General features: G+C 54.1%; 41 protein-coding genes and 1 pseudogene (2 of these 42 only partly in view). 22 read left to right on the top strand and 20 right to left on the bottom strand.

The window, feature by feature from the left end:
* Both G6R38_RS24045 and ribD read left to right on the top strand, forming a co-directional pair.
* A protein-coding gene (locus tag G6R38_RS24045; protein WP_166831328.1) for an SEC-C domain-containing protein crosses the window boundary here: on the top strand, positions 1-1,977 show its 3' portion. It extends 174 nt beyond the left edge of the window; 1,977 of the gene's 2,151 nt are visible here — the last part of the coding sequence; the start codon falls outside the window, past its left edge; it ends in the stop codon at positions 1,975-1,977.
* A 269-nt stretch (positions 1,978-2,246) separates the two neighbouring features.
* Positions 2,247-3,374, top strand: a complete 1,128-nt coding sequence (gene ribD / locus G6R38_RS24040) for a bifunctional diaminohydroxyphosphoribosylaminopyrimidine deaminase/5-amino-6-(5-phosphoribosylamino)uracil reductase RibD (protein WP_166831327.1) — start codon at positions 2,247-2,249, stop codon at positions 3,372-3,374.
* Positions 3,375-3,407: 33 nt separating this feature from the next.
* Here ribD and G6R38_RS24035 read toward each other — a convergent pair whose 3' ends face one another.
* Both G6R38_RS24035 and G6R38_RS24030 read right to left on the bottom strand, forming a co-directional pair.
* Positions 3,408-4,406 (bottom strand): sialidase family protein, encoded by a 999-nt coding sequence (locus tag G6R38_RS24035; RefSeq protein WP_206028708.1) that lies wholly within the window; start codon positions 4,404-4,406, stop codon positions 3,408-3,410.
* A 64-nt stretch (positions 4,407-4,470) separates the two neighbouring features.
* Complete coding sequence (locus G6R38_RS24030) at positions 4,471-5,562, bottom strand: glycoside hydrolase family 5 protein (RefSeq protein ID WP_206028707.1); 1,092 nt, start codon at positions 5,560-5,562, stop codon at positions 4,471-4,473.
* A 131-nt stretch (positions 5,563-5,693) separates the two neighbouring features.
* On the opposite strand from G6R38_RS24030, the gene G6R38_RS24025 reads away from it, so the two are divergent.
* The 6 genes from G6R38_RS24025 to G6R38_RS24000 all read left to right on the top strand — a co-directional run bounded on the left by G6R38_RS24025 (position 5,694) and on the right by G6R38_RS24000 (position 19,069).
* Positions 5,694-6,650: an amidohydrolase family protein gene (locus tag G6R38_RS24025; protein WP_240928363.1), complete on the top strand. Its 957-nt coding sequence runs from the start codon at positions 5,694-5,696 to the stop codon at positions 6,648-6,650.
* Between the two features lie 343 nt (positions 6,651-6,993).
* A complete protein-coding gene (locus G6R38_RS24020; protein WP_166831326.1) occupies positions 6,994-9,513 on the top strand; it encodes a DUF1549 domain-containing protein in 2,520 nt (839 codons plus the stop codon).
* Between the two features lie 128 nt (positions 9,514-9,641).
* The gene (locus G6R38_RS24015; RefSeq protein ID WP_166831325.1) at positions 9,642-12,866 is read left to right on the top strand and encodes a hypothetical protein; all 3,225 of its coding nucleotides are present in this window, start codon (positions 9,642-9,644) and stop codon (positions 12,864-12,866) included.
* A 75-nt stretch (positions 12,867-12,941) separates the two neighbouring features.
* Positions 12,942-15,833, top strand: coding sequence for a WD40 domain-containing protein (locus G6R38_RS24010; RefSeq protein ID WP_166831324.1), 2,892 nt, complete (start codon positions 12,942-12,944; stop codon positions 15,831-15,833).
* 140 nt (positions 15,834-15,973) lie between these two features.
* Complete coding sequence (locus G6R38_RS24005; RefSeq protein WP_166831323.1) at positions 15,974-17,257, top strand: glucuronate isomerase; 1,284 nt, start codon at positions 15,974-15,976, stop codon at positions 17,255-17,257.
* A gap of 108 nt (positions 17,258-17,365) precedes the next feature.
* Positions 17,366-19,069 carry a SpoIIE family protein phosphatase gene (locus G6R38_RS24000; RefSeq protein ID WP_166831322.1) on the top strand — a complete coding sequence of 568 codons (1,704 nt, stop codon included), beginning with the start codon at positions 17,366-17,368 and terminating at the stop codon, positions 19,067-19,069.
* A 172-nt stretch (positions 19,070-19,241) separates the two neighbouring features.
* Here G6R38_RS24000 and G6R38_RS23995 read toward each other — a convergent pair whose 3' ends face one another.
* A complete protein-coding gene (locus tag G6R38_RS23995) occupies positions 19,242-19,580 on the bottom strand; it encodes a hypothetical protein (RefSeq protein WP_166831321.1) in 339 nt (112 codons plus the stop codon).
* 671 nt (positions 19,581-20,251) lie between these two features.
* Here G6R38_RS23995 and G6R38_RS23990 point away from each other — a divergent pair.
* Together G6R38_RS23990 and G6R38_RS23985 are read left to right on the top strand one after the other, a co-directional pair.
* Positions 20,252-21,052: an SDR family NAD(P)-dependent oxidoreductase gene (locus tag G6R38_RS23990; protein WP_166831320.1), complete on the top strand. Its 801-nt coding sequence runs from the start codon at positions 20,252-20,254 to the stop codon at positions 21,050-21,052.
* Positions 21,053-21,128: 76 nt separating this feature from the next.
* On the top strand, positions 21,129-21,728 hold the full coding sequence (locus G6R38_RS23985) for a Uma2 family endonuclease (protein WP_166831319.1): 600 nt from the start codon (positions 21,129-21,131) through the stop codon (positions 21,726-21,728).
* Positions 21,729-21,798: 70 nt separating this feature from the next.
* Here G6R38_RS23985 and G6R38_RS23980 read toward each other — a convergent pair whose 3' ends face one another.
* From G6R38_RS23980 to G6R38_RS23945, 8 genes are all read right to left on the bottom strand, one after another.
* Positions 21,799-22,692 (bottom strand): RodZ family helix-turn-helix domain-containing protein, encoded by an 894-nt coding sequence (locus G6R38_RS23980; RefSeq protein WP_166831318.1) that lies wholly within the window; start codon positions 22,690-22,692, stop codon positions 21,799-21,801.
* 285 nt (positions 22,693-22,977) lie between these two features.
* Positions 22,978-23,754 (bottom strand): FliA/WhiG family RNA polymerase sigma factor, encoded by a 777-nt coding sequence (locus G6R38_RS23975; RefSeq protein WP_166831317.1) that lies wholly within the window; start codon positions 23,752-23,754, stop codon positions 22,978-22,980.
* 137 nt (positions 23,755-23,891) lie between these two features.
* The gene (locus tag G6R38_RS23970) at positions 23,892-24,158 is read right to left on the bottom strand and encodes a hypothetical protein (protein WP_166831316.1); all 267 of its coding nucleotides are present in this window, start codon (positions 24,156-24,158) and stop codon (positions 23,892-23,894) included.
* A gap of 383 nt (positions 24,159-24,541) precedes the next feature.
* Positions 24,542-25,450, bottom strand: coding sequence for a P-loop NTPase (locus tag G6R38_RS23965; RefSeq protein ID WP_166831315.1), 909 nt, complete (start codon positions 25,448-25,450; stop codon positions 24,542-24,544).
* Between the two features lie 41 nt (positions 25,451-25,491).
* Entirely contained in the window at positions 25,492-26,841 is a 1,350-nt protein-coding gene (flhF, locus tag G6R38_RS23960) for a flagellar biosynthesis protein FlhF (RefSeq protein ID WP_166831314.1), read from the bottom strand.
* 57 nt (positions 26,842-26,898) lie between these two features.
* On the bottom strand, positions 26,899-29,019 hold the full coding sequence (flhA, locus tag G6R38_RS23955) for a flagellar biosynthesis protein FlhA (RefSeq protein ID WP_166831313.1): 2,121 nt from the start codon (positions 29,017-29,019) through the stop codon (positions 26,899-26,901).
* Positions 29,020-29,494: 475 nt separating this feature from the next.
* Complete coding sequence (locus tag G6R38_RS23950; RefSeq protein ID WP_166831312.1) at positions 29,495-29,665, bottom strand: DUF1328 domain-containing protein; 171 nt, start codon at positions 29,663-29,665, stop codon at positions 29,495-29,497.
* A 342-nt stretch (positions 29,666-30,007) separates the two neighbouring features.
* The gene (locus tag G6R38_RS23945) at positions 30,008-30,283 is read right to left on the bottom strand and encodes an RNA recognition motif domain-containing protein (RefSeq protein ID WP_240928362.1); all 276 of its coding nucleotides are present in this window, start codon (positions 30,281-30,283) and stop codon (positions 30,008-30,010) included.
* 552 nt (positions 30,284-30,835) lie between these two features.
* Here G6R38_RS23945 and G6R38_RS23940 point away from each other — a divergent pair.
* Positions 30,836-31,702 carry a right-handed parallel beta-helix repeat-containing protein gene (locus G6R38_RS23940; protein WP_166831310.1) on the top strand — a complete coding sequence of 289 codons (867 nt, stop codon included), beginning with the start codon at positions 30,836-30,838 and terminating at the stop codon, positions 31,700-31,702.
* 18 nt (positions 31,703-31,720) lie between these two features.
* Here the strand turns inward: G6R38_RS23940 and G6R38_RS23935 are convergent, their stop codons facing one another.
* Entirely contained in the window at positions 31,721-33,691 is a 1,971-nt protein-coding gene (locus tag G6R38_RS23935) for a hypothetical protein (RefSeq protein ID WP_166831309.1), read from the bottom strand.
* 330 nt (positions 33,692-34,021) lie between these two features.
* Here G6R38_RS23935 and G6R38_RS23930 point away from each other — a divergent pair, with 330 nt between their 5' ends.
* Positions 34,022-34,258 (top strand): (2Fe-2S)-binding protein, encoded by a 237-nt coding sequence (locus G6R38_RS23930; RefSeq protein ID WP_166831308.1) that lies wholly within the window; start codon positions 34,022-34,024, stop codon positions 34,256-34,258.
* Here G6R38_RS23930 and bfr read toward each other — a convergent pair.
* A complete protein-coding gene (gene bfr, locus G6R38_RS23925; RefSeq protein WP_166831307.1) occupies positions 34,222-34,701 on the bottom strand; it encodes a bacterioferritin in 480 nt (159 codons plus the stop codon). The two genes, G6R38_RS23930 and bfr, sit on opposite strands and share 37 nt — an antisense overlap.
* Positions 34,702-35,033: 332 nt before the next feature.
* On the opposite strand from bfr, the pseudogene G6R38_RS23920 reads away from it, so the two are divergent.
* Positions 35,034-35,747 (top strand): annotated as a pseudogene (locus tag G6R38_RS23920) (manganese catalase family protein); the annotation flags it as partial.
* Positions 35,748-35,987: 240 nt separating this feature from the next.
* Positions 35,988-37,118 (top strand): M20 family metallopeptidase, encoded by a 1,131-nt coding sequence (locus G6R38_RS23915; RefSeq protein ID WP_166831305.1) that lies wholly within the window; start codon positions 35,988-35,990, stop codon positions 37,116-37,118.
* 75 nt (positions 37,119-37,193) lie between these two features.
* On the opposite strand, the gene G6R38_RS23910 is transcribed toward G6R38_RS23915, so the two are convergent.
* Positions 37,194-38,672: a sulfatase gene (locus tag G6R38_RS23910; protein ID WP_166831304.1), complete on the bottom strand. Its 1,479-nt coding sequence runs from the start codon at positions 38,670-38,672 to the stop codon at positions 37,194-37,196.
* Between the two features lie 322 nt (positions 38,673-38,994).
* Between G6R38_RS23910 and G6R38_RS23905 the strand changes: the two genes are divergently transcribed.
* From G6R38_RS23905 to G6R38_RS23890, 4 genes are all read left to right on the top strand, one after another.
* Complete coding sequence (locus G6R38_RS23905; RefSeq protein WP_166831303.1) at positions 38,995-40,395, top strand: sigma-54-dependent transcriptional regulator; 1,401 nt, start codon at positions 38,995-38,997, stop codon at positions 40,393-40,395.
* Positions 40,396-40,560: 165 nt separating this feature from the next.
* Positions 40,561-41,421 carry a glutaminyl-peptide cyclotransferase gene (locus G6R38_RS23900; protein WP_206028706.1) on the top strand — a complete coding sequence of 287 codons (861 nt, stop codon included), beginning with the start codon at positions 40,561-40,563 and terminating at the stop codon, positions 41,419-41,421.
* Positions 41,422-41,464: 43 nt separating this feature from the next.
* Positions 41,465-42,232, top strand: a complete 768-nt coding sequence (locus G6R38_RS23895) for a sulfotransferase family protein (RefSeq protein WP_166831302.1) — start codon at positions 41,465-41,467, stop codon at positions 42,230-42,232.
* Between the two features lie 74 nt (positions 42,233-42,306).
* A complete protein-coding gene (locus tag G6R38_RS23890; RefSeq protein WP_166831301.1) occupies positions 42,307-42,837 on the top strand; it encodes a GNAT family N-acetyltransferase in 531 nt (176 codons plus the stop codon).
* A 6-nt stretch (positions 42,838-42,843) separates the two neighbouring features.
* Here the strand turns inward: G6R38_RS23890 and G6R38_RS23885 are convergent, their stop codons facing one another.
* The 3 genes from G6R38_RS23885 to G6R38_RS23875 all read right to left on the bottom strand — a co-directional run bounded on the left by G6R38_RS23885 (position 42,844) and on the right by G6R38_RS23875 (position 46,886).
* Entirely contained in the window at positions 42,844-44,382 is a 1,539-nt protein-coding gene (locus G6R38_RS23885; RefSeq protein ID WP_166831300.1) for a glycosyltransferase family 4 protein, read from the bottom strand.
* Between the two features lie 12 nt (positions 44,383-44,394).
* A complete protein-coding gene (locus tag G6R38_RS23880; RefSeq protein ID WP_166831299.1) occupies positions 44,395-45,387 on the bottom strand; it encodes a glucosyl-3-phosphoglycerate synthase in 993 nt (330 codons plus the stop codon).
* 323 nt (positions 45,388-45,710) lie between these two features.
* Positions 45,711-46,886 carry a zinc-binding metallopeptidase family protein gene (locus G6R38_RS23875; protein ID WP_166831298.1) on the bottom strand — a complete coding sequence of 392 codons (1,176 nt, stop codon included), beginning with the start codon at positions 46,884-46,886 and terminating at the stop codon, positions 45,711-45,713.
* Between the two features lie 209 nt (positions 46,887-47,095).
* On the opposite strand from G6R38_RS23875, the gene G6R38_RS23870 reads away from it, so the two are divergent.
* Positions 47,096-50,047, top strand: a complete 2,952-nt coding sequence (locus G6R38_RS23870; RefSeq protein ID WP_166831297.1) for a PVC-type heme-binding CxxCH protein — start codon at positions 47,096-47,098, stop codon at positions 50,045-50,047.
* Positions 50,048-50,061: 14 nt separating this feature from the next.
* Here the strand turns inward: G6R38_RS23870 and G6R38_RS23865 are convergent, their stop codons facing one another.
* From G6R38_RS23865 to G6R38_RS23855, 3 genes are all read right to left on the bottom strand, one after another.
* The gene (locus tag G6R38_RS23865; protein ID WP_166831296.1) at positions 50,062-51,324 is read right to left on the bottom strand and encodes a NupC/NupG family nucleoside CNT transporter; all 1,263 of its coding nucleotides are present in this window, start codon (positions 51,322-51,324) and stop codon (positions 50,062-50,064) included.
* 46 nt (positions 51,325-51,370) lie between these two features.
* The gene (gene upp, locus G6R38_RS23860; RefSeq protein WP_166831295.1) at positions 51,371-51,994 is read right to left on the bottom strand and encodes a uracil phosphoribosyltransferase; all 624 of its coding nucleotides are present in this window, start codon (positions 51,992-51,994) and stop codon (positions 51,371-51,373) included.
* Positions 51,995-52,153: 159 nt separating this feature from the next.
* On the bottom strand, positions 52,154-53,140 hold the full coding sequence (locus G6R38_RS23855) for a S1/P1 nuclease (protein WP_166831294.1): 987 nt from the start codon (positions 53,138-53,140) through the stop codon (positions 52,154-52,156).
* A 280-nt stretch (positions 53,141-53,420) separates the two neighbouring features.
* On the opposite strand from G6R38_RS23855, the gene G6R38_RS23850 reads away from it, so the two are divergent.
* The 3 genes from G6R38_RS23850 to G6R38_RS23840 form a co-directional block, all read left to right on the top strand.
* A complete protein-coding gene (locus G6R38_RS23850; protein WP_166831293.1) occupies positions 53,421-55,838 on the top strand; it encodes a hypothetical protein in 2,418 nt (805 codons plus the stop codon).
* The gene (locus G6R38_RS23845; protein WP_166831292.1) at positions 55,819-56,886 is read left to right on the top strand and encodes a phosphatidylserine decarboxylase; all 1,068 of its coding nucleotides are present in this window, start codon (positions 55,819-55,821) and stop codon (positions 56,884-56,886) included. The genes G6R38_RS23850 and G6R38_RS23845 overlap by 20 nt, the downstream gene beginning before the upstream one ends.
* A gap of 109 nt (positions 56,887-56,995) precedes the next feature.
* On the top strand, positions 56,996-57,671 hold the 5' portion of the coding sequence (locus G6R38_RS23840) for a prolipoprotein diacylglyceryl transferase family protein (RefSeq protein ID WP_166831291.1). 272 nt of this gene lie beyond the right edge of the window; only the first 676 of its 948 coding nucleotides appear in the window; its start codon is at positions 56,996-56,998; the stop codon falls past the right edge of the window.

Raw genomic sequence — 57,671 nt, 5'->3', positions numbered from 1 at the left:
TGGATTTACGTCACCCGAGCGGGCGTACTTTTGAACGAAGGCCGGTCGCTCGAGGCTCAAGAAACACTCACGGTGTTGCTTGAGAAACAACCCGATCACCCGTTTGCGTTGGCGTTGCTGGCGACGGCGTCGGTCGGAGCAGTGGGATTCGAAGACGCAAAACCGAACGTCTACAAAGCGTTCCGTCATTGCGCTCAGCATTTCCCGGATGTCGTCGGCTCGCTAGCCATGGGCATTGCCGGGTTGATGTACGGCGAGCGAAAATATCTGGCGGTCCGTCAGCATTTGGCGCTCGCGATGCGTTTGGTTCCTGAAGAAGACAAACAACAAGTCTTCCTCCGATTGATCGACTTTGACGGCGACGAACGGTTGCCGTATCCGTTGCGGGGGCCGCATCCGTTGCGTCCCGTCGAGCTTTCCGAAGACGCCGAAAACGCCGAGGAACAAGCGAAATGGCTCAAACGAGCCGAGCGGTCGGTCGTCATGGGTTGCTACGAAACCGCCGCGAACTTGTACGAACGGTTGGCCGAGGATGACTCGGAAAACCCGGTTCTCTGGGCCAACGCGGGGTTGTGCTGGGCATGGGACGGCGACGAAGAGGAAGCCTCCGAATCGTTGCATCGAGCGGCTCGTTTGGAAGACGATTTCGAAACCGCCGTCGAATACGAAACGCTCGCTCAACTGCTCGACCAAAACGCTCCCGATGCCCAAGCCGATGTGGTCGCAGTGGGTTATCGGGTGCAATCGGTGAGCAAGTTGTTGTCGATGATCGACGATCATCCGCAACTAGAACGCCTCCCCGAGACTCCCGACGAAGACGGCCAAAAACAACCGCCGGTCGTCAATATTCTCGATCGGGAACCGATCTCCGAAGAAGAAGAGATTTCCCGGGACAACGTCTCGCGAGTGGTCGGAAGATTGATCTTCGCGGAAGCCGTTGCCGATGATTCCCCACAGGTCTGGCTGACACGATTGGCCACGGAATTCAGCGAATCCGCCCGGGAGATTTTCGAGTCCATCGCCGACGAGGAAATCGAGGACACTCAAGAAGACCCGGACGCCGGAATGCGGGCCTTCACACCACGGGAGTTCTTGCCGCTTCAGTTCCAATGGCACTTCCCGAAATCGGTGCCCGCCGTTCGGCAATTGGAACTCGAGAAAGAGCAATGGCAACACCACGTTGACGAAACATGGTTGAATCTCCGGCAAGCCGCCCTCGGCGATCGCACACCGCTTGAAGCCGTTGGTGATGAGAAAGCTCGGATTCCGCTGGCCGCATCGGTCTACGTGTTCGACGCCTTCTGCGATCGCAACGCGTTCATTCTCGATGTGCCGGAAATGATGCAACGGCTGGAACTTCCCGCATCCGAGCCGATCGAAGTCACCAACGACCTGCCCTTGGGTTCGTTCTCGGTGATGAAAATGCATCGCCTACCAATCGATCAACTCGACGATACGCAACTCAACTACGTGTTGAACCGTGCGTTGTTGCTGCGGCATAACAAGTTCCTCGAAATGACGCTTCGCGAGGCTTTGTCTCGGGAGAGTTGTCGAGGATCGCTGGACTTGGACCGTGCGTTGTACACGCTGTGCGAACTCGCCCGCGACCGCAACGATCGGGAAGCGGCGTTCGATTGGATTCGCCAAGGCAAAGAACACGCAGCCACCACGGAAGACGCCTTCGCTCAGATCGTGCGATGGGAAATCCGTGAGTTGTCACTCCGAGTCGAAGACCCGACCGACGCCGAACTCATGCCGTTCGCGCAACAGTTGCTCGATCGTTACGCCAAGAAAATTCCTCAGTTGGCCGAACACGTGCAAATGGTCTTCGAAGCGTACGGGTTGCAACTTCCCGAGCGGGTCGAAGTTGGCGGCGTGAGCGGTCAAGTTTCGAGTGGCGGCCTGTGGACACCAGACTCCGCCAGTCAAGCACCGGAGAACGCGACCCGGAAGCTCTGGATGCCGGGTGAAGATTAGATCGAATTCCGGTCTTCTGTGTTCGTGATGGCCAAAAAAAGACGTTGTTTTTTTGGCCTCATGAGACGGAAACCGCTACGATCAGGAGTAACCCGATCGAGTTGTTTGTCGGAACTTCTTGTCGGTGAGTTTGGTTGTTGATACGTTTGATGATATTGGGTGTCACTGACGCAGCTGGTGGCACTCAATCAACGATTCGAGGTTGATTGCATTTCTCGCAACATTCGTGAATCTTCCTGATCACGATAATTTCGCAGCACGGATTTTTGATGGTCGCACGGTTGGACACGCACGAAGAAGCCATGCGGTGGGCGTTAGAGCTTGCCGTTCGCGGCTTGGGCATGGTCGAGCCGAATCCGGCAGTCGGTGCAGTCGTCGTGAATGCCGACGGTGAAGTCATCGGCGAGGGTTGGCACGAACGGTTTGGCGAATCCCACGCCGAGGTCCACGCACTCGAGCAAGCCGGCGCGGATGCCAGCGGAGCCACGTTGTACGTCACGCTGGAGCCGTGCAATCATCACGGAAAAACGCCGCCGTGTGCTCAAGCTGTGATCGACGCAGGCATTCGGCGAGTCGTCATTGGCACGCACGACCCCGCTCCTCATACTGCCGGGGCCGGTGTTCGAGCCCTCGAAGCGGCGAATATCGAAGTCACGATTGGCGTATTGGAAGACGATGCAAAATCGCTGATTGCACCGTTCTCCAAATTGATCCGCCTCGGTTTGCCGTTCGTCCATGCGAAATGGGCGATGACGCTCGATGGAAAAATCGCCTCGCGAACCGGGCAATCTCAGTGGATTTCCAACGAGTTGTCCCGGCGAACGGTGCATCATCTGCGAAGCCGAATGGACGGCGTTATGGTCGGCATCGGCACGGCCATCGCGGACAATCCGCAACTGACCGCGCGTCCGCCCGGACCACGCTCGGCAACCCGCATCGTCGTCGATGCTCTGGGCCGATTGCCGTTAGACAGTCAATTAGTCCAAACCGCTGGCGAGCATCCCGTGTTGCTCGCCACTTCGGAACGGGCATCGGCCGAGAGCATCGAACAATTCCGAGCCGCCGGTGTCGAAGTTCTTGTGTTGCCCACGACCGCCGATTCCGATGGCACATCGCCGAAGGTTTCACTTCCGGAATTGTTCTTGGAACTGGGTCGGAGGAAGATGACGAACGTGTTGGTCGAAGGCGGCGGTGAGTTGCTGGGACAATGTTTCGATGATGACCTCATCGACGAATGCCACGTGTTTGTGGCTCCGAAACTGCTCGGCGGAACCGATGCCATCACCCCACTGGCCGGTTTGGGGTTGGAAACCGTCTCGCAAACCCCGCAACTCGAAGAAACCGTGGTTCGTCCGCTTGGTAGTGATGTCTACATTCGCGGACGAGTCGTGCGTTGAACCCCGACACGGTTTCGATCTGGCTTCGCGGTTCTACTTCGGAGCAACTTCCACCTTGGCCAGATAGATGGCCGTTTTGCCCTCGTGAGATGAGTAATAACTCACCCACAGCATGTCGTCATGCCAAGCGAGACCGGCGTAACTGGTGTCGCCGCCGGAGGGAAGTTTCAAAGCTTCTGTGAGTTTTGCATTTTCCGGATCGAGCCAACAGATCGACGTCCGAACCGGCGAGTCATACAACCGAACCGCCGCCAAAAAACGACCGTCCGGAAGACGAATCATGTGCGGACCGCCGATCCGCTTATTGAGCGATTTCCACTCCCATTCGGTGTACGGTGGCGACGATTTGCCAATGTAACCGGAGTTCGGTTTTCCATCCTGACGCAACAAGCAATAGCCGGTGTCGTCGGGTGTGAACACGACAGACGTTTCGTTCGGGTAAGTTCCCTCGACCGCCACTTTCTCAATGAGCGTGTCGAAAGTTTTTCCATCGGAACTGCGGAACAATCGCAAACAGCGATCTCCCTTCCCACAACCGTAACCGAATCCGTACGCCTTGTTATCTTGCCAAGTGATTCGCCAAAGCCAGTTGTCGTGATCGCCGACTTCGTATTCTTGGCTCCAGTTTCGACCGTCCTCGGAGAACCAAACGAGCGATTGGTGCTTGTAGGTTTTCGGGTCGTTCATGGCTTCCGCTCCAGACAGCATCAAACGCCCATCCGGAGTGGTCGTAATTTTGGCATCGCGGAGGTCGGAGTCGTCGGAAGTGACCAACGCCGCCGATTTCCAATCCTTGCCATCCACCGAAGTGATGACCCGCAACGCTCCATCTGCCGAAACGTGACCTTTCCCCTCTCGAAACACACAGAACCAGCGATCCTGAAACCGAATTAAATCCGTAAACGCATTGTGGGGAGCGTGGTCCCAAATGCGTTGTGATTCGACGAGTCGTAACTCGCTTTCGTCTTCGGCCTTCAAAGTCGTGACGAGCAGGCAACTCGCGATGAGTGATGACGTTAACAGTTTCAGCACAGTTCAGTCTCCCGGTATCAAAGGGTTGGTGAAATCCTGGTGATTGCAAATCGAGTCCGGTGCGTTATCGCTTCATGTCTGCTGAGTTCTTCTGGAAAAATTCCAACCATTGACGAGTGATCGCCGCTGAAATGGTTTTCTCCTCTTGGAGTTCATCGCGGGTCGCCCCCCAATAAAAGCCGATCCACCCCGAGGCGTGTTGCTTCGATCGCTCGATGAACTCGGCGAAGTCGTCCATGTTGCATTTGAGAGGAAAGATCTCTTCGATCACCACGGGTTTGCCGACGGCTGCGAACCCGGCGAGCGTTTCCATGGCTTCGTCGACTTTTTGACTTTCGGGGTAAATGTGCATCGCGATGAAGTCGAGATCATCGGCGATCACGTTTGGATCGAAACCGCTGGTGAGACCGGGGCGGTCCAGACTCCAGGGAACCAGGCCGACGGTGATCATGTGGGTTTTGTCCTGTTCGCGGATGGCTTGCACGAGCGTTTTCACCCACTGTTTCGCAATTTCCGGGCGTTTGCGGCCGGCGGGATCGAGCGTGATGAATTGCACGAAATGCTTGCCACCGAATCCCGGTCCGAGCCAATCGCGATTCTTCCGCGCTCCACCGGGGACTACGGGTTCGTTCATCAAGTCGTAGCAAAAGACGGCGGGACTCGCCGCACACGTTTTCGCCACCGCCGACCAAAATACCGCTTGAGCTTGCCACCGCTGTTGCTCGGCGAGTTCATTGAACCATGCGGGAACATCTTGTTTGTGGTAGCACCCCAGCCCCGTGATATCCAAATACAACCCCGTCCGTTCGGCGAGTTTCAACAGTTGAGCTAGTCGGTCGAGTGATGCTTGGTTCGGTTCGGTCGGGCTATTGAGAAAGGCTTCGACTTGCAAGTGAATCCGCACGACGTTCGCACCGAGCTTTTTCATCTCCGCGAAGTCGGATTCAACTTCGGTCCATTGATCCTGCCAATACTCTTCCAACAAGCGACCATCGCGATCGTGATCGTAGTTGAACCCCCAAGGCCGGAACGGTTTCCCGGACTCCGTGAATACGAACCCGGATTGATCGTCCGCCACGCGGATACGGTCCAAGTCGGCGGCCGACGCATCGGAGCCAACGACCAATGCCAACATCAAAAGAGCGCTCGTTCGCATTGTGTCTTCCCTTCCATTCCATTCGTTGACGATCCTCGACACCAACCGGTATCGTATAACAGAACGTTGAATTGAACGAGCAACCCGCAGAAATCTTTTTCCGTCGTCGATCATCTTCCGAGGATTCCACTGTGAACCAAACGTCTCTTTCTCGTCGTGGAATGTTGCACACATCCGCCGCGACTGCTGCCGGAGTGCTGACCGGTTCGCTGTTGCAAGCCGCCGACAAAGCCACCACACCGGAAACCGGTTGGATCGATGCCCACTCGCACATTTGGACGCGAGACGTCGAACGCTTCCCATTGGCGGAAGGGCAAACCGTCGCGGATTTGGCTCCGCCGAGTTTCACCGCCGAAGAACTGCTCGAAGTTGCCGGCAAGGAAAACGTCTCGCGAGTCGTTTTGATTCAGCACCATATTTATCACGGGTGGGATAACTCGTATCTCATCTGGGCGGCGAAGGAATATCCGAAGAAATTCCGCGTGGTCGGAATGGTCGACGACACGCAGCCAAACCCCGATCAAAAGATGCGTGAACTCTTGCCGCAACGGGTGACGGCGTTTCGGATCACGTCGGGAATTCGCGGTGCCAAAGACTGGCTGAGCGGACCGGGCATGGATGCAATGTGGAAATGTGCCGCTGAAACCGGGCAATCGATGTGCTGCCTGATCAATCCCGAAGACCTGCCCGCCGTGAACGCGATGTGCAAGAAACACCCCGACACACCGGTGGTAATCGATCACTTCGCTCGCGTTGGCATCGACGGAACCATTCGCGAACGCGACTTGAAGCAACTCTGCGATCTCGCCAAGTACCCGAAGACGGCCCTCAAGATTTCCGCTTACTACGCCCTCGGCAAGAAGAAACCGCCGCACACGGAATTGGTCCCGATGATCCGTCGCGTGCTGGACGCCTACGGCACCGAACGGTGCATGTGGGCCAGCGACAGTCCGTATCAAATCGTCAAACCGAACACCTATCACGATTCCATCGCATTGGTCCGCGATCGCATGGATTTCCTCTCCGACTCCGATCGGGAGAATCTACTGCGTCGAACGGCCGAACGGGTTTACTTCTACGATGCTTGATCGCGTTTTCGGTCCAATGATGAAAAAAAGCAATTCGTCCGTAACCTCCCCCGTTTGAACCCTCAATTCCTCTTGTCGGATCATTCCTGAATTAGCCGACGGTTGACACGACAGTAAACGTTGATATGTTAGAGGATGCGAAATACCAACCTCGTGGGAATGCGAATTGGTTGTGGGGAACCTCAGGAAGACCAACCCTCAACCAACACAATTTCCCTCCACATACCAGCGAACTCAGCATTGCGAGCATTTCGTCTGACGCTACGTCAGCGAGATGAGTTGCGTTCGTTGCAGTCCAATGCCTCCACATCCGTTTTGTGTTGCTCACAAACAGGAGTTCTCGATGAGCCGAACGACACTTTCTTGGCTGGCGAGCGTTGCTATTCTATCGGCGTCCGTTTCGACGGCGATGGCCGCTCCGGAAGCACAGCCAAAACAAACCGGCTTGGGTGATCCGGGAACTTTGAAGCAAGTCGAGATCGGACCAACACTAGAAAACAATGTGGTCACCGTTCGCGGTCGGGACGCCCGGCAGCAACTCTTCGTGACCGGCATCTTTTCCAGCGGTCAACAACACGACCTGACCCATTCTGTCAGCTACTCCTCGAAGCCCGAAGGTGTGGTGAAAGTCGATGAAACGGGCTTGGTCACGCCACTCAAAGACGGTCAAGCGACCGTGATCGCGAAATCCGAGAACGGCCTGACCGGCGAACTCGCCGTCAACGTGACCGGAGTGGCCCATCAACATCCGATCAACTTCAAAAATCAGATCACACCGATCTTCACCAAGCTCGGCTGTAACAGCGGTGGATGTCACGGTAAAGCGAGCGGACAGAACGGTTTCAAACTGTCGCTGCTCGGTTTTTATCCGGAAGACGATTACGAGTTCCTCGTCAAAGAGGCCCGGGGTCGTCGGATTTTCCCTGGCTCTCCCAGTGAAAGTCTCTTGCTGCAAAAAGCGATCGGCCGCATGCCGCATGGTGGCGGAAAGCGAATGGACGTCGATAGTTACGAATACCGCATGGTCTACCGTTGGATCGAACAAGGCATGCCCTACGGCAACCCGGACGATCCCTATGTGACCAAGATCGCGTGTCTGCCGGAAGGTCGCGTGATGGACCGCGGTGCCGATCAGCAGATCACCGTGATGGCCACCTACAGCGATGGCAGCACCGAAGATGTCACCCAGATGGCCCTCTTCGAAGCCAACGACACCGAAATGGCCGAGTCCACCAAAACCGGTCTGGTGAAAACGCTCGATTTGGCCGGTGAAGTTGCGATTATGGCTCGTTATCAGGGTCAAGTCGCCACATTCCGAGCCACGATCCCGTTGGGTGTAGACGTCAAAACCGAAGACCTGCCACCCGCATCGAACTTCATCGACGATGCCGTTTTCGCCAAACTCAAAGTGCTGGGAATTCCCCCATCTCCCCTGACCGACGACGGAACCTTTCTGCGTCGCGTCTACGTGGACATCACCGGCACCCTGCCAACAGCCGAAGAAACCTCCGCGTTTCTGAACGATCCTTCACCCGACAAACGGGATCGTGTGATCGACAAACTCCTCGACTCCCCCGAATACGCCGACTACTTCGCGAATAAGTGGAACCTCGTTCTACGGAACAAAAAACGGCGAAACGAAGACATCGCAGGAACATTCGCGTTCCACCGCTGGATTTGGGAAAGCCTCTACGAAAACAAACCGTACGACGAATTCGTGCGGGAAATCGTGGCTGCCTCGGGCGATCAAAAGATCAATCCGGCAGTGATCTGGTATCGGGAAGTCGATGAAGTCAATGAGCAAGTCGAAGACACCGCTCAACTCTTCCTCGGCTTACGCATTCAGTGTGCCCGGTGTCACCACCACCCCTTCGAAAAGTGGAGCCAAAACGACTACTATGGCTTCGCTGCGTTCTTCAGCCGTGTTGGTAAGAAGAATCTGGCGTACGTGCCGAATCGGCAAATGCGGGAACGGCGAATCTTTCACAACGAAGGAACGGCGTCGGCCAAGAATCCACGAAACGGCCAAAACCTGAAGCCAGCCGGATTGGGCAGCGAACCGTTGGTGCTCGATCCGCAAGAAGACCCGCGTCAATACCTCGTCGATTGGATGGCCGCTCCGGAGAATCCGTTCTTCGCCAAAGCGTTGGTCAACCGATATTGGAAGCACTTCTTCAGTCGGGGCATCGTCGAACCGGAAGACGACATGCGAGCCACGAACCCGCCGTCGAATCCAGAATTGCTCGACGCCTTGGCGAAGCATTTCATCGACAGTGGATTCGATCTCAAAGAGTTGATCCGCACGATCTGCAAATCGAAAACTTACCAATTCACATCACTGCCAAACGATTACAACCTCAAAGACAAGCAAAACTTCTCACGGTACTATCCGAAACGATTGACCGCCGAAGTACTGTACGATGCGTTCCACCAAGTCACCGGAACATCGCAAAGCTACAGTGGACAACCCGCCGGCACACGAGCCACGCAGTTGCCCGACCCGACAATCGGTCCGTACTTCCTGAAAGTCTTCGGTCAACCGCAGGGCGACACCGCCTGTGAATGCGAACGGTCTCAGGAAGCGAATCTGGCTCAAAGTTTGCACTTGCTCAACAGCCAGGAAGTGCAAAGCAAGATCGGCAACGGCAATGGTCGAGCAGTGCAATTCGCTCGCGACAAAGAACGAGAGCACGAAGCCAAGATTCGTGAACTCTACCGTTGGGTGTACTCGCGAGAGCCGCAACCCGACGAACTGCAAGTTGCGTTGAACCACATTGCCAAGCACGAACAAAACGTGCAGCCGGCATACGAAGATATCGTGTGGGCCTTGATCAACACGAAAGAGTTTTTGTTCAACCACTAATCCGGTTGACGGAATGATCGACTCCACACGCCCAGGAACTTCGGTTCCTGGGCGTTGTCGAATATCGTCTTTGAAACAGAGTTGCCGCCCGAAAAACGACGGCCCGAATTCTGATGCAAGGGAATGTCATGTCGCAAAAAACGACTACCGACGGGCGGTTGATGTTCGTCTTTTTCGGATTGATCGGCGGGTGCTTCTTCGCCCCATCCGCGTTGGCACAGTTGCCGCAATGCCGACTGCACGCTGTCTTCCCGCCCGGAGCGCAAGCCGGAACCGAAGTCGATGTGACCGTCACCGCTGGTCAAGATCTGGACGATCTTACAACCCTGCTCTTCAACCATCCCGGTCTGAAAGCCACCCAGAAAACGAAAGACGTTGCCGGGCAGACCAAACCGGTCAACAATTCGTTCACGGTGCAAGTTGCGTCCGATGTACCCGCTGGGTTCTACGAGGTCCGGGCTCTCGGGATGTACGGGTTGAGTAATCCGCGTTCGTTCGTGGTCGGCAGCAATCCCGAGGTCCTCGAGGCTGCCTCCAACAACGATTTCGATTCCGCTCAAGAAATCGAACTTAATCAGGTCGTCAACGCGAAATCGGAACGGGCAACCGATGTGGACTTCTACAAGTTCACCGCCAAGAAAGGTCAACGATTACTCGCGGTCTGCAATTCCGCTCGGATCGATTCCAAACTAGACGGCATTGTGGAAATCTACGATGCGAGCGAACGCCGCATCGACGCCGCCAGTCGGTCGCGAGTTTGGATGCACGGAGATCCCGTTGCCGATTTCGTCGTGCCCGCCGATGGCGTGTACTTCGCCAAAGTGGTGGACTTCACCTATCGAGGCGGAAACGAATACTTCTATCGGTTTACAGTGACGACCGCCCCTTGGATCGACTTCGTACTCCCGCCCGCCGGGCAACCGGGGACGAAATCCCGATACACACTTTACGGTCGAAATCTTCCCGGTGGAAAACCCTCGGACTTCGTCGCCGGTGGAAAACCGCTCGAACAGTTGGAAGTCGAAATCGCATTGCCGAACGAACCATCGCGACTGGATGTCGAGACCAGTCTCGATCCCGTGCAGGCCGGTATTGATGGCATTCAGTATGTGTTGCCATCACCGCACGGTCGCTCGAATGCGGCGTTCATCGGTTTCGCGACGGCTCCTCTGATTGCAGAGCAAGAACCGAACAACAAAGCCGACGCGGTTCAGAAAGTCGAAGTTCCCGCAGAGATCTACGGTCAATTCCAAGAGCGACGGGACGCTGACGGAATCGAATTCTCGGCCAAAGCGGGCACCGTCTATTACGTGGAAGTCTTTGCCCAGCGAACGGGAACCACGGCGGATCCGTATTTCTGGGTCGAACAAGTCACCAAGAAAGACGACGGCACCGAGCAAATCAAACGACTCACAAGCCAAGACGACAACACGGCGAACTTGGCTCAATACGCCTTCGACACCAACACCGACGACCCCGTATGGAAGTTCCAAGTGCCCGCCGATGGCACGTATCGTGTGTATGTGAAAGACCGGTATGCGGGCAACCGTCGTGATCCACGTTTGGTGTACCGTTTGGCGGTGCGGCCGGAGAATCCCGATTTCCGACTCGTCGCTGTCCCCCAAAGATCGGCAGGCAACACGTACACCAACTCACCGGTTGCCGTTCGCAAAGGCGATAACGTCTATGTTCCCGTTTTCGCATTTCGACAAGACGGTTTTGACGGTGCGATCAACATTACTGCTGATGGACTGCCCGCTGGTGTAACGTGTCCCCCAGTCGTCATCGGTCCCGGTCAAACGAGTACCGAACTCATCTTCAGTGCCGCCGCCGATGCGAAACCGTGGGCGGGACGAGTCACAATTTCCGGGAAAGCCGTCATCGATGATCCCGCGAAAACACGGGCCGTCATAACGGCTGAAGCAGCGATCAAGCCGGCTCGGGATGCCGTCGAGAAACTGCGAAAACCGGTAGAGCAAGCCGAAGCTCAATTCAAACCGGCGGAAATGAAACTCACCGGTCTCCAGGAACAACTCGCGAAGAAACCTGACAACGAAGGGCTGAAGAAACAAGTCGCAGCGGCTCAGAAAGACTTTGACGCCAAGAAACAAGCCGTTGACAACGCGAAAAAACAACTTGCCGATGCGGAAAAGAAACTCCAAGATTCTCTCGCCGCCGTCGACACCGCGAAGAAAGCGAAAGCGGCGGCTGTGAAGGAAGTTCAGCGGGTCGCTCGCACGGGAACCGTGCTCTGGGATGGAACCGGTAACAATGCGGCCGATTCTCGCGTTTCACGGTCGCTGGGGCTTTCGGTGATCGACGAAACAGCCGCCTTTCAGGTGACGACCACACCTCAGGACATCACCGCAAACCAAAGCCGGCAAATCCTCGTACCGCTCAAACTCGACAAACGGAACGGTTTTGATACCGACGTCAAACTCGCCGTTGCTGGTGTTCCCAAGAACGCGAACATCGAAGTTCCAGCCGTCACCATCAAAAAGGGTGAAACGGAAACCCTGCTGCGGGTGTTTGTCAAAGACAACGCAAAGGTGGGCGATTACACCGTCTATCTCAATGGGCAAGCTCAAGTGAGTTACGCTCGCAATCCGGCGGCGGTGACGCGTGCCAAAGCCGATCAAAGCCACATCGACGGCAAGATCAAAGAGACGCAGACCAAAATCAATACTGCCAAGGAAGCTTTGAAAAAAGCCACCGAGAGCGAGAAAGCCAACCAAGAACTCGTCAAGAAATCGAAGCAAGCCGTTGACGAAGCGAAGAAGCAGAAGCAACCGGATGAGGCTATTCAGAAAGCCGAGCAAGCCGTCAAAGACGCGGAAGCCAAGTTGCAAGCCGCAACCAACGACAAGAATACAGCAGCAGCGGCGGTGAAGACGGCTGAGGGTGAACTGAAGAACTTTCAGAACATCAAGAAGCAAATCGACGCCGAAGTGAAGAAGGTCGAAGCGGCCGCGAAGCCGAAGAATATCAACGTCACGAATCCGTCTTCGCCGATCGTGATTCGCGTTCGGCCGAGTCCCGTAAAATTGAAAGCGGCTGTTCCGAACGGGGGTGCGTTGAAGCGTGGTGCGAAAATCGACATCAAAGTCACCGTCACCCGACAAAACAATTTCCAAGGGCCGGTTAAGTTGTCGCTGCCTTTGCCACCGAATGTCACGGGCTTGTCTGCGGCGGAAGTCACGATTCCAGCGGGTCAGAACGAGGGTGTGCTAACCGTGCAAGCCGATGGCAACGCCACCGAAGGGGCCCTTGCGAATCTTGTGATTCAAGCTGCCATGGAATTCGAAGGACAAGCGGCGGTCGATGTACCTGTCACACTGAAAGTCTCCAAGTAAACAACGAGCGCGCGGTCGAGCTTGAAAACCCGTCAACTCACAGTGGCTGGACCACCGGCGATGAGGACAAATCGAATGCGGAAGAATTTTGGAATTACGGCGATCATCGTTGTCAACTTGATGACAACGATCGCCTTCGCAGCGGACGACAAGAAAGACGCCAAGGCAGGACCGATCAAACCGGCTGCCGTGAATCTGGGGCGGCCGGTCGATTACGAACGCGACGTCTATCCGATGTTGGAATCAAACTGCATCGCGTGTCACAATGTTGCCATTGACGAGGGAAAACTCAACCTCGAAGAAGTCGAGTTGATGATCAAAGGCGGCAAAAGTGGCGCCGCGTTGGTCCCGAAAGAGCCCGATAAAAGTTTGGTCTACAAACTCGCCGCTCGCGGACAAAAACCGGCGATGCCTCCGCTGCCGAATGAGATGGATGCCCACGCCCTCACGCCGGACGAACTCGGCATTCTTCGGCAATGGATTATTGAAGGTGCAACCGGCGGGTCGGGCGATGACGTGAAGATGGTCAACTGGCAACCATTACCATCGGACGTGCAATCGCTGTATGCCATTTCCCTTTCGCCATGGGCGCGGTTTGCCGCCGCGGGACGGGCGAATCAGATTCACGTTTACGACTTGGGCACCGGTCGCGAAGTTGCCAACCTCAAAGACCCGCACTTGCAATCCCTGCAATTCAACGGTCAGGCGATGTACCCCAAAGGGGCGGCTCACCGAGATTTCGTGCATTCGTTGGCATTCAGTCCGGATGGTCGCACATTGGCATCCGGTGGTTATCGCGTGGTCAAACTTTGGCAACGTCCGGAAGATTTGACGACGTCCAAGATCGAAGGTCTCGGGTCGGTCATCGCCACCGTTGTGAGTCCAAACGGGCAACTCGCAGCGTTTGCGTCCGCAGACAATTCTGTCAAACTCGTCAACTTGGCCGATGGCAAAACCACCCACACGTTAACCGGTGCAACCGGACCGGTGAATGGTTTGAGCTTCTCGCAAGACGGTTCCCTGTTGGTGGGGGGATCGGCGGACAAAATCGTGCGGGCCTGGAAAACCGCCGACGGAGCCCTCGCCTGGCAACGCGAAACGCCAGCAGCCATCCATGATGTCTTGGTCACTAAAGACGGCGGACAGATTCTCACCGCACACGCGGACAACCTGGTTCGTCTTTGGCCCGCCGGAGCCGTTCCCACGGGTGACGATGTCAAACCGGAAGAAGCCAACAAGCCGGTCCGCGAATTCAAAGGTCATGGCAAACCGGTGACTTCTCTGGCTTGGCTACCGAATGCCACGCAGTTTGTCTCCGGCAGCGACGACAACACGTTCCGCCAATGGGATCTGAACAACGGACGACAAATCCGGTCCTTCAATCACGGGTCTCCCGTGCGAGATGTTGCCGTGCGACCGGACGGAAAATTCTTCGCGGCAGTCGGTCAGAACGGCCAAGCGAAACTGTATGACGCCAATGGCAAAGCCATCGCCACGATGGAAGGCAATCTCGCGGCTCAACATGCCGTCACTGAAGCCACCGAAGCGAAAGCGGTCATCGACAGCCAAGTCAAGTTTGCCGATGCGGCTTTGAAAGCGGCCGAAAAGAACCTGACCGACCGCGAAGCCGCCGTGAAATCTGCCAAAGAAGCCCAAACCAAAGCGGTCGAGGCTTTGAAGGATCCGCAGAAGAAGTTCACCGATGCCGAAACCAAGTTGAAAGCGGCGAAAGACGAGTTGGCCAAGAAAGCTGACGACGCCAAATTGCAGAAGAAAGTCGCTGATGCTCAGAAGGAATTCGACAGACAACAAGCGGAACTGAAGAAAGCCACCGACGCCAAAACCGCGGCGGATCGCTCCGTGAAGCTGGCGGAAAAAGCCATTCCGAAAGCCAAAGAACGCGTTGAGACCGAAAAAACCGAACTCGACGAGAAGAAGAAGCAACAGACGGCCGCGACCACGCAGGAAGCCGACGCCAAGAAAGCCGAGCAAGCCGCTCGCAAGCCGTTCCAAAGCGTCGCTTTTTCCGCCGACGGCAAACTCCTGGCAACCGCGGGTGAAGACCAAGCGATCCACTTGTGGAATTCCGAGAACGGGAACGCATTGGAATCGCTCGCCGGTCATTCGGGTGCTGTTTCGTCGTTGAGGTTCCTCGATGCAGATCGTCTGCTATCCGTCTCGGCCGACCAAACCGCAAGGGTCTGGGACACCACGCCTGAGTGGAAATTGATCGCCACCTTGGGTGGCAACGCGGACGAACCAACCGATGTCACGGCGTCGCCAATTTCGGATCGCGTTCTCAGTTTAGACTTCAGCCACGATGGGAAAAAACTCGCTGCTGGGTCTGGTGAACCGTCCCGCAGTGGTGGAATTGTCATCTGGGATCTCGAGAAGCAAAGCGTTGCGAAATCCATTGAAGACGCCCACAGCGACACGGTTTTGGGATTGGAATTCAACCGCGATGGCAGCCAAATCGTATCTGGTGGAGCGGACAAATTCGTCAAGGTCTTTAACGTCGAAGATGGTCAGTTCGTGCGGTCGTTTGAAGGCCACACGCACCATGTGATGGATGTGAGTTGGCGAGCCGACGGCCAACGTCTTGCGTCCGCCGGTGCTGACAACGTCATCAAAGTCTGGAATGTCGAAACCGGCGAACAGGTCACGACGATCACCGGGCATGGCAAACAAGTCACGTCGTTGCAGTTCGTCGGCACGAGCGACAACGTCATCACGGGCGGCGGGGACAAATCCGTTCGACTCTACACGGCTTCGAATCGTCGTCAGGTCCGGAGTTTCGGCGGGGCGACGGACTACGTGTACTCGGTGGCTGCATCTCGTGACGGCAAACTGTTCGTCGCGGGCGGGGAAGACGGAGTGCTACGGGTTTGGAACGACAAAGGACAAGCCGTGCTGACCTTCGCACCCCCGGAACCCGCAACCGATCCCAAAACCCAGGCTGCGAAATAGCCTTTCCTGCCTCGTCCATTCCGCATCGCTTGATGTTCCGCCGGTCGGTCGCCAAACTGCACGTTTGGTGGTCGACCGGTTTGTTTTTTTCCGGTTCGACATTCCGAGAATGCTCTCTCAACCATCGGAAATGGTCTTTCATGTCGGTTCAGCTTGCAAAAAACATCCTCACGGAACTCGAATCTCTGGTTCTGATCGATCCGCACACGCACATCAACCCTCATGCACCGGCGTCGGAAACGCTGGCAGATATCATGGGGTATCACTATTACACGGAACTGGCGCACTCGGCGGGATTGCCGAAATCGCAGATTGAAGAACCCGGCTTGGACCCGAAAGAGAAAGTCGGCCGGTTAGTCGAGAAACTCGGCGACTTGGACAACACAATCCAAGTCAGTTGGCTGGTGGAAATGTGCCAAGAGTTCTTCGGTTTCGAAGGTGAACGCATCACGACCGATAACTGGGAAAAACTTTACGACACCGCCACCGCAAAAATGGCCGAGCCGGATTGGGAAGACCAAGTCCTCAAGCACAGCAAGTTGGAGCAGGTCTATCTCACCAACGAATTCGACGACCCGTTGGAAGGTTTCGATTCCAACCGGTACGTGCCCTGTCTGCGGACCGACGATTTGGTGTTCCATTTGGCCAAGCCCACCGTCCGTGAACGGCTTTCCAAAGCGACCGGTGTGGAACTCAGCGATTGCAGTGCGTTGGTGAAAGCCATCGGCCAACTGTTCGAGCATTTCACGTCGCGTGGTGCTCGGGCATGTGCGATTTCCATTCCGCCAACGTTCTCGCCGGCCGCCGTTGACTCCTCAACGATGGAACCAATCCTGCAGGCCATGCAATCCGGTCGCGAGCTCACCAGCGACGAACAAGTGATTTCCAGCCAATTCGTCTTCTGGACCCTGGCCCAATTCTGCTCGGAACATAAGCTGCCATTCGATTTGATGATCGGAGTCAATCGCCGAGTCTACGAAGACGGCGTGTTCCAAGGTCAGGATTTGTACGATTCCCGTGTCTCGCTGATTCAATATCGCGACTTGCTCAACGCATTCCCGGATGTCACGTTCCCGATTTCGGTGTTGGCTGCGACGAGCAATCAAGAACTCGTCAGTTACGCCTGGATTTTCCCGAACGTGGTGACGAACGGGCACTGGTGGTACTCGAATATTCCGGTACATATCGAGCAAGACACGAAGGCCCGATTGCAAGCGGTCCCGCAGACGAAGCAAATCGGCTACTACAGCGATATGTATAAACTGGAGTTCGCCTTGCCGAAATTTGCCATGTACCGCCGGGTCTTGGCGAAGGTTCTGGCGGACGATTTCGTGGTGGCTCGCGGCTGGAGTGAGGAACGGGCGATTGCATTGGGCCAACTGGTTCTGCGAGGAAACCCCGAACGGATTTTCGCTCGGCCATAATGGTTGATATAATCGACACGCTCGATGGCGATCCAGGCTTTTGAATCAGATTGTGGGCGGACCGTTTCGGCCCACAATCTGACAGAACCCGTTGAATGAGGGCTTACCATGGCAACACTGGTCGTTTTGCAAAGTGGAGAGGCCAAGCCGTACCGCTTGCAGGACGGTGAAACCACTCTCGGCCGATTGCCAACGTGTACGATTCAATTGCAGTCGAACATGGTTTCCCGTCTGCATGCGAAAGTGACATTTGCCGACGGCAAAGCGTACATCGAGGACAACGTAAGCGGCAACGGGACGTTCTTGAACGGGCAACGAGTTGAAGGCCAAACGGAACTTCAACACGACGACCGGGTCAAACTGGGTCCAATCTTGATTCGTTACGAAGCCGATGCCCCGTTGGGCGGACAACGCCCCGACGGACCCGATCGTCCCGGAAACCGCCCACTTGCCCAGACGCCGGAACTGTCCGAGGATGATTTTCTCACCGAAGACGACGATCCAACAAACACAAACATCGTCGATTCCGTCGCGACAAGCAGCGGCTTCGGCGTTCTCAACATTCAGCCGGAGAAGAAACTCAAAGGCGTTATCGATATCACTTTGAGTCTGGCGGGTACCGTCGACCCGAAGCAAATGCTGCCGAAAATGGTCGATACGCTCTTCGAGATTTTCCCCCACGCCGACCGGGCGAGCATTCTCGTCAAGAATCCGCACAACGGCAAAATGTTGCCCACTCATCAGCGGCATCGTCGCGAAGGGGAAGACTCCACAGTCAAACTCAGCCGAACAATCCTTCGGAAAGTGATCGACGAAAAAACTGGTGTGCTTTCCGCCGACGCCGCTAGCGACACCCAATTCGAAGCCAGCGAATCCATTGCCAACTTGAGCATCCGTTCGTTGATGTGCGTACCGATGCTCGATCTCGACGGCGAGGTTCTCGGCGTCATCAACATCGATACGCTGAACCCGTTCCAAAAATTTACGCGCGATGATTTAGACCTCTTGCAGGCCGTCGCTGGTCAAGCGGCGATCACATTTGAGAACGCACGGCTGTTGCAATCTCATCTCGAAAAAATGAAGCAAGACAGCGAGATGGAAATTGCCCGCAAAGTGCAGCGGGCTTTGCTGCCCGAATGTTTGCCTGAGGTCGAAGGGTGGCAGTTTTTCGCGTCGTACGATTCGGCCCAGGCAGTCGGCGGGGATTACTACGACGCCTTCATGCTCGGCGAAGACAAAATCTGTTTGTCCTTCGGCGATGTCGCCGGCAAAGGTGTGCCGGGTGCGTTGATTATGTCACGGATCGCCAGTTGCGTTCAGAATATCGTCCCATTCTTGAACGATGCCGGTGAAGCCATCCATGCGATCAATCGGCATATGTGTTCGAACATGGTCGAAGGTCGATTCGTGACGTACGTGTTGGTCATCATCGACTTGACCACCAACGAAATGACCCTCGCGAATGCCGGTCATATGTCGCCAATTATCCGTCATGCGGATGGGAAAACGGAGGAGTTCCCGGACGAGACGATCGGAATCCCCATTGGGATCATGGAAGACTACCCCTACGATGTCGTCTCCCATTCGATTCAACCGGGCGACACGGTGGTGATTGTGACCGATGGGGTCGATGAAGCCATGAATCCCAACGGTGATCTCTACGGCAAAGACCGCGTGGTGAAGTTCGTCAGTGAGGGCAGCCCGAACGCGCGGACTCTTGGCGAGTCGTTACTCGCGGATGTGCGTTTGCACGCCGATGGGCGACCGCAGAACGACGACATCACCATCATGACGTTCGGCCGCGACGCCTAACCAAAACAGAAAGCCGCCACGAAATTGTGACGGCTTTCCGGTTGAACTGTGAACATCGAATTGGCGAGTCCTCGACCGTATTACGGTCTTCCGTGTCCGCGATGGACTCGAAAAAACCGTCGTTTCCTGATCTCCACGAGACAGAACCCGCTACGATCGAAAGTCAGCTGCTCTAGGAATTTGCCTGGGGCAAAATTTCCGTTGGCTCAGCGACTTTTCGATATCCGACACTTCGCAAAACTTCGAGGACTTCACTCCAAGTCGGGAATTGTCGGCCACTTTTTCGTTTATATTCGTCCATGGCTCGCATGAACTCGATTTCGTCGTCGGAGTAGTCGCGTTCGCAGGTCGTGGGATCGATCTGGCGACGACGTTCAACTTTCTGACGACGTTCCGGGGTTGGTGCGGAACCTTCTTGTTTGAGTTGAGAAACCCGATCGCCTTTCGATCGGCGATCCTGACCAGTTCGACGGTCGACAAGAAGTTCGGTGGCCTGAAAATCATCTGACATGAGAGCTTCAACCTTTCCAGTGCGTCGGCTCGATTCAATCTCGGGCAGTCCGTGCTTGGAAAGCTCCCTGATATCGGTCGGGGAAAACCGACAGGGTAATTTGCCATCATTTCAGCGGTTAAGCAAACTCGAACGCTTTGTATAAAACTTGAAACACGAAGCTTCGGTCAACCTTACCGATTACAAGGATTATGCCACCATTCTTCCCGACGCGATCAATCGGTTGGACGGACGGATCGGGCCGTCATTGGAAGTTGACTCCGTGCGTTTGTCACAGGTCTCCGTGACCTCTCTTCCTGCAGATATCTCATCTGACCGGACGGGTGTTTGAGGAATCGGTTGAAACCCGAGAACGACGCGTTGGCCGTTGCTTCAAGTGCGGGTTGCCAATTGGATTGCCACAGCGTCAACCAATGGGTCAATTTCATACGCGATGTCTCCTCGCTCCAAAAAGAAAAGAGTCTGTCGAGATGCGTTGACTTCCGAATCCAGATGACGGGACCGTTTTGCCAAACCGCCCCGGCGGGCTGTTTCGGACTACTCCATTAGAACCGCGAAGTTCGTGGTGTCAAAATTTTTTTCACCACGCGAACCGCACGCCCTACCCTTCGGAAGCCAAATGGGCCAAGATGGTTCGCAGAAAAATCGCATCCACATACGGGAAACCTTTCATGACCGACACGTTATTTTCAGTCTCCGATCGTGTTGTGCTGGTCTCCGGCGGGAGTCGCGGAATCGGGTTGGCCTTGGCCAACGGGTTTGCTCGGCGGGGTGCGAAAGTCATCATCACCGGACGCAACTCCGACACGCTGCAAACCGCAGCAGCGGCGATATCTTCTTCCGAGAATCCGGTTCACACAATCGCTTGTGACGTTTCGGATTCCGAGCAGATTGATGAATTGGTCTCGCAAACCGTCCAAGAGTTCGGGCGGATTGACGTGCTCGTCAATGTCGCAGGCGTGAACCAGCGAAAACGTGTCGAGAGTTTCACGGAAGCCGAGTACGACTTCATTCTCGATATCAACTTGAAGGGAGCGTTTCTGCTTTCGCAAGCGGTCGGTCGGCAGATGATCGAACAAGGCGATGGCGTGCAGATCAACATCGATTCGCTCAACACGTACGCCCCGCTCAAGGGAGTGGCTCCCTACGCGATGAGCAAAGCCGGTCTATCCATGATGACCCGCTCGCTGGCATTGGAATGGGGACCGCGAGGCGTTCGCGTGAACGGATTGGCTCCCGGTTTTATCCTGACCGACCTGACCAACAAGCTGTGGTCCGACGAAAAAATCCGCGCGTGGGGAGAACGCAATACCCCGCTTGGTCGGCTGGGTGAGGTGGACGACTTGGTCGGAGCAACAATCTTCCTGGCGTCCGATGCCTCCCGATTCATGACCGGTCAAACGATCTATGTGGACGGCGGAATGTCCGCGGGCATTAACTGGCCGATTCCCGAAGAAAGTCTCGGCGGCTGAAATCCCAACCCAGACTCCGACCGCCCGGTTCGGTATAATGTCAACGCAATTCGTGACTGTCGAGGAGACCAGGCCTATGCCTCACACAACGATGACCGCCGAAGAATTTGCCGCCAACCGGTTTGATCTTCCCGATGGCGGACGCTGGATTGAACTGATTGCTGGCGACACCGTCCGCTTGGAACCGCCAGACGATCGTCATGGAACCGCCGTGCTGAACTTGTCGAAAGCCTTCGCGGATGCCAGTCGAGACGCGGACGGTCCGCATGGGTATGCGTGTTTCGATCAATTGATCGTCGTGCAGCGGCAACCCGATACGGTTCTGAGCCCCGCCGTAAGCTACTTTCGCGGAAGCACATGGTTCAGCGAACTCGATGAAACGATTTCCGAATCCATTCCCGCGTTGGTTGTTGAAATCGCCTCGACCAACGATCGTCGCATAGCCATGGGGGCACGCGTCAAACGGTATTTGGAACGCGGCGTGGAACACATCTGGGTGATCGATACGGAAGAATGCCAAGTCCACCGTTATCAAAAGAATCGTCCGTCAAAACGGCTGCGTGAACACGAAACGTTATTCGGCGACTCCGTGGTGCCTTCGTTCCAAATTCCCATTGAGAACTTGTTCAAAGAACCGGAATGGTGGAGTCACCGTCGGAAACAAGCGGACTCGTAGGCCACTTCGTTTTTCAAGCAGTCGACTCTCGATCGTCGCGGACTCTGTTTCGTGACGCCCCGCAAACGGTTTAACTCGCTTTTCGTTGGCCGGTATATTGCATGGCAACAGCAGCGATGGCGGCGATCGTGAGGACAATCGCCACGATTTGGATGAAGTTCAATCCACCGCCCGATCCGCCGTAAGTCACGGCACCATTTGCATTAACGTCTATTGTGGTGTTGAACGATTTGACATCATTCGAAGGCGGAACGTAGAACGGCCGTTGCGACGCGACCGACGCCATGGCCTTACGACGAGATTCTTCACGTGCCGTCCGATTTGGTGAATCCTCGCCATTCGACGGTGCTGCGGTGTTCGAGTCTTCGTCCTCGGTCGCCGGCATCGGATTGCTTCCGTTGAAGAAGTCCGTCGAACTCGGTGGTGAGGAATCGTCGTTCGTCTCGTTTGGAGTTTTACTCGGGCTATCGGTGTTCTCCGGCTTGGTTATTGCCGGTGTCTCCTCAGGCGGGGGTTCGGAGCCGTTTCCGCGTTCCAAATCCCGAATCGCGTCTTCCGCGAACACGACGTCCAGGCGACTCAAACGGGCTTTGTCGACGGCTTGAACGTTTCCATCAGTTAAGATGAACACGTAATTCTCATCCACACCGGCCAAACGACCGGCAAAGGTCACGCCGTTATTTTGTGTCCAAGTCCGTTCCGCACCGGCTTTCGGAAGCAAGTCCAGATCGTCCTTGCGGCGAAGCTGCTCGCGGACGAAGGCTTGGCTCGACGATGATTGCAAAAAGTAAGGCAATTCTTGTTTTTCGCCTTCCGAATTCACGATGACAACATTCAACCCCCGAATGCCCACGTACTGCCCACGCACAGTCCGGTCACCGCTCTTCCATTCCCGAATCTGAGCCGACACGCTTGTAGCGTAGCTGAAAACAACAACGAAGATCAGAAGTGTTCGGTGAACCATTGGAGACAACCCGCTGAGAACAGTGGAAAGATATTCCCATTCTACCAGATCAACAACGCATCGCTACCAGGATTGCCGTCAGGACGAGCGCAAAAAGAAAACCCCGCCACGGAGCGGGGTTGGAGCACGCACGAATACACGTCACCGGACGAATTGTGTTTCCACGATTGCGCTAAGAGGATTCCTAAGGCAGTTGACTTCTGATGGGAACGGGTGACGCCTCGTGAAGGCCAGGACACAATGGCTTCTTCGCGTCCACCGCAGACACAGAAATCGGATCATCGTTTAGCCGAACTCAGGACGCCGACGACCCAATTGATCTTTCAACCGAGCTACGATGCTGGAGTGCATTTGACTGACGCGACTTTCCGACAAACCGAGCGTGGTGCCGATTTCTTTCATCGTCAGTTCTTCGTAGTAATACAGAATGATAATCAACCGTTCATTCCGATTGAGCCCCTTAGTCACGAGCTTCATCAGATCGCGTTTTTGCAGCCCAAGCGTGGGGTCCTCGCCCTTTTGATCTTCGAGGATGTCAATCTCTCGAACATCTTTATAGGAGTCGGTCTCATACCACTTCTTGTTGAGACTCACGAGGTTGACCGCACTGGCCTCACTCTTGAGTTTCTCGAACTCAGGCAGTGGAAGCTGCATCTTGCCGGCGATCTCTTGATCTGTCGGCGGACGCCCGGCTTCTGCCTCAGCTTCCTTGCGAGCCGCTTCAAGTTTGCTCGCCTTGCTTCGGACGAGTCGAGGAACCCAGTCCATCGTCCGAAGTTCATCAAGCATGGCCCCACGAATACGGGGGACGCAGTAAGTCTCAAACTTCACGCCGCGATCCATGTCGAAGGCATCGATCGCATCCATCAAGCCGAAGACTCCAGCCGACATCAGGTCGTTTAGGTCCACACCTTCAGGTAGCTTTGACCAAACCTTCTCCGCATTGTAGCGGACCAGCGGCAAATACCGTTCGATCAAACGGTTCCGCAGTACTTTGTCGGTTAGGTCGGCTTTGTAAGCGTGCCATACTTCCGTGACGTCCTCGGTGACCTTGGTCGCCATTCTCCCCTCCGTGGTGGTCTATGGATCGCGAATCCGAAACTCGGAAAAACGATCGGCTAGGCATCGTGCCTGAGCATCCGGTTAAGTAAGCCGAGTAGAATACTCGGTTGTTGTTTTCAAACGTGAGTGTTCCGATGTCAGGAATTAGCGTCGTTGCTGTCTTCCTGAGGATTGGAAAGCTCACTCAAGTGGGTTGATTTCCATGTTTCAAACTCCGTTTGAACTTGTTCCTCAACGATTCGACGAGCCAACTCGCCGGTGACTAGTCCCAGGCCCGCAAACGCCAACCCGGTGAGTAACGCGGATGTCAATGCACCTTCGAGATCCGCTCGACTAACAACAGCTTTCAAGGTGACTGTCGCAAATGCGATTAATGCCATTTGAAATGCGAAATGTAAACTCAATCGAAAACCTCCGACGAATCCACACCGTTGCTGAATCGGTCGAACATTAGAATCTCGGACCTTATCCATAATCGGCCGAATCGACTCGTCACATTCATCATTTCCCGAACAATCAGCAAACTTTCCGCAAATCAACTATTTCAACAATTGAAACCCAGTTGGGTACGCAACTTCTCTGTCATCATCCTCAAGACGAAGACAATCCGAAAACAATTTGGGGGGTATTGAGTAGTAGTGAGTGAGAGAGGTTCCGTCATCAGTGTCTCAGTGTCATCATGATCAGAACACCAAACGCATCACGGAACAACAATCCGTTTGCCGTTCTAACCATCAAAGACTGATCCAAGCTCGCAACAAGGATCAATCCTGGTTCATTCAATCGACTAACTAGGGACTAACATCGTTTGCTCTGAGTGTTCTTTCAAGAACGTACTCAGACGTCCACGCGACCGACCGTCTTCACGGAGTCGCCGAAGTCTTCTCGAAATTCGACCAACCGCCAACGCCGCAGGACTCTGAGGACTCGCAAGCGAGAACGGCTCCTGGTCGACAGTCGCTGTTACCACTTCCGGGTCCTTTGGAACAGAGCCGGCGAAATTGAGTTTGGTCTGCAAGAACGTTCGGACAGTCCGTTGAAGTCGATCGGAAATCTCGTCAGCTTGAGAGAGACTTTCGACTTGATTCACAATGACTTCAATCTCTGGTGGATTCTCAACCGCGGCTAGTGACTTAATTGTCGCATAGGCGTCGGCTAGACTCGTGGGTTCCGGTGTCGAGACGACGAAGGCCATATCCATCTGTGACGCAACTCGCCGGACCGCCCGGCTCAAACCCGAACCCATATCAAAAATCCAAAAGTCGTCGGACTGTTCAAAATAATTCAACTGTGATGACAAGCTCTCGAAGGCAGCCCGTGGAAACTCATCAGCTTCGTAGAGACAGCCACACCCCGGCGCGATCTGCACACCGTAAGGGCCGTCTAGCATAATTTCTTTGAGAGATCGAGAGCCAACAAGCACATGCCGAAGATTCCAATAGGCATTTAATCCACAAAGTAGTTCCGGGCTACCATGACCAAAGTTAGCATCGAACAATCGAACTTTCGATCCGGTCTTGGCAAGTTGAATGGCGAGATTCAAAGCGAGATGACTTTTTCCAACACCACCTTTTCCACTTGTCATCGCGATACTAGTCGCATGACGAGCGGTCACCGGTGGTGTCTTCGTCCATCGGTCACTCGACGATTGATGTCGCTCCATCAACCCTCGAAGTGCCTTCGCTTGATCACTCATCGTTGATTCCTAGTAGTTGACAAGTTTCGAACCACATCTCGTTATTGTACGACCGCATCCGAAGACTGACGCATCCGTGGTGCTCGTGAGACTCGATCCCGACCGAGAATAAGCCGAGCCATTCGATCCGCTTGAGCCGGTTCAATGTCATCAGGCACATCTTGACCCGTCGTCAAATAACTCAGTGGCAAGTCAACTGTATCCGCCAGCGAAAGCAAAGGTCCCAGTTGAGACGCTTCATCAAGTTTGCTGAGGATGATTGATGTGGCATTTGCCGCTTGAAATTGTTTCGCCGTTGCTAGCAGACTTCGCGAACTCGCTGTCGCACTCAGAACGAGTTGAACCTCATCACAGTTCGCTGCGGCTAGCAATCGTTTGAGTTCCTGAATTTGCAGTTCATCCCGTGGGCTCCGTCCGGCTGTGTCGATCAAGACCAGATCAAGACCGGCTAACTCGTCGAGAGCCCGTCGCATTTCGAGCGGATTCGTCACCACTTTCATTGGAAGATCAAGAATCTCTGCATAAGTGTGAAGTTGTTCGACTGCTGCAATACGGTATGTGTCGACTGTGACTAGCCCCATCCGAATTCCATCGCGGAGGCGGAAATCAGCCGCGAGTTTTGCGATGGTTGTTGTTTTACCGACGCCGGTTGCCCCGACGAGAGCCACCACCTTCCGCTTGCCAGGTTGCACCGTCATTGGGGAACCGATCTTCAGCCGTCGTTCGACATGAGCGGTCAACAACGCCGTTGCTGCGGACGCATCATTCAAGATGGCTGGTGTGGCCTCTTGTTCTAGTCCATTCAATAGATCATCAGCAATCTCCGAATCAACATCCTCAGCTAAAAGTCGTTGATAGAGACTTTCCAGAACTTCAGAACGATCTGTCTTAGGAGAATTAGAAACTGCCGAAGGGCCAATCCCTAAGTCTTTCAGCATCTTCTGAATCGCGTTGAGCTGTTCTTGAATTGCATCGTAACTGGGTGAGGATTGCTGAACGTTGTTCAGAACACTAGTCGCTTGAATACGCCCTGAGACATGTGTGTCTCGAAACGTCTCTGGCGTTTTCTGTGGCGGCTTGGCTGTTGTTTGGTCTTGGCTAACAGTTGGAGACGTTTTCGGTTGTGTTGTCGCGGCCTTTTTGGTTGTTTCAACTGGTCGTTGAACTGGCTTTACTGCATATGGTCGAGGACGGTTTGCATTGCTCGAACGGACATTCAGATCCCGACCGGCTGTGATTTCCACTTCTTCCTGCGGCCGACTCCATGGCAACCGTCGTTTCGTTTCCACTTGCCGAGTGTGTAGGATGACAGCATCGGCACCCATCTCATCACGGACAATCTGCAACGCGTCTCGCATTGTTGCTGCCCGGAAAGTGCGAACATCAGCCATCGTTTCAAGTTCCTGTTAGTGTTACGGATTCCGTGTCCTGCTGTTCGTCGTCTCGGCTTACTTGGATGCGGCGGCCACACCCTGCAAGCTTTCCAGTGCTACCTGTCCAACGGCTTCGATATCAAGATCAGGCATGATTTCATTTGTACTCAGTACTGCGAGACTTGGCAGGTCGGCTTCGGTTAGCTTCTTGACTCCGGAGCGAATTGCAGGGCCGCAGACGAGAACCGGATGGCTACCACGAATTTCAAACTGTTGAAGCTGATCGGCCAAAGCCCGAATGAATGCTTCGGCAATTTGCGGAGCCACATCCAATCGCAGTCCTTGGTCTCCCGACTGTAGTGCGGATGCAAAGATGTTCTCCACACCCGGTTCCAAAGTCACGACTCGCAACACTCCATCGTTCGGATCTCGATACTTCTGTGAGATGCTGCGTGCTAATGCGAGTCGTGTGTATTCTGTCAAAACATCGAGGTTTTCAGTCTTGGAAACATAGTCTCCCAGTGCTGTGAGAATTGTTTCCAGATCGCGAATGGCGATTCGTTCTCGCAGTAGGTTTCGCAAGACTTGATGCAAGGCCGGTACTGAAAGTGGCTGTGGAATCAAGTCTTCGACGAGCTTCGGAGACTGTTCTTTGAGGTGTTCCAAGAGTTCATAAACAAGTGGTCGAGTGAGTAGCTCGTTACTATGTTTCCGAATGACTTCGAGAAGGTGTGTCGTGAGCACGAGTGACGGCTCGGCAACGTGATACCCAAAGAGTTCGGCTCGGTCCTTGTATGCGGGTTCAATCCATTTTGCTTCGCGTCCGAATGCAGGATCAACGGTGTCAATGCCAGGCACGGGTGCGGTCACACCACCGGTATCTACTGCTAGATACCCTTCCACCTGGAGTTCCGCTTGAGCAATCGGGACATCCCGAAGTTTAATTCGGTATGAGTTTGGGTTCAGTAGAACATTGTCGCGAATCCGCACGTTTGGAAGAAGAATGCCGAGTTCTTGGGCTAGCATTTGGCGGACTCGCTTAATGCGGTCGGTGAGGTCGTGTTCCGAGTTCGGGTCTGCGAGTGGGACTAGTCCCACACCAAGTTCGAGTTCGAGTGGTGGAACAGTAAGCTCGTCTTCCAACTTCGGTTCTTGAGGAGTGTCATCGACTGGCTCGTCTGGGTTTTCTGCGCTATCGGCTTCAGCAGTGGCTTGCCCGCGAAGGACTTGTCGACCCAATAGTCCACAAGCCAAGCTGAGACACATGAGAGGTACAAAGGGCAATCCGGTGACTGATAGAATTGCGAGAAAGGCGGCCGAGAGTATGAGTGATTCAGCATGTCCAAAGACTTGAGATAGAACGTCGTGAGATAGGTTTGAGGTACTGGATGTTCGCGTGACAATCAATGCCGCCGCGAGAGAGACCAGAAATGCTGGAACTTGTGAGACTAGTCCGTCGCCAATTGTCAATGTGGTAAAGACTTCGACGGCTTGACCAAAATCCATATCGAGTTGAATCATGCCAACGTACAAACCGCCAGCAATGTTGATCAGTGTAATAATAATGCCTGCAACGGCGTCGCCTCGAACAAACTTACTAGCACCGTCCATGGCACCGTAGAAGTCTGCTTGTTCCGCGACTTCTTCGCGTCGGCTTCGTGCTTCATCGGAGTTGATCAGGCCGGCGTTCAAGTCGGCATCGATCGCCATTTGCTTGCCCGGCATGCCGTCCAATGCAAACCGTGCAGTCACTTCACTGATGCGAGTCGCACCTTTAGTAATCACAACAAATTGAATCACGACGATAATCGTGAAGATAATCACACCGACCACAACATTGTCGCCTGAGACGAATCGTCCAAAGGCTTCAATCACTTGACCAGCCGCTGCCGTTCCTCGGTTCTCGGCACCGGACAAGATAAGTCTTGTCGAGGCAACGTTGAGGACTAGTCGAGCGAGTGTGGTCCCTAAAAGAATGGTCGGAAAAACAGAAAAGTCGAGTGGCTTCCCGACGTAGATCGTTGTCAACAGAATCAAAACAGACAGTGTGACATTGCAAGCTAGCAAGAGGTCCATCACCATCGGCGGCAGTGGTGCGAATAGAATCAGCACTGACGAGATGATGAAGATCGGTACGAGATATCCCCGTTGCTGGGCTGCAAATCCTCTCCAGCCAACGGTTGCCTCGGATGACATAGGAATCTCCAACGTTCAATTCGCCAAGACGTAACTTCATCGCAGAGATCTGGGCAGTTTTGCCGCAGGTTTCCGATTTGTACGAATGACAAATTGAGTTTCTTCCAAACAAAAAGCGTTCAGAAGATGAGTGATAGGATTGGTTAATTGATCTGAGAGAGAGTCAGCCCGAATGGGCGAGACGCTATTTAGACAATCTTTTCGAAGTCGTCCAGATAGGTTTCAGTAGAATCTTTGAAAAACCGACAGCTTGGCTTGTCATCTCTACAAGGTTGTCAAAACTACATTAATATAGGCGGATTACGGCATCGGCAAAAGCAAAACAGCCCCGCCTGGAATGGCTACCAGACGGGGCTGTGATCTATGTTGAATCAGGCTCTTGAGACCGGCCTGTTGTGGTCGTGCAATTTCCTCGCTGTTCGAGACAGTGGAATCTGCTCGGTCGTCTTTGAAATCTTAGTTCTGTAATTCAGCGTTAGACGGTCGGCGTTCGGCCACGACCCATGATCAAACTCACAACGAACAATACCAAGAAGACGAAGAACAGAATCTTAGCGATTCCCGATGCAGCGGCGTAAACACCACCAAAGCCGAAGACAGCCGCGATCAACGCGATAATAAGAAAAGTCAATGCCCAACCCAACATGTGATCACCTCATCAGTTGTACGATTAAGTCGACGCTTGGAAACGGCAACCATTTTGTGAAATGAGCAACTCATGAATGTTTGTTGTGAGTTGCTCGCCTGTTGAGTGTTGGTAAAGCACCTTGCGTGCCAAAGTTGGGCGGCTATCCAAAAAACGCGGTTTCCGCCAGGGAAAACCGTTGTTTTTATTTTTGGGGTATTGGAATGGCGAGGAACCGGCCGTCGTTTTCGATCGGTGAAAGTTCAGAGTGGTTCCGAAACAGCCAGGATCTTTCGGAAAGCGCATGAAAAAACCTTGGCCGGTCGGGACGGCCAAGGTTTTGGTCTCAGTCAACAGGTGGGCTTAGTACCGTCGTTGACCACCGCCGCCTCGTGGACGGTTTTCACGTGGTTGAGCTTCGTTGACTTTCAAAGGACGCCCACCGAGATCCGCTTCGTTCAATGCATCGATGGCTTCTTGACCACCCGATGCCATCTCGACAAAGCCGAAACCGCGGCTGCGGCCGGTTTCCCGGTCATTAATCACTTGTGCACGAGTCACTTCGCCATAGGGGCTAAAGGTTTCTCGCAATTCGTCGTCCGTGGTGGAGTAGGGCAAGTTGCCTACAAACAAATTCATGCTCATTCTCATCCTCTGTGGGCTTATGGAGCCCCAAACAAAACAAAGTGGTCGTTGAGATCAATACCCAACCGCCCCGGTCCACCACGAACCGATCCGATAGGTTGGCCACACTCCCGACGCGTTGCCGACCTCATCCAAAAGTCGCTGACCATAATTCCTCGGACTAAATGTCAAACTGGTTTCCGCCAGCGAGAGTACTCGCAGTTCGTTGACCTGTCGTACAATTCCGAACGAGTTGGACTGATTGGAGATAATCTCAATTCGCTGCCAACCCTTGTCGACAGCTTAGACGCTATCATAATCCCTGAATTCCAGAACGCACAGACCATTTGTTCCGTTTTTTACAATTTTCCAGCTTATGTTCACTTGTCTGAATGTTTGGACGCGGTGAGTAGCTCGGTTCGGACCGCTGATTTCGCCGGGCTCTCATTGTTTTGGTGGTCGATTGGGGAATGTCGGCTGGTCCATTTGGGAATCGTGCCGATCCCTACTGATAGATCCGGTGCAAGATCGACTGCACTTCCATGGAATCTTTGACGAGTGTCTGCCGTGAAATCTCGACTTCAATCCGCTGCCGCCGCTTCCTTACTCTGCCTGCTCGCGATCGCGCCGTGTTCCGCGGCGGAGGTCTTTGTGAACAATCGGCAAGGCAATGATGCGTTCGACGGTCATGCCGGGGAAATCATCAGTGCCACACGTGGGCCGGTTCGCTCGATCACACGGGGCTTGTCGTTGTGTAAGCCGGGTGACATCTTGCACTTGGCGAACACAGGTGTTCCGTATCGTTCGCCGATCTCGTTGACGGGTGATCGGTTTCGTGGTCTCGGCCCGTTACCGTTCGTACTGCGTGGTCACGGGGCGATCCTTGACGGCTCCCAACCAATTCCGCTGCAACGATGGACCCGACTCGACCCCACACTGTGGCGATTCACGCCCAATCGCAAAGGTTATTACCTGCTCTTTGCCGATGGCGATACGAAGTTGGAACGTGTCGAGACGCCACCCGGGCGAGAATCGGACTTGAAACCGAATCAGTGGACCGTTCGCAACGGTTCGATCTATCTCGGCACGGACCGCTTGGTGGAACCGGCCCAATTGAATCTTCGCATCGCGGGACGAACCACGGGTTTGACGCTTTATGATGTGGAGAACGTCGTGGTTGAAAACCTCATCATTCGTCATTGGCGAATCGACGGTGTGAACCTGCACGATCTGTGTCGCGGTGTCACACTTCGCAATGTGGTCAGTGAGGAAAACGGACGGGCGGGCATTTTCGTGGGCGGATCGTCTTCGGCGAATCTGCAAAACGTCACCGCGAACAAGAACGGTGCGTATTCCGTCCTTGTTCGCGAACGTGGTGGAATTCGGATCGACAGCGAAGACAACATTTCGCCGAAACCGGTTGTCGAGAAGTAACCGGTGCGACGGCCGGAATCATGCGGCCCGACGGACTTGTTCCGTTTGCGGCGAAGCGGATGCCTGGGCGAGTTGATCCAACGGCAGCACGGAACGAAGTGATTTCAGCCGAGTGAGTGGTCGCTCGACCTTCAACCATTCGGCGTAGCCGGGATCGTTCGCGTGAACTTGCTCGAAGGTCCGCATCGCCTGCATCGCACGCCAATCGGAGTCTTCCACGACAATCTGGCGACCGCCGGCATCGAGAATCTGCCCGATTTGCTTCGCGATTTTCGTGCGAGGGTTGTCCGGGAATTCGGTTGACCGGACCAGAATCGGAACCGCATCGCCAGCGAGTTTTTGCACCGTCCCAACTTGGCGACTCAGTGCCCCGCCCTGCGGCGATTTATTGCACAAGCCGATCAGAAGTGGTGGCAGGTCGGCATTTTCGATCCGCACCAACCAACCATCGACCGAAGATTGAAACTGCGTCGGTGTGGGCAGTTCCGCTCCGCAGCGTTCGACCGCTTCGGCCAACTGGCGAGCGAGTTGGTCGTCGTCATCCGTGGTCGGTTCGTTGTGTGCGGCAAGTGCGTCGTTCCACAACTGTGTCAGACCCACAACCGAAGTTTCCAAATCGGATGCAGACATCGTTGGTTCAGGCGTCACGACGGATTGAGCCGGCGAAATCTCCACAGGTTCGGGCTGGAATTCTTCGCCGGGCTGAATCACGCCGGTGAATACGGCCCGTCGATAATCCCGACACCAATCAAGAATGTCACGGGTCCGTGTGTTGACCAGGGCATCCAATTGATGCACCGGAATCGGATCGGTCGGGATTTGCTCGTCGAATGGAACTTGATCACAGGCATAGAGATGCGCCAATCGCTTCCCGACGAGCCCGAGGATTTCCTCACCTGATCGTCGGCTTTCGAGCCGAATGGGTTCGGGATCGTGCTCAATTCGGTCGACGTAGGACCGCGTCAAACTTTGCTGGAGTGGTGGATACAAGTCTTCCAGGCAAGAAATGACAAACACCGATGACGGCACCCGTTCGGCGAGTGAACACACGGTCGTCATTGCTCGACGGAACCGTTCGGCATCGCGGTCGAGGTTGGCCATGTCTTCGAGTTGGTCGACGCAAACCACGAGCGACATTTTCTGCAACGACCACATTAGTTGGCCGAGAGCTTCGATCGTGCGATCCACGTCCGTCCGTGGAACCATGCCACCAAGGATTTCTCGGTCGTGGTCGGAGAGTGCTTCACACCGCAAGTAACTCAGCACACGACTTTTGATCCGCGGTTCCTCACGTTGCAAGTAGATCAACGCTTGAATGAGGTGGACATCACAGCGGGAATAGCGTTCGTCCTCAATGATCAAATCCGCAATTTGTTGAATGAACTTCGCCAAGTCCCGGTCGCTGAAGCGATCTTCGCGGAGACTTTCCCGTTCGCGTCGCAATACGGACGACGGAATTTCGACCAATGCATTCGACAGCGACATCAATCCGGACAGCGTGGATTCGCCCTCACAATAGGGTTGGTCCAGCGAGTCAATGATGTTGCTGAGCACATACCGACTGTAATCGTCGGTGGCGGACGTCATCTGCAAATAACCGCAGTAACCGGTTTTCGAGGAATGCACATGGTTGCGGAAGACCCGCATCAGGTGTGTTTTCCCCGCTCCGGATTCCCCCAGAATCAGGAGAATCCGACCAGCGTTGGACTCCGGATTCGTGCCGGATGTTCGGGTCATCAACCGCTCAAATTCCTGACGCGCCGCTGCATGGATGGTGGCGACGTCGTAAGGATCATCTCGCCAAATTTCGTGGCGATGACAAACCGATCGGAAGACTTCCGGTGTATCGCGGTCGGCGAACACCTCGCGTCGGGCCATCATGGGATCGGCGGATCGGGAAGGGTTCACTGCTGCGGTGAAATCAAGTGTTTCGGGACTTTCATCAAGACTGACATCAAACGGGCGGGCGACGTCCTTGCCGCTGGTCATGGGAAATCCTTCCACTGGAATGACTTACGATCTCGCGTGGCGCATGGTGCGATGGCCAACGGCGGGGATTCTCTCAGGAGAACCGAAAATGGTCAACGCGGATTTCCGTGTCGCTGGCCGGCGAAGACTCCGGAAAATCAGACCGAATCAAAAAAATTGCAACTTTGCATTGACGATGGTCGATGAACCAATAGAATAATTCTTGCTGAGACTGAATCTCAGTAGCGATTCTTCCCAACCAAGTTGGCTGCCCGGGTGAATCCCACGGCCACTTGCCATAAAAAAAGCCATCCGCAATAACGCGAATGGCCTTTCCGATAGGATCGGAATATGTCTCATCACTCAGACAAACTCATTTGTCACTGCTTGGGTGTGACGGAATCCGAAGTTCGTGGAGCCATCTCCACGGGAATGGTTCGGACCGTTGGTTGCGTGATGAACTCCACAGGAGCCGGCACCGGTTGCATGGGATGTCGACGACGCATCGGTGCGATGCTGGCGACCTCCCAAGCTCACGCGGCGACCACATCTCACTCAGCCGGTCCACCAGTCTGTGTGCTGAGATAAAGCTGGATTCCGACTTCCGAAATGACGTGTTGCTGGGTTTCGGTCCAGTCGACACTCTCTTCGCTTTCGACCAGAATTCGCTCCATGATCTCTTTGCTGCCGGCATCTTTTTTGTCGGCGGCCAATTTCACGCCATCGTTATAGGTTGAGACGGCTTTCAGCTCCAACTCCAACGCATTGGCCAATTGCTTTTCGACGGTATCACCGACTCGAATCACATCGTAGCGGGCAATTTCCGGCACGCCTTCTAAGAACAAAATGCGGTCGATGAGGTATTCCGCGTGCTTCATTTCCTCGATCGACTCATCATAGAAATGCTTCGCGAGCGTGTTGTAACCCCAGTCGCGGCACATCTTCGAGTGGATGAAGTACAAGTTGATGGCGGTCAGTTCGATGGTCAGCCCGGCATTCAGGGCATCGATAATTTCAGAATCGCCTTTCACGGTGTCTCTCCTTAACACAAGAGTTTCGATCACGTTCGGCCAAATTGTAGACCAACGCCGGTTTTCGGAACTAGCGTGATACCGACCGAAAAGCCGTTTTTTCCTTGATTGAAACATTGTCTCTGGCGTGGCTGCTCTCGTGCTGAGAACACGTCTAAACTCACGCTTTGTGACGGTTCTTCAACCAATCTGGTTCTGCGAGTACCACAAATCCCGCGTGATTTCCGGCTTTGGCGGCGAAAACGCTGTCGGCATAGTGTTTGCGATGTGGTGCTGGAACGTTGTGCAACGACGTACAACGACTGAATTAGAATCTTCGAGCGGAGGAACCGATGTATCATCACGTCAAAAAACTCATGTATACAGTCAACGTGGGCGAGCCTGACCCAGTCTTTGGGAAGATGCTGTTAGAGCAATTCGGCGGTGCCAACGGAGAACTGGCGGCGGCATTGCAATACAGTGTGCAAGGAATGAACTGCGAAGACCCCGCTCGCAAAGACTTGCTCATGGACATCGGCACGGAAGAGCTGAGCCACCTCGAAGTGATCGGGCAGCTGGCTCGAATGCACCTTAAACCATTGCGTGAGGAAGCCGAGTCGGCCGAGCAAGACCCGCTCATTTGCATCGTCGGTGGCGGTGGAATCTCGCTGAATAACTCGCAAGGCAACCCGTGGACCGCGGACTACCTCAAAGTGAGTGGTCAACTCGAGGTCGATTTGCGATCGAACATGGCTGCGGAAGCGCGGGCGAAGATCACTTACGAACGGCTCATCAATCAAACCGATGACGCTGGCACCAAAGATGCGTTGAAGTTCCTAATGACGCGGGAAATCACGCACATGAAAGCTTTCGGCAAAGCTTTGGAAAGTATGTCGAAAGGTCCATTGGAAATTGGCGAAATGCCGATTGATGACGAATACGTCAACAAATACTACAACGATTCCACTGGCGAGGGCGACTTGGGCGAAGACCAAACCGGTCCGTGGAACACTGGCGACAATTGGGAAATCGTCGATAACCCAGCCTTCGCCGCTCTGAAGAACGGGCGTTAGATCCAACGAATTATCAATCATGAGTTGCAAACGCGTCGGGAGTTCCATGCCCGACGCGTTTTTTCTTGGAGTACTTTTGTCAAGCGTCTCAGTGAGGTTTCGTTTCGACTTTGAAAACAGGAACTGTGAACGCCGCTGGTGGTTGCATCGGGGATGATTGCGGTAGAGAATCATCTGCGTCCGGTGACGGACGCTGGAGCACGGAGTTCATTCCCGATCAATATCGAGCGAACCATGGATGCGCTACAATATACCAAAGACCTGATTGCGTTTGAGTCACCCAGTTCGGTGTCGAATGTCGCCGTCAGTGATTATGTCGAAGACCTGCTACTCAAGCTGGAATTCACGACCGAACGCGTTGAGTACGAGGATGCCAACGGTGTTCTCAAGTGCAATATCATCGGCAAAAAAGGTGACGGCGATGGCGGCCTCGGGTTCTTCGCCCACACCGATGTCGTGCCCGTCACCGATTGGCACAGCGACACGCATGGGCCGTTTGATCCGCATGTTCACAACAACCGACTGTACGGTCGCGGAAGTTGCGACATGAAAGGCTCGTTGGCCTGCATGCTAGAGGCGGCGTCTCGGTTTTCCGGGAAGGACCTGCAACATCCGATCTACATTACCGCAACCGCCGATGAGGAAGTTGGCTATCACGGTGCTCGACGGGTCGTTCGGCATTCGGAACTCTACCAGGAGATGGCCGAACAACAGATCAACGGAATTATCGGCGAACCCACGCGGCTGAAAGTCGTGCACGCACACAAGGGGAGTTGCGGATTCCATGCCGTCTCACGGGGCGTGGCCGCACATTCCAGCACGAACAAGGGACTCAACGCGAACTGGGCGATGATCCCGTTCCTCGTTGAGATGAAAGCCATTTACGAGGAAACCGAAACCGATCCCCAATGGCAAAATGACGAGTTCGACCCGCCGACGGTTTCGATGAACTTGGGAATCAACGACCACACCACCGCCGTGAACATCACTCCGCCGCAGAGTGTCTGTACGATCTACATGCGAACGATGCCCGGCCAAGACTCCAGCGTGTGGTTGAACCGTGCCCGTGCGGTCGCGGAGGAAAACGGTTTGGAATTCGAAGTCCGCGTGGACGGTTCGGCGTTCTATACCTCTCCGGATTCCGAATTCGTGAAAGAACTCTGCGACTTGGCCGACTGCGAACGATCAAGCACGGTCTCTTACGGAACCGATGGTTCTGTTCTTGGGGAGAAACTGGATAACTTGGTCGTCTGGGGGCCGGGGGACATTGCCCAGGCCCATACCCGTGACGAATGGATCGCCCTGGACCAGCTCAAACGCGGAGCCAACGCGTTCTCCTACGCCATCCGCAAATGGTGCTGCTGACGATCTGTCAAAACGAAACAATACAGTGTGCCACGGCCCTGTGAGCCGTGGCACACTGTATTGCGAATCCCAAACTCAGTTTAGTTTCGGTGCCCAAGGTTCCGGGCCGTTCTTCTTGGCTCGAAGGAACTTCGCATCGACTTCGGAATACCACTTGTGTAACCGTTGCCGCATATCGCTCACGCGGTCGGGGTATTCGTCGGCGACATCGTTTTGTTCACCGATATCTTTAGCCAAGTTATAGAGGTGGAGTCGTCCGTCTTCGTAGCGTTCGATGAGTTTCCAATCGCCCATGCGAATTGCACCAGCGGGGAAGCCGCCTTGATTGGGGTAGTGCGGATAATGCCAGAACAACGCCTCGCGATCGAGATGCTCTTTTCCTTTGAGCAACGGCACCAAACTCACGCCATCCAGATGGCGTTTTGGTTGGAGCGGTAGACCGAGCATGTCCAGAATCGTGGGATAGAAGTCGGTGCTGGTGACCGGCTCGTCACACACGCTGCCCGGTTTCGCGACACCGGGCCAACGGATGATGTACGGTTCACGGATACCGCCTTCATAAATCCAACCCTTCCCGCCACGCAGCGGGAGATTCGAAGTCGGCGAACCTTCTGACGTGCTTAAGCCGCCGTTGTCGGACATGAAACAGATCGCGGTTGAATCCGTCAAACCTTGCTCGTCGAGTTCTTTCAACACCTTCCCGACAGCCGCATCCATCGCTTCGACCATCGCCGCGTAGACCGCATGAGCCTGCAACGTGCGGACTCGGCGTGGCTTTTTCGTCGGCCAAACTTGTTCTTCGGGACCGAAGGCTTCTTTGTCGGTTAGTCCTAAACGCTCGGCTTTCTTCTTGTACTTTTCGACCAAATCCGGGCGACCAATGAGCGGTGTGTGCACCGAATAAAAGGCCAAGTACGTCAGGAATGGTTCGTCTTTATGTTCGCGGATGAATGCCGCCGTCTCGCTGGCCAACCGATCCGGCAGGTGTTCGCCTTTCGGTCCGTCTTCGAGTCGCGGGTTACCATACGGCACGAAGTATTTGCCGGGTCCGTAGGGACCGCCGCGTGAGAAACCGCCCTTGTTGACATCGAACCCCTGCTTCGTCGGCCAATACTTTTCCGTTGGTCCGAGATGCCATTTGCCGGCGAAGAAGGTGTGATAGTCGTGCTCCTTCAACGTCTCGGCGATTGTGACTTCATCGAGATCCATTTGGTCGTGCAACGGAGCCGGTTCAAAGCGGGCACTACGTTTGCCGGAGAAGTAATTCGTGGCATCAACTCGTGAGGGGTATTTCCCGGTCATGATGCTGTACCGCGTCGGACTACACACCGGGTTCGCAGCGTAGCCGTTCGTGAACCGCATCCCGCTGGCGGCCAAACGATCGATGTTCGGTGTCTCGTAAAACGAATCAGGGTTGTTCGCCCCGATGTCCATATAGCCGAGATCGTCAACAAGGAAGAAGACCACGTTCCGTGTCTCCCCCGCCGCTAACGTTGATCCGAAGACCAAGCAGGAAACAGCCAGCCACCAACCACTTTGAGCGCGTGTAATCATAATTCCAATCCGTTAAATGAAGGACTCATCTCACGATACACGAATCGGGATGTGGTTCCAATTCAACACGAATCGAGTGCGTTTCGGCAACTTGTTGGCGAAACCCAACGCGCGCAAAGAGAAAATTGTTGACCAACCGCAACCTGTGGCCTAGGTTTGTGCACCCTCTCGAAAAGCAACCAGCACGATAGACAACATGGACGACGCACCGGCGGTTTAGCCGCCTGGCTCGGATGTCGTATGCACCAAGATTAACACCACCTGATTTTCCTTGCCCAGTCGGATTGCCGACGGCGAGGCGACACCCTTTGAGAGATTCACCATGAAACACGCCCAAGGTTCGCTGCTGGTCGTCGATGACGACCGTCATATCGTCGAAGCAATGGCTGATTATTTGCGGAGTCTCGGTCATCGCACCGAAACCGCAACCACCTGCGAAGACGCCATCAACCGCATGCGGGACTTCCGTTTCGAAGCCGTCATTTGCGATGTCAACCTGCCCGACGCCGATGGCTTTCACCTTCTCGAATGGGCCGTCAAAGAACAACCACAAACCGCAGTGATTCTGCTGACCGGTTACGGAACCATCGAAAGTGCCGTCGAAGCGATTCGGCTCGGGGCCTTCGATTACCTCACAAAACCCGTGATCGACGAAGAACTCCAACTCGCCATCCAACGGGCGATCGGTCAACGTCGCATCGTCGAAGAAAACAAATCGCTCAAAGCCCAACTCGATCAGCGGTTCGGCATGAAGAACATCGTCGGGCACGATTATAAAATGCTCAAGATGTTCGACCTCATCGAAAGTGTGGCCGACACGAAAACCACCGTGCTGATTCTCGGCGAGAGCGGCACCGGCAAAACCATGACCGCCCGAGCGATTCACCAGCAATCCGACCGCCGCGATCAACCCTTCGTGGAAGTCGCCTGTGGAGCGTTGCCGGAGAACCTGCTCGAAAGCGAGTTGTTCGGTCACGTGCAGGGTTCGTTCACGGGAGCCACGCAGGATAAAGAAGGGAAATTCCTCGCGGCCAACGGCGGCACTTTGTTCCTCGACGAAATCGCAACCGCCCCACCCAGCTTGCAAGTCAAACTCTTGCGAGTGCTGCAAGACAAAGAGTTTGAACCGGTCGGTGGCAACAAAACGCACAAAGTCGACGTGCGATTGATTCTCGCCACCAACGGCGACTTGGAAGAAATGGTCAAAGCCGGCCAGTTCCGCGAAGACCTCTATTACCGCATCAACGTGATCTCGATGGTGCAACCGCCACTGCGGGAGCGAATTGGCGACATTCCCCTGCTCGCGGATTTCTACCTCAACCAGTTCAATGAGCAGAACGGCAAGCACGTCTCAGGTTTCGACCCGGCGGCCATTCGTCTCATGCAACAGTACGATTGGCCCGGCAACGTGCGAGAGTTGGTCAATGTCGTCGAACGGGCGGTTGTGCTGTCCAAGTCCGATGAAATCACGATGAACGATCTGCCGGAATCCATCCGCGGTCATCGCACCATCGAGCAGAACTTCGAGTTGCCCACCAATGGCAGCAGTCTCAAACGAGCGATGGCCGAACCGGAACGCCAGCTCATCGTGGAAGCTCTGGAAGCGAACGGTTGGAACCGTCAAAACACCGCCCGTACCCTCGGGATCAACCGCACGACGCTCTATAAGAAAATGAAGAAATACCAAATCGAGTATGAACGCGAAAAGCAATTGATTCAATAATCCGGTTTCGATTTCCATCGTTCACTCAGACCGCCGACCAGAATCGGCGGTTTTTCTTTGCGTCATCGCCAACCGAACCGCCATTGATCCCCGGATATCCGTAAGCGTATCATCGAAGGAACGAATCACCAATCGCGTGACCCGCACGGAATGGCCGGAACGCTCATGGAAAATGCAATCACTGCCTCGGAATCGTCGGCTTCGCCCACACCCGATGACGTTGCCAACATTGGCACAACCACCAAGCGACGTTGGATCATCCTCGCCGCTTCGCTTCTGCTTGTCGGTGGCGGAATCTTCACGGCCTGGGCGATGGGTCTTGGTAGTGGAACCGCACCGGTCGTGGGATATCGCATCGTCAATGAGTTTCCGCACGATGCCAACGCCTTTACGCAAGGCTTGGTCATCACGGACGGTGTTCTCCTCGAAGGCACCGGGCAATACGGTCAATCATCGCTCCGCGAAGTCGATCTGAAATCCGGCCGGGTTCTTCGTCAGCAACCTCTATCGCCGCGTGTCTTCGGAGAAGGCATCACAGTGATGGGTGACCGCATCTACCAACTCACGTGGAAAAGCGGTATCTGTTTCGTTTACGACGCGAAAACACTCCAACCCGTCGATCGCTTCCGTTATCGCGGGCAAGGTTGGGGCATCACTCACGATGGCACGCATCTGATACTCAGTGACGGCGGCTACAATCTGGAGTTCATCGACCCCAAGACTTTCAAAACCATCCGCCGGATTCGTGTCATTGATGGACGCCGACGGATCGACAATTTGAACGAACTCGAATACATCAACGGAGAAATTTGGGCCAACATCTGGCACTCCGACTACATCGCCCGCATCGACCCCAAAACCGGCACCGTCAACAGTTGGGTCAACCTCACCGGTCTTCACCCCCGTCGCCCCCACCGAGAAGCCGTCCTCAACGGCATCGCCTGGGACGAACAATCCAAACGGCTGTTCGTGACCGGGAAAAACTGGGGGAAGTTATTTGAAGTAGTAACCGTTTCAACACGTTAATCAACTCGACCGGCAAAACTCACGTTACATTCAGGTTCTGAGAATGGATAAACTGTTCACGGGTAAGCAATTTGTATTCATATGTGGTCTGCACAAAAGCGGTACATCACTAATTCACGAAATACTTAGAGAACACAAGGAAATCAGCGGATTCAAGAACACTAGGAAACCACAAGATGAGGGACAGCATCTGCAAAATGTGTTTCCGACTGCAGCAGATTTTGGCGGTCCAGGCCGGTTCGGTTTCAATCCTTCAGCATATATGGATGAAACCCACCCAACGGTAGCAGCTAACGCTCGTTCGAGGCTATTAACGCAATGGCGCAATTACTGGGATCTCAAGAAACCACTTCTGATAGAAAAATCGCCACCAAATATTATTCGAACTCGCTATCTCCAAGCACTGTTCCCCAACGCAAAATTCATTGTAATTCGCAGACATCCAATCGTCGTCGGATATGCTACTGCCAAGGAGGAATGGTGTTCGTGCGGGGAATTCGAGGCAATCGTCCACGCAATTCACTGCAATGAACTATTTGAATCTGACAAGAAACGTCTTCAGCAATGTCAACTAGTTCGCTACGAAGAATTGCTTGATCGTCCGCAAGAAACGCTTGACGAAATAGCGAAGTTTCTTGGCATTAAGCGAATAGAAAACCCAAGACACATTGATCCAGACAAGCAAGTCAAATACGTCCACCAATGGAAATTAGTATTCGACAGGCTACATCAAACCAGCCCAATCGAACTTCTGAAACATCGATTGAAACCACTCGGTTACGGAGTTGATCCGAATCACATGGTGTTCTAGAGCTAACGAAGCGCTATTTCGATCGCCGGTTTGATAGAGGTGACACTTCGCAGACTCGTCCAGACTACATACAGATGTTTGTTCTAGACACAGCCAGAATAATTCTACGGCAGTTCACGCATAAGGATGCCGATCCCATGATGGCTGTCTTCGGGGATGCCGAAGTAATGCGATTTGGTCGCGGACCGCAGTCGATTGAGTGGGTCCGAACGCGAATTGAGCGACAGATTGACAACTACAAGCAACTAGGATTTGGGCACTGGGCGATTGAATTGAAAGATTCGCAAGAGGTCATCGGTTTTTGTGGTCTCTCGCGGTTTGCGGACATCAACGGTCGCCCGGAAATTGAAGTCGGCTATCGACTCGCGAAAGCGTATTGGGGCCAAGGTTATGCGACCGAAGCGGCGACCGCAGTTCGTGACCTTGCCTTCGAGCGGTTGAACATCGAACGACTCATCGCATTAGTCGATCCTAATAATCATCGATCCATTCGTGTCGCGGAAAAACTCGGGATGACGCATACCGATGACGTTGTGCTCCCCGGTTACTCACACGCCGATCGCGTTTACTCACTGACGCATATACCTTTCGACACTTCACAGTGACGAACATCACGTGCGGATGAGACGCAAATTTCGATAGTCTAAGAATTGCTCCAAGACCATTTCTGCAGGCAGATGACCGACAATACTCGTCGGGTCGGATGATATCACTGATTGATAGATCTCGAACAGGTTCCGCCCGGATGCCTGAAGACCATAGGCGGTTCGAACCCGATTCGCATTAGTCTTCACGAGCGACCCTACCTCCAGACTCGTGAAACTTTCGATTACCTCGGCGTGACGGGCTTCAAATTCCTCGCACGCGGGTTTGTTCTCGCGGATGAAGTCAATCACTTGAGACTGCATCAATTCATCGAGATCACCATAGTCAATCCAACCATCATGGATGTGTGACTCGATTGCGGTTTGAATTTCGCGTGGATTCGGTGGTAGGCGTTCGTAAGACTTTGATAGATCCAAAACCGTATCGCCGAACACTCGTTGATATCGCTTGAAATCAAACCAATCAACTTTGACTTCGCAAGAATCGTAGAGAGTTGGAAACTCGACGCCTTGATCCTCGAAGTCAGCCGTCACGGTAGGCAGGTTCCGTCCGAGCAACGGACGACCCGCTAGCCACGCCTCTAAGAACACCATCCCAAACCCTTCGGCGACACTCGTCGTGAGAATCGCATCCGCAGCGGCCATATTATCGGCAAATGCGAGTCCGTTGTCGTCACCGGCTCCGAACACACAGGGCAACGCATGTTCTTGAGCGTAGTTTCTCCAAGAGTCGTAGTAGTTCTTCTCAATCGGATTGAGCGGTGTTAGTGTGATTCCAAGTTTGATCGCTCGCTTTCGTAGCACTTCCGACCATAGCACAAATTCTCCGAGATTCTTTCGACGAATCCCGCGCACAGGATACAAAAGATAAGTCTCGGAATCTCGCACGCCTAGTTTCTGATCGAGTTGTTCACGCGACTCCTGTCGGTTGCTAGTGGGTACCTCATCAACTGGGTTGGGTAGGAAATGAAGTTGCTTGCTAGGCACCCCGGCAGTTTGCAAGATTGTTCGGTCACGCCGATTCAACAAAGCATAGTGAACATTCTCGGCAATGGGATATGCCGACTGCTCGAAAACATCCCTACCCAGTGTGTGAACGAGATGACGATAGTTCGCCGACCGAAAATCTTCCGCAAAGTCATGAGGTTGCAATAGACACGGGTAGCCATCACGAATCAACGAGCATAGGGCCGGCAATAGATCCGCATTCTTGCCAAGCGAGTGATTGTGGACATGCAACAGCGTATTGCTAGCCTCAAAGCCATAGGACTTCAAACGACTCGCAATTGCCGGGAGAACTGAACCGAGGGAATGAGTTCGCTCGGCGTCGTATTCCAACTCAGGAATGACATGCAGTTCCAGATCGATGTGTTTGAGCTGGCTTGCAAGATTCGGCGGCCATCCGGCAGCCCGTCCGCCATGGAAGACGACAACACGCCAGCGATCATCGGCTTCGAGTATCGAATCCAGTGCGAGCAAATGGCTCGCAATCACTCTCGTCACGCCACCGGGGTTGAGGTGGTAATGCAGAATCGCAAGATTCATCGGTCACTCGGCTCACTCGGACTCGGATTGAGCCGCTTGATGGAATTTCTCCAGATAGGCTGCAATTTCCACCATTGGCGGGCGTTCAAACTCTTCGATCTTGTATTCGGATTGTTCAAACTTGCCTTGATCGACTTTCGGTTGTCGCATGATATCTGCAAGTTCATACGGAAACTGAGCACGTTCCCGAGCGGTCAAGCGGTTGAAGAAGGCTCGCAGAATCCCAAACGCCATCCGACCAAGAGCGACCGTTTCTTGATTGCGATGCACGCGGGTATCGAGGTCAGTTTGTGCAAAAGCTGCGAGTCCGTGTTTCTCGTAGATATCAATCAGCATCGCTGTTTCGACACCATAACCCACGGGAAATGGAATCTGTTCCAAGATGCTTCGCCGCCCTGCATATTCACCGGATAGTGGTTGAATGATTGGCGTGAGTTCCGGATAGAACAGACTAAACAACGGACGAACTAGGATTTCCGTCACACGGCCCCCACCGGTGGGACGAATGCCTTGCGAGAACGCTAACGGTCGATCATAGAACGCTTTGACATACTGCACTTCGGGTTCTTTGATGAGCGGACCGATTAAACCATAGACGAACCGCGGGTGAATATTGTTAATGTCCGAATCGACATAGACGATAATATCACCTTTGAGTAGATACAGAGCTTTCCATAGGTTCTCACCTTTCCCCCGTCGGTTGCCCAGTTCGGGAAGACAGTCTTCCGCGAGATAGACATCGGCTCCGAAACTCGCCGCGATTTCTCGGGTGCCATCAGTACTCCCCGAATCGATGACGGCAATCTCATCAATCAAAGGATAGCGATCATAGAGTTCGCTCTTGAGCAGAATGATTTCTTTGCCGACGGTTTTCGCTTCATTCAATGTCGGCAAACATAGTGAGATCGTGAGTCCCTGGCGTTTCTTCTCTTCGACGAGCCAACGCAAGTTCCAAAAATTGGAATGATGATAAGTGCGGTCTTGGAGCCACTGTTCGGGAGTCATGATCGGCTAGGGGCTAAAGTCTTGAGAGAGTTAGAAAGAACGACGTCGCGAATACATGAGAAGTGAGCTAGATATCAAACAAACAACACAACAAAGTACATCACCTATGAGTGCCTCATTCGGATTGAGATAGAATCCGGCAACGATATAAAGTCTTTCTGTATAGTTCCCATAATCTCCTAGCGAGTCTGGTTGAGAATACAGGAAGTCTCCAGCATTGTACGCAAGCATTGCTGCTGGCAAGGCAATCAGGATAAGAAGTGCCGCACCTGCAAACCGAGCAAAATCTCCGAGGAAACGCAACGGGGTATTGGTTATTCCTGCTACGTGACCTCTTCTGCAATTCCCCGATCGATTGCTAGCAACACACCCACGATTTGGGCAACACCTTTCAGGATGGGGTCGATGTAAACATAGTCGGGTTTCTTGCGGTTTTTCTCGCCGGTGGTGATGCCGAGCGTGACCGCGGGAATTCCTCGGGCGATGAACTCGGAAAGTTCCGAAGGGCTATGCCCTTGATCGGGCGAAATACCGAGTGCTTCCATCACTTCAATCGTGGACTTCACAAGCGGATGGGAAAACCCAATCCCACCAGCTCGGCGTCGGAAGAAACTATCAAGCTTCGCATCCACGGCATTGCGGGCGGCAACTTCCGCGACGATTTCTTGAATCTCCGTTTCGATACGATCGATGCGGGCGTCGTCGTGGCTGTTCACTTCGAAACCAAGTTCCGCGTGGTCGGGTTCCACATCGTAACTCACACCGGCCCGAACGCGATTAATACTGATTTTCGTGAACGGCCGTTGTGGAACTTCGATGGCTAGGATGCGGTTGATAATATGATTCAGCACGGCGATCGCGCTTTGCGACCCGTAACTGCGAGACTGATAGTTCCCTTCGAACCGCACATCGCAATCGATGCGGCCTCGGAGTGTGCCGATCGAGAAATAGTTGAGTCGCCCGAGTTGCACACCCTCGACGCAAATACCGGCGTCCACGGGGTGCACCATGTTTTCCAGGTGGAACCGCAAGCCGCTGTCGTGACTGCGGTCGAGCGAATTGACCGTTCCAAGCAGCGAAATATTTGAATCGAACTTCAAACCGAGATGGTCGAGACAGTTCGGCAACATCGAAATGACCGTCGCGCCAGTGGCGTTGTCGCTAATGCCCGGACCGATGATCCGATCGGAGGACACTTCGACATTGTGATCGATGTTGCTGGGCACGATGGTGTCGAGATGAGCCACCACCATGATCGTGCGGTCGCCGACACGCCCGGGAAGAAATCCGGCGGCGTTGCCCTTCTCATCCTGACCCGCTTCAGGCACGCCGGCTTCAACGAAACGGTTGAGAATATGCTCGACGCGGCGACTTTCCTCACCGGTCGGGGAAGGAATCTGGCTGAGCAAAACCAACTCCGCGAGAATTTCCTCGCGAAGTGGAGCCAATGCTGCAGGAAGTTCGGCAGCAAGCATCGGAACGTCGGCAAGTTCGGTCATGGGTGTCACTTCATTCGTCGCGGAATTCGAGTGAAACAGATTGTACGTTCGATTGTCACGGTTGTCGAACCGATTGCCCCAACTGGTTCGTCAACGTCGGCTGAAAACCGTAAACTGTTGGAGAACTTTTCTCGTTTCTCAAGATTCTGAGTTTTGGCTCGCGTTTCGTCCATGGAATGGATTGGAGCGACACAAGCGGAGAGGAATCGATGCGCGTTCGACAACAACACACTTCCCGGATATTGCTCCCCTTGTTCTTGGTAGCAGTCTGCTCGGATGTTCAAGCTGCGGAGAAGACCGGGGCTTCGGATGACTTTCCAACAGTCTTCAACAGTCTGGCGGAGGACAAATTCTCTCCAATGCCCGCGAAGGAAGCGGCATCGACGATGAAACTCCCCGAAGGATTTCGGGCCTCCGTGTTCGCAGCGGAACCGGATGTACAAAACCCGATTGCCATGGCCTTCGACAAACGGGGACGATTGTGGATTGCCGAAAACTACACCTATTCCGACCGTACGCAGCGGTTTGATTTGTCGCTTCGAGATCGCGTATTGGTCTTTGAAGACACCGATAACGACGGAAAAGCCGACCGTCGGAAAGTCTTCACCGATAACGTGCAAATGCTGACCAGTGTGGAAACCGGTCGCGGTGGTGTGTGGTTGATGTGCCCACCTGCCCTGCTCTTCATTCCCGACGCCAACGGTGACGATGTGCCCGATGGCCCGCCGCAGGTGGTGTTGGACGGGTTCGACGTCGCCGAAAGTAACTATCACAACTTCGCCAACGGGTTGCGATGGGGGCCGGACGGTTGGTTGTACGGTCGATGTGGGCATTCGTGCCCCGGTCGCATCGGTCTGCCCGGCACGCCGGACCATGAACGAATTCCCCTCGACGGTGGAATGTGGCGGTATCATCCCGATCACAAAACCGTCGAGGTGCTCTGTCATGGAACAACGAATCCGTGGGGGCACGATTGGGACGAGAACGGCGAGCTGTTCTTCATCAACACGGTGATCGGCCATTTGTGGCATTCAATTCCGGGATGTCATTTCAAAGAGTCGTTCGGTGAAAGTTTGAACCCGGCGGTTTACGAACGCATGGACATGATCGCCGATCATTACCACTTCGACACCAAAGGCAGCTGGACCGCCAGTCGCGGTGGGAAAGCGAACGACTACGGCGGCGGACACGCCCACATCGGCATGCTGATCTACCAAGGACATCAGTGGCCGGAGCGGTATCGTGGCAAGCTGTTCACGATCAACATGCACGGACTGCGGGCGAATGTCGAACGCCTGGACCGCACATCCACGGGATACGTCGGTCGGCATGAACCGGACTTCTTCATTGCGAAGGACCCGTTTTTCCGCGGTCTCGATTTGCAGACCGGACCGGACGGCAGTGTCTACGTGATCGACTGGAGCGACACCGGCGAGTGTCACGACCATACCGGCGTGCATCGGCTCAGCGGCCGGATTTTCAAAATCGAGTACGGTTCCCAGAGTGTGAACAAGCCGATCGTGAAACCGGCGTGTCTCGCGGGTGCCGGACCGTTGCAACAACTTTGGCGACAATACCAAGCCGGTCGCACCACACCGGAACAATTACGAGCGTTGGCCGACGATCCCAACGAACACGTTCGCGTGTGGGCAATTCGGTTGCTCACGGACTTCTGGCCATTGGACTGGGTTACGGGCCCAAACCCAAAAGCGAAGTATCCCGACGATCCCACCACCCGCGCGTTGCTTGTGCGGATGGCTCGCGAAGATGCTTCTGGACTGGTGCATCGTCAACTCGCCTCCACGTTGCAACGGTTGCCGGTTGAACATCGTCCTGAATTGGCGATTGAACTCGTCAAACAGGCGAAGTACGCGGACGACCACGATCTTGCATTGCTCACCTGGTACGGTTTGATCCCCGTGGGTGACACGAGTCCGCTGGCATTGGTCGACGTTGCACGGCAATCGCGGTGGCCGTCGCTGACGTATTCCATTGCTCGCAATCTTGCCTCACGAATTCAGTCCGATCCGAAGTCTTTGAATCAACTCCTGAGCATCACCAAGAAGCTCGACCCCAAGTCGCAAACGCAAATTCTTCATGGCATGCAAGATGCATTTCGTGGGTGGCGGAAAGCGAAAAAACCGGCCGCCTGGGAAGCGTTTGCATCACTCCCGGAGATCCAAAAATCATCGGACACCGTGCGGGAATTAGGCGTGCTATTTGGCGATGGTCGTGCGTTGACGGAACTCCGTCGTATGGCGACCAACTCCCGAGTTGACATGAAAACCCGGCAAAGTGCGTTGCAAGCCTTGATCGATGCCCGAGCCGATAACTTGCGGACACTTTGCGAATCGTTAATTCGGGTTCGCGGCCTCAATGCGACCGCACTCAAGGGGTTGGCGTTGTTCGAAGACCCGACCATTCCCAAGTTGCTCTCGCGGGAATACCGTCGTTTTCATCCCAACGACCGACCGGCCGTGATCGAAACACTCGTAGCCCGCCCGATGTCGGCGTCGATCTTGCTCGATGAATTGGCCGTCGGCCGCAGCCAAATACCGCTGGCGGAAATCTCCGCCTCGCATGCAAGACAAATTCAAAGCCACAATGACCCGACACTGTCTACGAAACTGTCTGAAGTCTGGGGCGAACTTCGCGAGTCCTCCGAGGAAAAACTTGTGCTGATCGCGAAGCTCAAAGACGAGTTGACCCCCGATCGCTTGGCTTCCGCGGAACTTTCCCGTGGTCGCGTGTTGTTCGCGAAGACATGCAGTGGGTGTCATCAACTTTATGGTGAGGGCGAAAAAGTCGGGCCTGATCTGACGGGCGCCCAACGATCGAGTTTGGAATACCTCCTGAGTAATATCATCGATCCGAGTGCCGTCGTCGGTAAGGACTACCGGATGTCGATTCTGCAACTGGCCGACGGTCGGGTTTTGAATGGCTTGGTGATGTCGCAGGACCGACAAACCCTCACGTTACGCACAGCGACCGAACGATTGACCATCCAGAAACGCGACATCGAAGCCATCAAACAATCGACGAAGTCGGCCATGCCCGACGGTCTGCTACAAAATCTCAATGCCGACCAAATTCGTGATCTACTTGGCTACTTGATGCACCCCGTCCAAGTGCCGCTGGTGGAGACTTCTGGTTCCGATTAAAACAGTTCCGTTCATCACGCAACCAGGATCCCCGCGATGCAGGCTGTCATACAGCATGCGATCGCGCCGCCAAACATCGCTTTGAGTCCGAGTCGAGCGAGGTCTTTTCGCCGCGAGGGGGCCATCTCACCGATGCCGCCAATCTGCACACCGATCGCACCAAAGTTCGAGAAACCACTCAGGGCATAGATCATGATGGTGTTGCTACGCTCGCTCAGGACGATTTCGGAATCTGGCTGCATCCATTCCACGAGCCGTTCATAGGCGATGAATTCATTCGTCACCAATTTGAGCCCCAGCAACTCACCCGCGGAAAGACAATCCGCCGAGGCGATCCCCATAACCCAAGCGATTGGAGCACACACATAACCGAGCAGCGACGAAAGCGACCACGCCGAGTCTCCGGTGTAACCGAACAGCGAACCGATCCCAGCAAGCCCCGCATCCGCCATGGCAATCAGTGCAATGAAGGCGATCAACATCGCACCGATGTTCAACGCCAGTTTCATCCCCGCACTTGCACCGATCGTCGCCGCCTCGATCGGGTTGCTGCCTTCGGAGACGTAATCCACCTCGACCGTGCCGGCGGTCTCCGGCACTTCAGTTTCCGGTTGGATGATCTTCGCAATGACAAGCGCCGCCGGTGCAGAAATGACCGAAGCCGTCAGCAAGTGCGTTGGATCAATCCCCATCCCGACAAAGGCCGCCAGCACACCTCCGGAAACCGTTGCGAACCCGCCGACCATCAGCGAGTGCAACTCGGAATTGGTCATATTGGGAATGTATGGGCGAATCACCAGCGGCGCTTCGGTTTGTCCGACGAAGATGTTTGCCGCCGCCGCCAGACTTTCCGCACCGGACGTTTTCAGTGTCCATCGCATCACCCAGCTAAACGCCGACACAATCCATTGCATCACCCCGAAGAAGTAAAGCACCTCCATCAACGACGAAACCACAACCACCGTCGGCAGCACTCCAAAGGCGAAACTGCCCAGCAACCAACCGGGCTCTGGATCGGTCGGTGTGCCACTCGGATGAAGGCTGAACACAAATCGTGAGCCCTCGTTGACGCACCCTAGCACCCAGTTGAAGCCGGCCCCAAGTTGCTCGAAGATCCACTGTCCGGGAGTCGTCCACAAGATCAACGCCGCGAGAACCAACTGCAACATCAGTCCGCTGACAACCAATCGCCACTGGACCGCCCCGCGGTTCGAACTCAAAAGCCACGCCAGGAACACAAAGACAAGCAGTCCCAACGCACTGATGGATTGCAACATATCGGATTATCGCCGCCGCGTGCTCCCCTCGTCCGTCGAGGCCGGTTCACGTGTTGAAGATGCGATCCCCGGCGTCTCCGAGTCCAGGAACGATAAATTTTTGGGCGTTCAGTTCTGGATCGACAGCAGCGCAAAAGATGCGAACATCGGGTGCCGCCTCGTTGAGCGCATCGATCCCCGACTGCGAGGCGATCAGCGAGACCAACCGAATCAACGGCACACCCCAACTTTGCAGAACGGAAATCGTGTGCAACGCCGAACCACCCGTCGCAAGCATCGGGTCGAGAATGAACGCCCGCGAAACGGGGTTCTCGTCCGGCAACTTATTGTAGTACGACACTGGCTGAGCCGTTTTCTCATCCCGGTAAAGTCCCAAGTGCCACACCTCCGCAGTCGGGATGAGATTCCAAAAGGGATCGACCATTCCCAACCCCGCTCGCAAGATCGGCACCAAACCCACTCGCTCAGCGAGTTGATGGCCGGTCATTTCTGTCAGCGGAGTTTCGACGGACATCGGTTGCGTCGGCAGATCTTTCGTCGCTTCAAACGCAAGCAACGTCGTCAACCGCGCAACGAGACTTCGAAACTGATCCGGCGGCGTGTGTCGATCACGCAATGAACTGAGATGATGAGCCACTAACGGATGATCGACAATCGAAACTTGCGACATCACAACGAAGGATTTCCGAGGTATTATTCAATCCATCCCAAAAAGAGAGGCGGTCTTCGGATGGGCGAAATTGTTAAAGAAAAGTATGTCGCCACTCATCGCTTGACGCAAGCAGGTTGCCGACAGACGAGAACTCAACGTCAACATTGCGCCGACGAATCACTGGTTTGATTCCAGCAATCTCGCCAACCGAATGCCCGCGTTGACAATCCGCCCATTGGCCACTCGCCGCACATTTCGTAGGTAATCTGGCGAGAGATCGACCGTCTTTAAAGGCGAAGCCGATTCAACGGCGGCGCGAACTTCACCGGAGTAGACATCACTTTCGGCAAACTTCAACCCCTCGGACAACCAAACAGCCATTTGCGTGCGAGCATCGGTGACATCTTGATTCACCATTTCCTTCGACGCATCACCACGGAGTTGAATGGCCAAATTCCGACAGCGAATGAATCGGCTATCCGGCCCCAATGGACCATCCCAGACCGCGTGCAAATTCCTAAGCTGCTTCGTCTTGATGTCGTTCGCTCCGCGATCTCCCCGAGGAAACAACACCGGATCACACAAACTCGCGGTATGACAGGGCTGATGAAGATCTTGTCCAATGTGCAGCACCCAACACAACGCAACCGCTCGATCCGCCTTCGACGCTTCGTCATCATTCAGGACTTCGAGGTTCGCCAAGAACGCCTGCGGACCGTTCAACTTTTCGTTCTCGGTGCCACCAACCGGTTCCAAACGGCTGTTGAATCCAGATTCCACTTGCTTGCGGAAGCGGTCAGTCGGCGGACTCAGGTAATAGGCCCGTGGAAGATAATGCCAAAACGGACGATTGAACGCCGTTCGATCAGCCGGTCCACCACGCACAATGTCCGACCAAATCGATGCCAGTTGAAACCGCCATTCGGCCAAGGTTTCCGCATCGGCATCCTGCAAAAATCTCGGCAAATCCGACAGGAAATCCGCTCGGTAACGTGGGTGATGTGTTAGTAACTCTGCTAACTCCATCCGACGCTCAGCGGACAACTCGCGAAAGATAATCGAAGCAATCGTTTGATGCCCGCTCGGATTCCAAGCCCGCGCCTCGACATTGGTCATCGACCAACTGATGACCAATGTCAAAAATCCACAAAACCATGCTCTCATTGGTTCCTCAAATGATCAAACTAGGTCGTCACAACTCAGAGTATTCACGTGTATCCGATCGGGTAGCACTTGCCTCTAAGCGATGACCACTGGTCGAAAAATTACTATCAAACTCAGACCACAAGAGCGCCGATTGTAGCGACTCCTCTTCACCGCCCTAGTCAGAAATCTAGCTTCATTCGGGAATCAAAGAATTCGCAGGGATTTCAGAAGTCCATTACATGGATTTCATGATCCACACATAACATTTCCCGAACCCTATGGAGCGAACCCAACACCCATGCCTGTCGAGGATGCGGTCATCGCAACCAAACAAGTGACTCAACACATCGCCCCCGTTTTGCAGGGTGACATCGCACCATTCGCGTCTGGTGACGTCACCGCGGGTTCCGAATTTGAAATGCAAGCGGTTGTGCAGGGACCCGCACACTCCGTCGATCTCCCACAAGTTGTTCGCGAGTCCAACTTCTACACCAATCTTGAACGCCAGTTTGAATCCGGCGAGGCTTCACCCTCATCACTGCAACGAATCGAAGAACTCTTTGGAGATCGATCGCAACAAGTCTGGCCCAACAGTTGGGTGCGTCTGCCGATTGCAAACCTTAGCGAAGCCGCTCGCCGAACGTTAGAACACGACCTGCGACATGACAAGTCGTCCCCGAACAAAGGACCACGAACCGACGTTTCTCGATTCTTCTTGACTGATCAAAACGGTCGGAAGATGCTTCGCATTCCCGTAAGCTACCTGTTGAAACTAGCCCTAGCCGATGCCACAAACTGCACACCACCTCTAGAGAACTCGATACAGAATGTTGGTCGACGTCTTCAGCAGTGCTATTTGAACGACAATGTTTCGCCGGAAATCTTATCGTATTATGTTTCCGCACCAACGAGCCAGCAAAGCCTTGGAAAACTCGTCGCTCATGAAGCCGCCATTCGCTATCTACTGACACAACTGTTAGTTTCGTGGTCGAATGGACCACTGGGACTCCGCGACTCGGGACAGGAAGTCGTTGTCTATTGTTCCGCTCGTCCACCGGTCACGCAACAACGGTTTAGCGAATGTCTACCCGACACCTTCTATCGCGAATTATTTACGAGTCCATGTCTTTCCGGATGGGATATCGGCGAGGACAAGCAACACTATATGCGGTCATGTCACGAAATCCTCAGCCGCAGCCGTTGGCACGCCATCACGAAACTTCGCGAGCATGGCGCAATTCATACCGACTTAGTCGTCCTACCCAACCTATGTGATGCAAGTCTAGCCAACAACGGGGTCCATGTCACACTTGGCAGCCGAATGCTAGGCGAGATGTTCAGTAACCATCGACATGTCGATGAAAAACGAATCGGCGATTTGACGACAAAAATCGTCGAGCACTTTCTTCCGCTGTTTGTCGGCACATATAGTGCAGCACCTTATCGCATCGACTTTGAAAACTTCCACGCAGAGAAAGTCCTAGGATTCTTACCCCACCAGCTTCATTCAACGCATCTGCGGATGTTTTGGCGACGCTGGAAGAAGAAGGCACGCAATCGCGTGTTTCGGAAGACCCTATCACCAAGTGGCTTCAGACGCTTCGATCGACTTCTAGCAAAACTCTTTCGGCTCAGGGGTGACTATGTTCCTGATTTTCGACTCCTCGACTATTTTGTGAGTCCCCTGAGCACCCATGAAAGTCCCGCCCTTTCTGGTCGAGTCGGCAGCGATGAACGATTGAAGAACGATCTCGCCGAGATGGGAATCTATGACACCCGATTACCCTTGTATTCCTTGTATCGTCAACGTTTTGTCGACGCGGTTGGTTACTCGGGCTTTGAAGGACGACACTACAGCTTGTTCCCTTCGTGGCGTAACGACTTTGCTCCCGCTGTCGATTTACAAGCTCTTGTCACAAGTTTCGCCGTCTCCAAGGCTCTGACCGGGGAACTCACGCACGACGACATCCCTGATAGTCCCTTTGAGGAAAGCGAACGGCGGCAATTCGTGTTTGCATCCGCGGCGGGTGTCCCTACCGTTTATGTGCGAAGTCACACGAAGAATCAATTCCTCCGCCACGTACTCGCCCAAACCGCGAAAACGCGTATGAGTCGTCGCTATCCGGGATTCTTCCGGGTTCCCGTCACGGAATACCGACATGCGCTCGTCAACATCCTCACAGCGGAAATGTCTCACACTGCAAACAAGGATTCACAGACCGAGTTGCTGCATGATCTCTCTACTAGACTCAAACAAACTCAACAGAACAGCGCAGCCGGACGGTTAACTCGTCAAGTCCTCAATTCAATCTCTGGACGTTCCAATCCTATGCAAACGTCCGGCGAAGTATTCAATGTCGCTTCCGACAGCTACTTAAGAACGCAACTCCGCCAGAATCACACACTCGAAGCCTATAAAATGCTAATGAATTATTGGACTCACGAGGTCAAACTTGACTCCAATATAAACCGCCAACTCGGACTCATTGGGCTGGGGGTGTCGGGTCCGGTTCGATTCTTGAAACGTTTGCGTGGGAAAGTGGTCGACGAAAACTACTCACGAGACGACCTACTCACCCTCATTCGTTTGATCCTGATCACTATTGATCAAAGTGAAGCAGCATATGAAGGCATTCCTAGCAAATCGGCAACGAAAACCTCTCGTGACCATCAATCGACAAGGCTAACAGGGCTCCATGCAGCATCAATACATTGACCGTGAAACCGGCGAAGTTCGCACAGAAAAACTCTACCACGATCGTATGGTTCGAATGCTGTATTCTCGCTATCGTGAGAACGCATCTCTAATGTGTCGTGCGTTAGCCTCACGACGCATGACTCATTTACTCGGGTTTTTGAACTATCAGTTTCGAGTCGGATCATATCTCACTGGCAGCCAGCGATTTGCCAAAGAACTCGGAATCGATGTGGCAGAGTGTGTGGAAGCTCCCGAATCCTTAAATACGGCAAAGAAGTGGTTCCAACGTCAAATTCGCTATTGGGAAACGCGTCCCATGCCCGAGGAAGCGGACGCTGTTGTCTCTCCCGCTGACGCACGGACGCTCGTCGGGTCATTCGCGAACGGCTCACCGATCCGACTTAAAGATAAATTCTTTAGCCTCGATGAACTGCTAGGCAATCGCGATCACAATTGGAGATTGCACTTTGAAGGCGGAGACTTGGCCGTCTTTCGGCTAACACCAGACAAGTATCACTACAATCATGTTCCCGTCTCGGGAATTGTCCGCGACATCTATACATTGGATGGAAGTTACCATTCTTGTAACCCGTCCGCTGTGGTCTCCATTGTGACTCCCTACTCGAAGAACCGGCGAGTCGTCACGATCATTGACACAGATGTCCCCGGTGGAACGGGAATCGGTCTTGTCGCCATGATCGAAGTCGTCGCGTTAATGATTGGAGGAATCACGCAATGCTATTCCTCCAAACGCTACGATCAACCGCAAAACGTGAGTGCGGGGATGTTTGTTCGTCGTGGCCAACCGAAAAGTCTGTATGAGCCTGGAAGCAGCACCGACGTGCTTCTGTTTGAACCGAAACGTATCCGCTTCGCAACCGACCTTGTCAGGAATATGTCACGGGGTCTGGACAGTCGGTTTAGTGAAGGTTTCGGCCAACCACTCGTTGAGACAGATGTCCGTGTTCGATCACTCATCGCGACTGCGAAGACACCCCAAATTCAAGAACCTGTTATCAATTTCGACCTACCAAACACACCGCCTTCAAAAGCTGAAATATTCTGATATGAATGTCACATCTGAATCATGGATCTTCGTTCTGTCAATTGTTGCAATTCTGGGCATGTTGTTTACCTGGGCATTTCGGGTCCTACCAAGAGAAGACTGGCAGATAATGGCTTGCCTACCAAGACGCCGTGATGAAACGGGTACGTGGATCGGACTGAATTTGACATGGTATGGTTTCTTCAACGCATGTGCCTACGTCTTTGGTGTCACGCTGTTGCTAGTCATGTTGGCGACTGTCAATATACCTGTCGGTTCGAGTGCAGCTGTGATCTTGACGATTCTTGTGATCTGTGTGCCGGCGTCTCGGCTCCTCGCATGGCTGATCGATGGCAAGCGGTATAACTTTACGATCGGGGGCGCAACCTTTGTGGGAGTACTAGTTGCGCCGCTGGCAATCACACTGATGCCGAGTCTCATCGAAATGCCGCAAAGACCCATTAAGACCTGGCTAGCAGCCATCGTAATCGCCTATGCCTTTGGTGAAGGGGTGGGACGACTGGCATGTGTGAGTTATGGTTGTTGTTATGGCCGATCTCTTGAAGACTCCCCGACTTGGATTCAGCGATTATTCGGTCGCAGACATTTTCGATTCGTCGGTGAAACCAAGAAGGCTAGCTATGAAGGTCAGCTCATGGACGTGCCACTTGTGCCAATCCAGGCAATCACTTGTGTCGTGCTGTCGATGATTGGTGTCGTTGGCTTGACTCTGTTCCTACATGGATTTGATGCCGCCGCTCTTATTACGGTAGCTGTGACGAGCCAGATGTGGCGTTTCGGATCAG

Origin of the sequence: Thalassoroseus pseudoceratinae (assembly GCF_011634775.1) — a bacterium.
In the GTDB taxonomy this organism is placed as follows: domain Bacteria; phylum Planctomycetota; class Planctomycetia; order Planctomycetales; family Planctomycetaceae; genus Thalassoroseus; species Thalassoroseus pseudoceratinae.
This window is presented reverse-complemented; position numbering and strand designations above follow the sequence as displayed.

Coding starts and splice junctions, on each gene's coding strand:
- G6R38_RS23855 (WP_166831294.1), bottom strand. CDS start 53,140: ATGAGAGCATGGTTTTGTGGATTTTTGACATTGGTCATCAGTTGGTCG.
- flhF (WP_166831314.1), bottom strand. CDS start 26,841: ATGGCTGATGTTCGCACTTTCCGGGCAGCAACAATGCGAGACGCGTTG.
- flhA (WP_166831313.1), bottom strand. CDS start 29,019: ATGTCATCCGAGGCAACCGTTGGCTGGAGAGGATTTGCAGCCCAGCAA.
- G6R38_RS24030 (WP_206028707.1), bottom strand. CDS start 5,562: ATGCGAACGAGCGCTCTTTTGATGTTGGCATTGGTCGTTGGCTCCGAT.
- G6R38_RS23910 (WP_166831304.1), bottom strand. CDS start 38,672: ATGATTACACGCGCTCAAAGTGGTTGGTGGCTGGCTGTTTCCTGCTTG.
- G6R38_RS23995 (WP_166831321.1), bottom strand. CDS start 19,580: ATGTCAGATGATTTTCAGGCCACCGAACTTCTTGTCGACCGTCGAACT.
- G6R38_RS24000 (WP_166831322.1), top strand. CDS start 17,366: ATGGCAACACTGGTCGTTTTGCAAAGTGGAGAGGCCAAGCCGTACCGC.
- G6R38_RS23885 (WP_166831300.1), bottom strand. CDS start 44,382: ATGAATCTTGCGATTCTGCATTACCACCTCAACCCCGGTGGCGTGACG.
- G6R38_RS23870 (WP_166831297.1), top strand. CDS start 47,096: ATGCGCGTTCGACAACAACACACTTCCCGGATATTGCTCCCCTTGTTC.
- G6R38_RS23945 (WP_240928362.1), bottom strand. CDS start 30,283: ATGAATTTGTTTGTAGGCAACTTGCCCTACTCCACCACGGACGACGAA.
- G6R38_RS23845 (WP_166831292.1), top strand. CDS start 55,819: ATGCAGCATCAATACATTGACCGTGAAACCGGCGAAGTTCGCACAGAA.
- G6R38_RS23980 (WP_166831318.1), bottom strand. CDS start 22,692: ATGGTTCACCGAACACTTCTGATCTTCGTTGTTGTTTTCAGCTACGCT.
- G6R38_RS23890 (WP_166831301.1), top strand. CDS start 42,307: ATGTTTGTTCTAGACACAGCCAGAATAATTCTACGGCAGTTCACGCAT.
- G6R38_RS24010 (WP_166831324.1), top strand. CDS start 12,942: ATGCGGAAGAATTTTGGAATTACGGCGATCATCGTTGTCAACTTGATG.
- G6R38_RS23950 (WP_166831312.1), bottom strand. CDS start 29,665: ATGTTGGGTTGGGCATTGACTTTTCTTATTATCGCGTTGATCGCGGCT.
- G6R38_RS23930 (WP_166831308.1), top strand. CDS start 34,022: ATGTCTCATCACTCAGACAAACTCATTTGTCACTGCTTGGGTGTGACG.
- G6R38_RS23975 (WP_166831317.1), bottom strand. CDS start 23,754: ATGGCGACCAAGGTCACCGAGGACGTCACGGAAGTATGGCACGCTTAC.
- G6R38_RS23985 (WP_166831319.1), top strand. CDS start 21,129: ATGCCTCACACAACGATGACCGCCGAAGAATTTGCCGCCAACCGGTTT.
- G6R38_RS23850 (WP_166831293.1), top strand. CDS start 53,421: ATGCCTGTCGAGGATGCGGTCATCGCAACCAAACAAGTGACTCAACAC.
- G6R38_RS23965 (WP_166831315.1), bottom strand. CDS start 25,450: ATGAGTGATCAAGCGAAGGCACTTCGAGGGTTGATGGAGCGACATCAA.
- upp (WP_166831295.1), bottom strand. CDS start 51,994: ATGTCGCAAGTTTCGATTGTCGATCATCCGTTAGTGGCTCATCATCTC.
- G6R38_RS23915 (WP_166831305.1), top strand. CDS start 35,988: ATGGATGCGCTACAATATACCAAAGACCTGATTGCGTTTGAGTCACCC.
- G6R38_RS23900 (WP_206028706.1), top strand. CDS start 40,561: ATGGAAAATGCAATCACTGCCTCGGAATCGTCGGCTTCGCCCACACCC.
- G6R38_RS24015 (WP_166831325.1), top strand. CDS start 9,642: ATGTCGCAAAAAACGACTACCGACGGGCGGTTGATGTTCGTCTTTTTC.
- G6R38_RS23895 (WP_166831302.1), top strand. CDS start 41,465: ATGGATAAACTGTTCACGGGTAAGCAATTTGTATTCATATGTGGTCTG.
- G6R38_RS23880 (WP_166831299.1), bottom strand. CDS start 45,387: ATGACTCCCGAACAGTGGCTCCAAGACCGCACTTATCATCATTCCAAT.
- G6R38_RS23875 (WP_166831298.1), bottom strand. CDS start 46,886: ATGACCGAACTTGCCGACGTTCCGATGCTTGCTGCCGAACTTCCTGCA.
- G6R38_RS24020 (WP_166831326.1), top strand. CDS start 6,994: ATGAGCCGAACGACACTTTCTTGGCTGGCGAGCGTTGCTATTCTATCG.
- G6R38_RS23935 (WP_166831309.1), bottom strand. CDS start 33,691: ATGACCAGCGGCAAGGACGTCGCCCGCCCGTTTGATGTCAGTCTTGAT.
- G6R38_RS24005 (WP_166831323.1), top strand. CDS start 15,974: ATGTCGGTTCAGCTTGCAAAAAACATCCTCACGGAACTCGAATCTCTG.
- G6R38_RS23905 (WP_166831303.1), top strand. CDS start 38,995: ATGAAACACGCCCAAGGTTCGCTGCTGGTCGTCGATGACGACCGTCAT.
- ribD (WP_166831327.1), top strand. CDS start 2,247: ATGGTCGCACGGTTGGACACGCACGAAGAAGCCATGCGGTGGGCGTTA.
- G6R38_RS23990 (WP_166831320.1), top strand. CDS start 20,252: ATGACCGACACGTTATTTTCAGTCTCCGATCGTGTTGTGCTGGTCTCC.
- G6R38_RS23865 (WP_166831296.1), bottom strand. CDS start 51,324: ATGTTGCAATCCATCAGTGCGTTGGGACTGCTTGTCTTTGTGTTCCTG.